Below are 57,671 nucleotides of genomic sequence, written 5' to 3' on the forward strand. Positions count from 1 at the left end.
TCGAAATCCAGGAGCCCGAGGAAGTAGATGCGCGGCAGTTCGTACTTCTCGCTGGTGTGCACCTGGTTCTCGATGACGCGCGAGATGTAGTATTCTACGCGGTCGCGGAAGAAGTCGTCGCCCTGCTGCTGGACTTCGACCAGCACCTTTTCACCGGCGTTGGTCGTGCCGATGATGTCCAGAATGCAGTCCTTCTTGTTGAAAACGCCGGGGAATTCCTGCATTTCGAGGGTGATGTCCTTGATGGCGTCGTCACCCTGCAGGCCAAGCATTGCATTCACGAGCGAGATGAGGAGCGTGTGGTCCTTTTCCTCGGCGAAGACAATCTTGAAAATGCCGTCGCTAAGAATGTAGGCGTATTTGTAGAGTTCCTGATACTTGAGGAGGTTGCTCTTGTCGATTTCCATCGCCTTGAGCAGGGAGTAGTGTTGCGTGCGGTTCATGTAGTGTTGTCATTCCCGCGTAGGCGGGCGGACAGCACTTAGCACTTTTATACGATACTTGGCAACTTGTTGCCATAGTAGAGTTATCCTCTTTGGGGAAGTGCTTAGTGCGCGTGGCCACCATGGTGGGAATCTCCTGTTTGAAGTTGCGGTTTTGGCTTGCAAACGGAAAATGCTGGGACGTAGAACACCTGCGGCACCAGACGGTTGCCGCTCGCAAACCAGTTGAATGACTGATTTTTACGTCCACTTTTTACGGTAGACGGTGCTCTACGTTGATAACCATGGGGCCGGACTCCCCAAAGGGTTCCTGTCCTCGAATTGCGGGTTAGTCGCGCCACGCAAAGGGAGAACGGCATCAAGCAGATAGTTTAACGGCCTGCCCTGATTCTATCGGTGTCGGCAGGATTAACGGAATCTACGGAAACGAATATACAATTTTTCAGAAAAAAGTGGAAAAATTTTTTTTGATTAAGAAAACGCCTGCGGGAGCGTGTCAATGACATCGCTTGGGAGCATGCTGAATGCGCCGAGTTTTTCGCGGGCTATGCGGCCCGCTTTTTGGTGTAAAAGTGCGCCGAGTACGGCGGCTTCGGGGGCGGGAGTGCCTTGTGCGAGGAGTGCCGCGATGATTCCCGTGAGAACGTCGCCGGAGCCGCCCTTGGCAAGGCCCGAGTTGTGTGCGGGCACGATGAACACGCGACCGTCGGGAGCGGCGACGAAGGTCGGCGCGCCCTTCAGGAGAATGACCTTCTTCGTGTTGCGGGCGATGTCACGAAGTAGTTTGGGTATGTCGATATCGTTTGTCGGGAGCGCTCCGAAAAGCCTTTCGAATTCCCGGCGGTGCGGCGTGAGGATTGCCGCAGTTTCGATGCTGTGAAGGTAAGATGCCGCGCCCGAAGTGGGGCTTGCGGATGTCTTGTTGTGTGTGGCGATGGCGTTCAGCGCGTCGGCGTCGATGACCAGCGGACAATTGAGCTGCGGGAGTATTTCGATTACGGCGTCGCGCGTGCATTCGACGCTCCCTATCCCCGGCCCGATGGCGAGTGCCTGGTTGTGCTTCGCCTTCTCGAGAATTTGCGGGATGTGAGCGGGGGAGAGCGCTGTGGCTCGATCGTCCGTGGAATCCGCATCTTGACCTGCGATATCTTGCAGGTTTACGAATACGGGTTCCGAAAGTTTTGCCTGCAGTACGGACATCACGGCTTCGGGGCTCGCGAGGGTCACGAGGCCGGCGCCGCTCCGGAGTGCTGCTTGCGTGCAGAGCGCGGCGGCTCCCGGCATGTCGCCGGAGCCTGCGACAATCATGGCGCAGCCCTGGGTGCGCTTGTCGCCCCAGTCGTCGCGCTCGGGCAGCATCTGCGGGATGAGCGCCTCGGTGGCGAGGAACGTGTTTTCGCTGAACTGTGCGACGGTACTTGCGGGGTAGCCGAGCGGCGCGACCGAGGCTTCCCCGAATGCGGGCCCGCCTTCGCGCGTGTATGCGTCCAGCCGCGGGAACCCGAACAGGAGGGTTTCAAGTGCGTGTATGCAGGGTTCGCGACGCACGTGTTCCTGTGAGTCGTAGCCGGTGGGTGCGTCGGCCGCGACAACCGGGATGTTTGATGCGGCAATGTCGCGGACCGCGGCTGCGTACAGTTCCCGCAGTTCGCCGTGCGCGCCGTTCCCGAGCATGCAATCTACGGCCAGCGTGAAGCCTGCGTATCTCGGAGCCTGCGGTAAACTTTCCAGCGCTGTTTCTGCCTGCGATAAACTTTCCGGCGCAGTTTCTGCCCGCGACAAACCTTCCGGTACCGGAGAATACATGACAAGCCTTCCGCCAACCTGCGCAAAATCTTCCAGCGCCATCTTGGCTTCGTTCTGGAACCTGTCTGCTGCGGCAAGCGAATACGTTGTGCAGGGGATTCCCGCTTCGATAAGCAACTTCGCGAGTACGAGCCCGTCACCTCCGTTGTTACCCCCGCCGACAAACACCGCCACCGATCGCGGTGCATTCCCGGCCCCGCGATAAGCATCTAAAACCTCGACCACCTTCTGGAACAGCGCGGCTCCCGCCTGTTTCATCAGTTCATAACCGGCCTCAATCGCCGCGCGCGTCTCACCTTCAATTGGGGCGTCTGTCTGGCGAACGTCCTTGGCGAGCGCTTCCTTGGCGGCCTTGTCAAGTGCACGCATCCCCTCGGTCGAGAGGACGGGCATGAGTTCCGAAAAGCTGAACTGGTCGAGGAGTTTCATACTTTGAATATAAATTTATACAGCGGCCTTTGACAAGACCTCGATGGCGTATTCGCTGTACTTGACGCCGCCTTTTGCTGCATTGCGCTTCAGCCCTTCAATGACCCAGGTCGGCAAACGGAAAGATGCCATCTTCGTTGCTTCGCGGGCCTTGCGGGCCTTGATTTCCTTTACGGTTTCTTCCCAGGGGCCGTTGCTGACGATTGCGGTTCCATTGGCGAGGGCTTCTTTGAAATCTTCTGAAAAATCGTGCTCGTTAAAATAACGGAGTTCTTCTTCCGTCATGTCGGGCTTTTCCATTACCTTGAATTCCATATTTTTTCCTCGTTTTTGTGTGCGCGCCTTGCCGTGACGACTGTGTACAGGTCTTTTTCTAATACGACTATCCATATATCTCCGTCAATTTTTCCGATAGCGATATAACGATCGGGGTTAGATTTTGATGAAATGAGAATTCTGTTCCCTTTGACTATTTTCGCAGCCATTTCGTGAGTGGATGTTCTCTCATCGAATTTTTCAAATGCGTGTTTTATGATTTTCATAATTAATATACAAATTGTATTACAAATTGTCAATACGCTAAATAACTTTAAAATTGCGCCAAAATACAATTATAAGTGCATGCTTCTAAGAAAAAGTTTTATTGGCCCCCTCGCGTTTGATGTCGCTTTTGTACTGCTCACGATCAAATATAAATAAACAGAATGTCAAAACATGACATTTATAAAAAATGCAGTTGCCCAATATTTGCGTGATTGCGTTAGAACAAATCCAGAGAGCTGTCCAGGTAGATTTCTTCGCGCACATTGAGCTGGTGCTCGGGCTTGGTCATGTAGTAAAGCAGAAATTCCAGGATGATGGCGCTGCCGAGGCTGCGGCCTTCGATTTTGAAGTGCCTGAATCCCGCGGGCGCGTACACGTTCCGGATGTCGTCAATTCCGATGAATCCCGGGTTTTTCATCGCGTCGGAGAATCGGTAGCCCCTCTGGGCGGTGGGCGAAACGCAAACGTGGTCTTCGCAGTTTTCGCCGAGGCTCTTGCGGCTTACGTTCTCGTAGCAGGCCTTGCGGTCGTGACAGCCGAACCAGCAGCATTCATTGCACAGGAACTCGACCTTCTGCTTTTGCACGTCCGTAAGCGTGCTCAGTTTGTCAATTTGCCTGTTGAGTCAAAAATCCGGAACAACGTAACGGAATTCGTCGCGGTTCAGCTCGGCGACAAACGGCCCGAAGTCCGTAATCACCTTCGTGGTGGAAGATATGAAATAGAATCCGGGGTACTTCGCCTTGATGTAATCGAGCAGAAGGTCCGAGTGAACGATGATGCCTGCGCAGCCCCTGCCCTCATTATGGCTGGCGCCGTTCAAACCTGCACCGTTTCCAGCGCCGTTCCTTCCATCGACAAGCCCAGTATCCACGCTCTCGAACATCCTGCACAACTCGTTACACTGTGCATCGGCGAGGTGCTCTTCGCGAATCAGGGAATTGCTGAAGGTGAGCCGTGCCGAAATCCCGTATTCCTTCACGAGTGCCATAACCTTTTCCGGTTCGGCATCCCCGAAACCGACACGCCCGCCGCCCCAGATGCAGTCGCTGGGCGCCCCGTAAATGGAGCCGATTTCACACCAGTCGTAAAAGTATTCCCGGTGGTCGCGCCATAGCGGCAAAAAGGCCTTGTATAGGTCGTAGAACTCGAACAATCCGGGAAGGTGGTAAAAGACTTTTTCCAAGGGGTGTACCGTTGCTTGCGACGAAAATACAAACTGTACTGAAAAATGTCAACACGCCTGTATTTCTCGGGAAAACCCAACTGCTTGTTGTGAAATATCGAAAAACCGCCTAATTTATGCTAATTTCGCCATTTACTGCGTTGTAGTCGTTTACACCGCAATTTGGTTGGCCGCAGTCCCATTCCTACATTATTGATATACATTATATATGGGTAGGTATATGGAGGCCAACACGATGTAAAAACTGGAAATTCTGAGGAGTACAGATATGAAGTTTCCAATACTTCTGTTAGCCGCCGTTACGCTTTCCTTCGCTCAGTGGGGAGGCGGTGGAAAATCCATTAACGATTACAAGAGGGTCTCGGTTTCGGGCCGGGACGTCTATGTCTACGCGCCGTCCGGTGTCGCGGCAAAGAGCCCGTTGCTGCTTTCTTTCCATGGCATGGACCAGGACCCCAATTATCAGCAGTCGAATACCCACTGGGAGGCGGTCGCCGATACGGCCGGTTTTGTCGTTGCGTACCCCAAGGGCGCTACGGGCTACAGCACGTGGGACATTAGCGGTGACAAGGACACCAAGTGGATTACCGAAATTATTAGCCAGCTCGCCAAGGACTACGACATCGATACCAAGCGCGTCTACATGTCGGGCTTCTCGATGGGCGGCATGCTCAGCTACCATGCGATGGGCAAGATTGCAGACAAAATTGCTGCGTTCGCCCCCTGCTCCGGCTACCTGATGGGCGGCCCGGGCCAGGCCATGCGTCCTGTGCCTATTTTCCATACGCATGGAACCAAGGACGACGTGGTGGGTTACAACAATCTCGAAAACAACCTCAAGAGTTACCGCCAGCAGTTCAACTGCCCCGCGCAGGCGGAAGTCGAGGAAAACCACCCGAATAGCGAGAACAGGGCGACGCTCTATTCCTGGGGCCCGTGCGATGACGGTGTCTACGTGAAGCACTTGAAGCTCGAGGGCCGTATGCATAGCCCCTCCAAGGCAGATGTCTCGGATATCTGGAACTTCGTGAAGATGTTCTCGCTCGACGGCGTTGCGGGTGCAATCGAGGTCCCGACCAACAGGGATACCGTTTTCAACGGAACGTTCTCGGATTCGCTCAAGCTTGCCGGATGGAAGTTGCAGACCCATGGCGGCGAAGGCTCCCTGAAGCATACCGAAGGCATGGCCGAAATCAAGGTGACCAGCGTGGGTACGAACGCGTACGACATCCAGATGATCCAGAACGGGATGCACTACGAGAAGGGCCAGAGCTACAAGCTGACCTTCGATGCATACGCCTCCGAGGCAAGGTCGCTCGAAGTGAACCTCGAGAAGGATACTGACCCGTGGACCAGCTACCTGGGCGAGGCGAAGGCGTTTGACCTTGGGACCGACAAGAAGAACTTCGAGATTACGTTTACCATGAAGGAATCTACCGACGAGAACGGGCGCATTTCCTTCAATGCGGGCCTCGCGAAGGGGAACGTGTATATAGACAACGTTGTTATTGCAAAAATCGACGAATCCGAAGTCGGCGGCGGAACAACCTCCATTGCGGGCAAGGCCCTGCTGCAGGCGGGAGAAAGGACGTTCAGCGTGTACAACATGAAGGGCGCCTTCGTGTGCAAACTTAAGGCAACCCGCATGGGCGACGTGCAGGCGAAACTCGATGCGATGAACATCGAAAAGGGCCTGTATGTGGTCAAGGACGGTAACTTTAACCGGATTTTCTCCGTAAAGTAGTGGAATATACCGGGAATGTTCAAGAAGTGCCTTTCGTGATGTAAAAAAACGGAAGGCATTTTGCTTTTTGTAACAAAAAAATATATATTCACTAACTAGAATTTACAACAGTGAGGAAAACAAGATGAAAAAGATACTCGGACTTTTGGCAATCTGCACTCTTGTGGCTTGCAATGAATCCGGCGAAACCGCAGTTGCTCCCGTATCGGGCGGCAACCAGAACGCTTACCAGGACCCGAACCAGCAGCAGGTGAATGCCGACTCCATTTACCAGCATGTGCTCGATTCGATTAACGCGGCGCAGGCAATGTCCTCTGCCACAATCGACCCGTTCTCGTCCTCGTCCGTGGACTTCTTCCTGAGCAGTTCCGCTATTATGCCGCTGTCCAGCAGCTCCATGGTTTTCCCGACCGTGTCCAGTTCCTCTTTCGCAAGCTCCAGCAGCATTGCGATTGTTAGGTCTAGTTCCTCCGCAATTGTCCCGAAGAGTTCCGCCGCTGTAGATGACGGTAAGTTCAAACTTGAATTGTGGGATGGCGCTGCGGGCGAAGCCCAGGTGCAGACCGGCAACAAGACCGGTGGCTGGTGGTACAGCTATGCCGATGAACTGGGTTCTGAAATTACCTGGGGCGCTGAACCGGGTGACGAAGGCAGCATGGCTCCTGTGGTTGCGGCATGCGAAGGCCTTTGTGGTGACTTTGTCATTGGTGAGGGCGATCCCAGTGAAAATAAATACCCATACCTTGGCTTTGCTTTCGGCTATGCTAAAAATGCGAGCACTACTGGTGATGCTACCGCCATTAAGGGCCTTTGCGTAACTTACACCTATTCTGGTACAGCCACTTTTGCTATTGAACTTGGCTTGACTACGGCTCAGGAAAATAAACTGGGCAGTGCTCTTCCGATGGCTGAACTGCCCAAGGGGACCAAGAAGACTGTGGACTACCTCTGGAGCGAATTCGTACAGCCGGATTGGGCTAAGACGGCTATGTCTGGTGCCAATGCGGCGAAGCAGCTATCTTCCATCAAGTTTAAGTTTGCGGATGCCGTCGGTGGCGAATCTGGTAGCTTTGCCGTCTACAAGGTTGGCCCCTATGGTGGCTGCAACTAACCGATTGAAACAATCTTGAATAAACGCGCTCCTCCGGGAGCGTTTTTTTTATCCTTATGTTAATGCAAAAAAGGAACCCTTGCGGGTTCCCTTTCATTCGTCATTCTCGCGGAGGCGAGAATCTAGTTCTGGTCTGGATCCTGCTCCTTCGAACCTAACGCGACTATGGGGCTAAAGCCCCAAGTCTTGTATATCGACTTCGTGCCGTTGGCACGGAGTTTACCCTGAGCTTGTCGAAGGGCTCTGGATGACGAATCTTTACTTGATGATCAGCATACTGTCATCCCACGCTTCGTGCTTTTCGAGACCGAGGAGGTTGGCCGTCGTCGCAGCGATGTTCGAAAGACCCCAGTCGCCTTCCTTGAGGGAAAGCTTGCCACCCGTTACGTTATCGTAAAGGATGCAAGGAACCTTGTTCAAGGTGTGGCTGGTCTTTGCCTTGAAGGTGCCGTCCTTGTTGACCTTCGGCATGCCGGTCTTCTTGTCGATTTCGTACATTTCGTCGGCGTTACCGTGGTCAGCCGTGATGATGGCAACACCACCGAGGGCGTCGATCACCGGGAGGAGGCGTGCAAGGCCGATGTCCACAGCTTCGATAGCCATCGTAGCGGCGCGGAAACTACCGGTGTGGCCCACCATGTCGCCGTTCGGGAAGTTGCAGCGGAGCGTCTGGTACTTGCCGCTCTTCAAAGCTTCGATCATGGCGTCGGTGATTTCGGCGGCCTTCATCCACGGGCGCTGTTCGAACGGAACAACGTCAGATTCGATTTCGAGGTAGGTTTCGCCGTCGAACTTGCTGGAACGGTTACCATTCCAGAAGTAGGTCACGTGGCCGTACTTCTGCGTTTCGGAGCAAGCGAACTGCTTCACGCCGGTTTCGGAAAGCCATTCGCCGCTGGTTTCCTTGATGGCCGGAGGCGGAACGAGGAAACGGTTCGGGAGCTTGAGGTCGCCGTCGTACTGGAGCATGCCGGCGTAGCACACATGCGGGAAGCGCTTGCGGTCAAATTCGTTGAAGGATTCTTCTTCGAAGGCGCGGGTGATTTCGATGGCGCGGTCGCCACGGAAGTTGAAGAACACCACGGAGTCGCCATCGTTGATGGTGCCGACCGGCTGGCCATCCTTAGCAATCACGAACGGCGGGAGGTCCTGGTCAATAGCCTTGGTTTCGCCACGGAGGGTTTCGATAGCCTGGGTGGCGTTGTCGAAGTAGCGGCCTTCGCCGAGCACGTGGGTCTTCCAGCCGAGTTCCACCATCTTCCAGTTGGCGTTGTAACGGTCCATGGTGATCTGCATACGGCCACCGCCACTAGCAATGCAGACGTCGAATTCCGGGCTGCGGAGTTCGTCGAGGAACTTTTCGAACGGGCCAACGTAATCGAGAGCGGAGGTTTCCGGAACGTCACGACCGTCGAGGAGGATGTGCACGCGGACCTTCTTGAGGCCTTCCTTCTTGGCCTGAGCGACCATGGCCTTCAGGTGAGAAATGTTGGAGTGGACGTTACCGTCGCTGAAGAGGCCGATGAAGTGGAGGACGGTGTTCTTTTCACGGGCGTTGCCGGCGATTTCCTTCCAAGCGTCGCGATCAAAGATGTCGCCGCTGTTGATGGCGTCCTGCACGAGGGCTGCACCCTGATTGTACACCTGGCCCGCACCGATGGCGTTGTGGCCCACTTCGGAGTTACCCATGTCTTCGTTGGTCGGCATACCCACGGCGCGGCCGTGAGCCTTCAAGAGAACGTTCGGGTACATCTTGAAGAGGTTGTCGAGAGTCGGAGTGCGGGCAGCCTTGATGGCGTTGCCTTCGACTTTATCGGTGATACCAAAACCATCCATCACGATGGTTACGACCGGGCCCTTGATGCCAGGGAAATTGGAAAGCTTCTTGAGCATGGTTTACTCCGTGTTTAAATTTACGCGGGTAAAGATAGAAAAAAATCGAGGAAGACGAGGAATCCTAAACGGTTTCCCTGTGAGCCGTAGGCGACTTGTATCAACAAGTCGTCGAAGGCGACCTTTGGACACTTGCGCTTTTATACGATACTTGGTGCTTTAGCACCTTAGTAGAGTTATCCTCTTTGGGGAAGCGCTTAGTGTACATGGCCACCTTTAGGTGGGAGCGAGTGAGAAACCGGAGGTTTCAATACCCGAGACGACGAACGAGCGGTCGCAAAAAGCCCTCCCGTGAGGGGAGGGCTCCTGTAAAGGTCTTTATTCGAGACTAGTTGTAGTAGACGATGTCGACCGTGCCCTTCGTGGCGCTTTCGAGCATAGCCTTCTTAATCATCACGGGGTACATCTTGCCGTCAGCCGTGACAACGTCAATCCAGAGACCGCTGGTGAGTTCGTCTTCGAGCTGGAAGTTCGACTTCACGAAGTCTTCGCGGCAAATCTGGGTCTGGCCGGCCTTGGGTTCGGCGTCAAGACCGGTGGTCTGCGAGTTGTCTTCGTAAACGGTCACGCCTGCGCCCGGAACGATAGTGGCCATGTTGTTCGCGAACTTGATCGTGATGTGCGGATTGTCGGCGAGGCCGGTTTCGAAGTTAATGGCGCTCTGGCTCGTGCCCATGCTGTTGGAGAGGGATACCGGGTGTGCGGTAACCGGAGTGCACGGTGCAGGCGGGACCTCAGAAGAGGAAGAAGGCGGCAGGGCTGCCTGGCATTCCTGTTCGGGGCGAGTGAAGGTGAGCTGGTCATAGACGCTCGTGTAGAGCGAGGTCTGGATGCCTTCTTCCTTGCTGCTCGAGTACACAAAGATGTAGAGCTTGAATTCGCCACAGCCGCTCAGGTCGGAGAATTCAAAGTACTTCTGCGACAGGGAAACACGTTCGGTCGGGAACACCACGCCGTCGAGGTGGATGTTGATTTTTTCCTGGAACGCGTTGCCATTGATGAGCCTACCCACGGCAAAACCGACGCTATCGATTTTGACGTCGACATCGGCAGTGTAGGGCTCGCTCGTGTCGAGGAACGTGTCGTCGAGCTTGATCATGCCGGAGAGGGAACCGCGCAGGGAGTTGATGCCCGACATAACCGTGATTTTCAGGTTGTCAAAAATCACCGGGGAAAGTTCAGACTGCTTGGGAGGGTCGATGATCTCGGCACCCGGATTGTCGGGATTGACCGGAGTATCGGGACTGCTGGAGTCGTCACCGCAAGCATACAAACCGAAAGAAGCTGCGGCGATAGCCGAGCCAAGAAGAATCTTTTTGAAGTTCATGAGTTACCTCTGTTTGTTTTCTATGAAAATAAACAAAAATGAACGAAAAAGCAAAGGAGAAAATGTTTTTTTTACTTTAAAAAGGCGAAAAATGCCCGAAAAAGGGCGTTTTTTTACCCGAGACGCTCGGTCAGGCGGGTAAATCGGCGCACGCTCCTGTTGTTGCGGACGGCGGTCGCGAACGCCCCCGGTGCAGAAAGTACCCACACGTGCCCCTTCGCTCGGGTGATTGCCGTGTATATCAGGTTCCGCTGGAGCATCATGTAGTGGCTCGAATCGAGAATCACGATGACCGCCGGGTACTCGCTTCCCTGGCTCTTGTGGATGGTGCAGGCGTAGGCGAGCGCGAGCTGTTCCAGTTCGTCGCCCTCGTACTCGACGGTCTTGTCGTCGTAGAACACCGTCACCTTGTCGTCGCTCTTGTGTACTTTGAAGATTACGCCCACGTCGCCGTTGAACACGTTCTTGTCGTAATTGTTCTTTATCTGCATCACCTTGTCGCCGTCGCTCCAGGGGACTCCCATAATCCTGTGGCGGGCGACTCCGGGATTCTGCAGTTCTTGCAGGAAGGCGTTCAGCTCGAAGATGCCGAGCGGGCCCTTGCGCATGGGGGAAAGGATTTGTAGGTCGGCCTTCTGGTCGATATCGATTTTGCTCCGCACGCCCGTAGCGAGAAGGTCCGCGATAATCCGCTTTGCCTGCTCGGGTTCCTCGAACGGGATAAAGTGGAAGTTCGGGCCGTCGATGGGCGAGGGGACTATGCCCTGGTTTATCTTCGCTGCCTTATCGGCGATGTCGTTCCCGCCCGCCTGCCGGAATATGTGCTGCAGGCGCGTCGTCGGTATTTTCGGGCAGCGGATGAGGTCGTTCAGCACGTTGCCGGGCCCCACGCTCGGGAGCTGGTCCGCGTCGCCCACGAGAACGATGCGGGTCTTCGCGTGAATCGCCTCGAACAGCGCCGCCGCAAGCCAGGTATCGACCATGCTGAACTCGTCGACGATGAGCAAATCGCAGGGCAGCTTGTTTTCGGCGTTGCGGTTGAATTTCTTTGTGGCGGGGTCCATCTCGAGCATGCGGTGGATGGTGCGGGCCTTTAATCCGCAGAGGTCGCCCATGCGCTTGGCGGCGCGGCCCGTGGGGGCGGCGAGGAACACGCTCTCGTCCATCTTCTGCGCGAGGTGGAGGATCCCCTTCAGGATAGTCGTCTTGCCGGTGCCGGGCCCGCCGGTGATAATCGATATGCGGTAGGCGAGCGCCATCTGGATAGCTTGCCGCTGGATGGGGTCGAACGCGAACTTGTGCTGGTGTTCCCAGTCCATGAGCGCCCGCTCGAAGCCCGCGGTGGGGAGCGCGTTGCCCGCAAGCCGGTACAGGATGTTGTCTGCAATGCTCTGCTCGGCGCGGAATATCGGCGGGTAGAAGCAGTCGTCGTCAACGCGCTTGATGCGTTCGCGTTCGCACAGGTAATCGAACTGCTGTATAAGCCCGTAGACGGCGTCGTCGTCTTCCATCGGAATGCGCAGAATCCGGAAGGTCTTTTCGAGAAGGATATCCTTGGGGAGGTACACGTGCCCTTCGCTGAAACTCGATTCCTGCAGCACGTACATGAGGGCGGACTGCAGGCGCTTGGGGCTTTCCTTCGGGATGCCGACCTTCATCGCGATATCATCGGCCTTCAGGAACCCGATGCCCCAGATTTCTTCGCAGAGCAGGTACGGATTCTCGGTAATGCGGGCGATTGTTTCGGCGCCGAACTGATTCCACAGGCGTTTCGCGACACTGCCCGCGATGCCGTGCCCGTACAGGAACAGCATCGTTTCCCTGCTGTGGCGGTTTGTTTGCCATGCGGCGAGGAAGGCTTCGACCTTCTTGCCCGTAAGCCCCTTGATTTTTGCCTTGCGGAATATTTCGGGATGGTTGTCGAGAATGTCCGCGGTATCGTCGCCGAACACCTTCACGATTGCTTCAGCCGTCTTGGGGCCGATGCCGCGGAATATACCCGAGGCGAGGTATGCGCCGATATCGCTTTCCTGCGGGGCCGCGACCTTGTACGAGGTGCACTTGAACTGTCTGCCGTACTTGGGGTGGCGCCCCCATTCCCCTTCCATCAGGAGTCTTTCTCCGCTCCCCAAATCGGGAAAAGTCCCCGTCACCACGACGGGGGCTTTTTCGCCTTCCACGGTCACGCGGAAAACGGAAAACCCGCTATCGGCGCTGTGGAACGTAACGCTCTTGATGGTTCCTTCGAGCTGCATCCGCTAGGCTAGAACTCCTTATTCCGGCTCGTAGTCGTTCTTCTTGTCGATTTCGCTATCCCACTTGTCGGGGTCGAACTGCTTGTTGGAGGCGAGCTTCTTGCCGCGCAGGCACAGGAGCGCGCCGAGCACGGCAGCATTTTCGATGGCGAGCACGAGGGCCGTCTTGTAGTCAAGCCCGAATCCGAGCGGGGCGCCCTTCAGGTTCTCGGGGCTCACCCACAGGATGTAATCGAAGCAGATGAACGCCATGAACATGCACGGGATAAGCGCAATCACGTAGTTCTTCTTCTTGCTGCGGAGATAAACTGTTGCTACGCACAGGCTGCACACGGCCATGAGCTGGTTGCTCCAGCTGAAGTAGTTCCACAGGATGTTGAAGCCCTGCGGGTTCAGGTTGCTCCAGAAGATAATCACGAGGCAGATGGCGAACATCGGCACGGTGAGGAGCAGGCGCTTCTTCGGGTCGGTCTGGTCGATGCCGAAGAGCTCCGAAATCGTGAGGCGAAGGCTACGCAGGCTCGTGTCGCCGCTCGTAATCGCAAGGATGATGACACCCACCACCACGAGGATGGAAATAGGTGCGAACGGGATGACGGTGGAGACGAGTACGCTCAATACCTTCACGCCGCCGGCCGCCATAAGTTCAGGTTGCATGTGGTAGATGAACATGCCGCCCGCGGCCCAGATCATGCCGATGAGGCCTTCGATAATCATCATGCCGTAGAACGTCTGGCGGCCAGTTTTCTCGGTCACTTCGGTGCGGGCCACGAGCGGGCTCTGCGTGCTATGGAAACCGCTGATGATGCCGCAGGCAATCGTCACGAAGAGCATCGGGATAATGGGCTGGTGTGCCGGATGCTGTGTGAAGTTCGAGGCGATGTCAGAGAGGTTGAATTCGCTAAGCACATTGAGGTGCGGCGCGATGCCGATCATGATTCCGAGGGAGGCGAGAATGAGCAAGCCGCCGAAAATCGGGTAGATGCGGCCGATAATCTTGTCGATGGGGAAGAATGTGCTTGCGAAGTAGTAGGCGAAAATCACGCCGACCGCTACCCAGAAGAGCGTGGGGGAGACTGCGGAGCCCGCGATGATGGGCGTGTTGATGAGCTGCGCCGGCGTGTTAGTGAACACAGCTCCCACGAGGATGAGCGCGATGGAAATGAGCGCCATCACCACCTTCGAGGGGCCCTTGCCCAGGAACTTGCGCGAAAGTGCAGGCACGTTGTAGCCGTTGTTGCGCATGCTTATCATGCCGCTGAAGTAGTCGTGCACCGCACCGCCCAATACGTTACCCAGCGGGAGTATGATGAACACGATGGCACCGAACTTGATGCCGAGAATCACGCCGATGACAGGCCCGATACCCGCAATGTTCAGAAGCTGGATGAGCATGTTCTTCCAGTGCTTCATCGGGACGCGGTCAACGCCGTCGGGGTTAGCGAGTGCCGGAGTCTTACGGTCGTCAGGGCCGAAGACATGTTCGACAAACTTTCCGTAGGTAAAGTATCCGCCAATCAGTATGGCGACACCGATAAGGAATGTAATCATGTTATGCCTTCTTTTTTACGTGTCATTTTTTATTCAATATCTTCTGCGGGTTCACTCGGTTCAGGTTCTGCGGGCTGTTCCGTCTCCTGGCTCAGTTCCTGCTGGGCTTCGTCACTAGCCTCTTCCGTAGCGGAGTTCTTTTCAGCAGTTTCGTTTGCTTTGTCTTCTTTCTTGGCACCGCGCACGTAGCCTTTTTCCTTCGCGATTTCATTCGGCGTCTTGTCTTCGCCGAATTGCTGGCGCAGGTAGAGAATATTCGTCGTGAAGCTCGACTTGCCCGCATAATCGAACCCGACAACCGGGTGGTAACTCTTGCCGAGCTGGAGTGCTATAGCGATGCCGAACTTGAAACCGCAATTCCCGTCAACAGAAATATTCGGGTTGATGAACATGCCGGTGGGGTTTTCCTTGAATTCCAGGTGTCCCGAAGATTCCATCGTTGCGGACTGGTAGCCGAGAGTCATCATGACTTCGAAGAAGTTGAACGGCTTGTATCCGATAACCAGGTCGAACGTCGTTGCGCTCACGTCGAGGTCGAGTTGTCCATCGTAATCCTTGGGCCTGTAGCCGATGCTGCTCGAGTTATAACCGAAAACAAGGCTCACGTCGAGGCCCTGTGCCGCCGGCGGGAGCATGTATTGGAACCACCTGCCAAAACTGTATTGCAGGCCAAAGCCGAGCAGGCTGAAACCGCGCAGTTCGCTTACTGCCGGGAGCCACATTCCGCGAAGCACCACGCGCGCGTGGAATGCGCTCACGCCGATTTGCAGATAGGGGTAGGTGAATACGCCGAGCCCGTTCAGGGTCTCGTTGCCGTAGACAAAATTGTTCAGGTTCGCAGGGTCCGCAGTCGCGTCCCACTTGTCGCCGAAAATTGTGGGCACGTCGCGGGAATTGCCGAACACGTCCTTCTCGCTGAATGTCCTGTCGTCATCACCAATCGGGATGAGCGAAATGGGCAAGCCGAATTCAAAGTTCAGGCTCTGCGGAACGTTTGCGCTTACGTACCAGTTGCTGTTGAGCACGTTGCCCAGGTTCTCGATGATGGGCTTTACGTAGCCGGGGCGGTTGAAGATGCGGGCGTCTCCGCCGGGGCGGTCTTCGAATGCGGCGATGGATTCGTAGATGGATGCCCATCCGTCTTCGTCCATGGCAGGTGCGAAGGTGGATGCTCCCATTAAAATTGCGATAGTGTACTTGGCAAGCGTTTTCATACGCCGCCAAATATAGAAAATGGGGTCAGGTGCGTTCGGGGGTTAGAATTGGAACTGGACGCTTACGCCCACAAAGAAGAACGTCTGCCACATGTACGAATCGAGGTCGCAAAGCCCGCTGGCCTCGGTGTACACGTTCCTGAACCAGTTCTCGTAAATCTTGGCATAGGGAACAATGGCAATGTTGTCGTGCACGTAGTACTTGATATTGGCTATAAATCCGATTGACGAGCCCATGAATTCGGATTCGCTGACCTCGTCGCCGGAATAGGCCGTGTTGTCGGTGGTGAGCGTCGTGTAGGAAAGTGACCCGCCGAGCCCTACCTGAAAAAATTCAGGCCAGAACAGGTTGTATATAAATTCCATGCTTATGCGCCAGTACAGGCTGTTACCCCTTACGGATTCGTCGGGGAACCCGTTTATGACTTGCTCGGATTCCCAGATTTGAAAGTTCAGGTCGATGGTGAATTCGCGCACGTTCACGCCGATAGTGAAATCCGGGCTCGCGAAGATGTTGAGTGCAGGGGAATGGATGGTCTGCTTTTTGCCGGAAGTATCTTTCAGGGAAAGGACTCTTTCGTTAAGGTCGCCCTTGCTTGCGTAAAGGCCCATGCCTACGCTGCCGAAGAATGTACGCGGCCAAGCATCTTCGGCAAAAGATACGGTTGCAAACAACAGTGAAAGTATAATAATAAAACGCTTCATGTTTTCCTTTACCCAAATACCCCAATTGCTGTACAAATATACAAAAATGCGGTGTGCTTCAACTAGCGGAAAAACTGGGGCTTTTGCGCTTGCTTAGTATCCGGCCCATTCCGCGCTTATGGAGGGGCTGGCTTTGCGTATGGCCGCATCTTCGGGCGAATCTTTGGCGGGTGCGATGTCCCCGCTTTCAATGCGCGCTTTGATTTCGTCGAATGTTTTTGGCGGTACAGAGTCGGGGGTGTTGTCGCCCAGCACCTTGCAGGGGGCGCCTTCGGATTCCTTCGCCTTGTCCTTTACCGGAGTGTACTCGCGGGCGGCGGGCACGGTGTAGAACTTGTCTTCTTCGGGGCACCAGGCGGTAAGGCACTTGCCGTATACGCAGCCCGAATCGAGCCCGATGAATCCGGGAACGTTCACGAACCCCATCTTGGCCCAGTGCCCGAACACGACCGTCTTGTTCCACTTGACCTGCTCGAACCACGGGCGGTCATTCCAGTTGCGTATAGAAAGCAACACCTCGGGGCTCATGTCCTCAAGGCGTGCCTTGCCGGGCTCGAGGCCCGCGTGTACTAGGAGTGCGTGCGGGGTGTCGCGCCAGAGGGGCCAGTTTTTTACCGTATCGCGGATAAAGTTCCACTGCTCCAGCGGGAGCGCCTTGAAGCGTTTCCTCTGCTTGTCGGTCCAGGTGTTCTCCGGCGTTTCCATCATGCGGATGAGGTGCTCTTCGTGGTTTCCGCGCACGGTAAGAATCCCGAGGTCGAGAACGGTCTGCAGGGCGCGCCACATATCGGGACCCTTGTTGATGATGTCGCCCGTCTGGTAGAGCGTGTCGCTCCCGCGCACGAACCCGAAGGCATCGATGATGCGCTCGAGTTCATCTGCGCAACCGTGAACGTCACCTATGTAAAGAGTTCGCTTCATTGTTTAATTCGGAATTCGGAGTTCGGAATTAGGAATTATTTAATTAGGCGGCGAAGCCGCGATTATTACAATTCCGAATTCTGAATTCATAATTCATAATTACCTAAGATGTACTGCTTGCCTGAGCTTGTTCATCTCGTCGGCGGTGAGCTCGCGGAACTCGCCTGCGGGCAAGTCGCCCAGCTGGAGCTTGCAGTAGCTTACGCGCTTGAGGTCGCGAATCTCATACCCGATGGCGCGCATCATGCGGCGGATTTCGCGGTTCTTGCCCTCGATAAGCACGAGTTCCGCAAACCCGTTTTCAAGATACACGTCGGTCGCAAACGCGATTTCTTCTTGTGCGTTCGGGTCTTCGGGGTCACGGATGTCTACGCCGTCTACGAGTTTCTGCGCGGCGGCATCGCTCAGCGGGCGCGTCGTCCACACATAGTAACTGCGGGGGATTTCAAAACTCGGGTGCGTCAGCCGGTGCAGCAGTTCCCCGTCATCGGTAAACAGCAATAGCCCGCGGCTCTGCAGGTCAAGCCTTCCCACGTACTTGAAGGAGGCATACCCCGGCGGCAGGTAGTCATATACGGTGCGTCGCCCCTGCGGGTCATCTTTCGTGCACACGCAACCCGCGGGTTTGTGGAACATGATGACCTTCGTCTTCTTCGGGAGCGTCGCCTTCTTCCCGTCCACGAGAACCTCGTCCGTATTCTCGTCTACCTGGTGGCCCATGTCTTTTACGGTAGAGCCGTTCACCTGCACGCGGCCTTCCTGCACGAGCGTGTCGGCTGCGCGCCTGCTTGCTATACCGCACAGGGAAATAAACTTGTTTATTCGCATCATGGTAAAATATCCGTGAGGTGCGTCCTAGTCTTCTTCGCCGTCCATCTGGATTTGCAGTTCCTTGAGTTTTCTCCAGAGTGTGGCGCGGCTAATGCCGAGCTTGCGGCAGACTTCGGTCTTGTTGTTCTTGCACACGCTCAGCGCATGCAGTATGTGCCTGCGTTCCACCTCTTCGAGCGAGAGGATTTCTTCGCCTGCATCTGTGTCGTGGCTGCCCTGCGTATCGCCACCCTGGATATGGATTGCGGGCGCGCTTTCGCCTGCGGGGAGCGCGAGCGTTTTCCCGTTCCCGTCCTTGATGTGCGGGATGGCGGGCATCTTTTCGCGGGCCTCTTCCTGCACGTTTTCGGGCAGGTCTTCGAGCCGGATAATTCCGCCTTCCGAAAGCACAATCGCGTGTTCCACGATGTTCTCGAGTTCACGGATGTTGCCCGGATAGTGGTACTTGGTCAGCGCGTACTGGGCTGCCTGTTCTATATCGGTAATGTTCTTGCCGTGCGCTTCCTTGTACTTGAGGATGAAGTAGCGGATAAGCGTGGGTATCACGGGCTTGCGCTCGCGGAGCGGCGGGAGCGTGAGGTGGAACGTGTTCAGTCGGTAAAAGAGGTCTTCGCGGAACGAACCTTCGAGCATCGATGCCTGCAGGTCGCGGTTGGTAGCCGCAATGATGCGGATGTCGAGGTAGCGCGCCTCGGTCTCGCCCACGCGGCGTATCTCGTGATTCTGCAAAAAGCGCAAGAGCTTTACCTGCGTTGCGGCAGAAAGTTCGCCCACTTCGTCAAGGAACAGCGTGCCGCCGTTTGCGGCCTCGAACAGGCCCTTCTTGTCGGCGGTGGACCCGGTGTACGACCCCTTCTTTGCGCCGAAGAGTTCGCTTTCGACCAGGTTTTCGGGAATAGCCCCGCAGTTGACCGCAATAAACGGTTCGCCCGCCCGCTTGCTGTAGCGGTGGATCACGTTTGCGAGGAATTCCTTGCCCGAACCGGATTCGCCGGTAATGAGCACGGTACTCGTGGTGGGGGCAATCTTGTAGACTGTCTTGAGAATCTTCCGCATCTCGGGCGTATCGCCCAGGAGACTGTCCAGCACCTGCGATTCCATGAGCTGGTGCGTGGACTTGTTCTGCTGGAGGGTCTGGATTTTCTTTGCCGTCTCTTCCAGCTGGTTCACGGTGGTCGGCTTCATGAGGAAGCTGTTTGCACCGCGGTTGATGGCGCTCGTGGCGCCGGGCCAGTTCTTGTTGTCGCACAGGACAAAAATCTCTATGCCGGGATTTTTCTCCTTGAGAAAACTGACCAAGTCCATGTTGTCGAAGGTAAGGAGCGGAACCTCGATAAACGCGAGGTCTATCGGGTCGTTCTTTACCAGTGGCATCAAATTGTCCTTGTCGTCACAGAGGATAATCTCCGTGTCGTCCAGGTTCCAGGAACGTCGAATGTCGCTGATAAACTCCTTGTCGGAATCAGCAATCAGGATGTTCATCGGCATGGATTACTGGTGGCTTTTGATGATTTCTTCGACCTTGTCGCGGAACTGCTGGATGTCGATGGGCTTGTTGAACGTGCATGCCACGTCGAAATGCTTGGCGGTGAGCAGGTAGTCATCTGCAGCAGTACGTCCGCCGGCACTCACGGCGATGGTGCGGTCACTCATGCCCATGCGGCGCAGGTCCAGAATGACCTCGTAGCCGTCCACGTCGGGCATAATGATGTCGGTCACGATGACATCGTACTTTTTGTTCTGGTACAGGGCCTTCGCTTCCTTACCGTTGCTTGCGGTTTCTACTTCGTACCCTTTAACCTCGAGAGCGGTTTTCATCATCTGGTTAAACAGCTCGTCATCGTCGATAATCAAGATGGTGGACATTACGCATCCTCCGTTTTTTCGTTTGCTAGATTCCAATATAGATTAAATTTCGTGCCCTTGCCGAGGGTGGTGGTCACAGTGAAACGCCCATTGCCGTCTTTTAACAACCTAAGCGCCGAAGAAAGCCCGAGCCCGAGCCCTTCGCCGGGCGATTTTGTTGTGAAGAACGGCGAAAAGATGCGTTCCAGCGTGTTGGAATCCATACCCGAGCCCGTGTCGGCAATCGTGAATTTCGCATAAACTCCCTTTTCGATGGGGTCCGAGAAGGGGTGCGTAATCTTGCGCTTGACCTCTTCGCGCTCGAGCGCGAACGTGAGGGTGCCGCCGGTCTCCTTCATGGCGAAAATGGCGTTGTTCGCCAGGTTGCTCAAAATGCGGTCGAGTGCCGCGGGCAGGCACACGATTTGCAGCTCGTGGTCCAGGTTGTCTGCCGAAATGTGGACGTTCGTGGGGAGCGTGAGCGAAAGTTTTTTGATGACGTCCTCGATGATGAGGAACGGCGAGAACTGTACGGGCTTCGGGGCGATGGATGTCTCGTTCCGGATGGCGCTCAGCACCTGGTTCACGGAATCCTTTGCCTTGTTTGCGGCCTTGTGCGCTTCGGCGATGAGCTCGCTTGCCTTGTTTATGCCCTTTAGCGTTTTTTCGGGAACATCGTCTGTCGGAGCGTTCTTGAGGAGTTCCTGTGCTAATTCACAGAAACCAATCTGGGCTCCGATACTGTTCTTGTAGTCGTGCGCAAAGCCTCCGAGCATGGTTCCCAGGTCCTCGAGCCTCGAGTGGATTCGCTTCTGTTCGCTCAGCATGTCTCGTTCGCGTTCAAGCCGCTTCTGCTCGGTCATGTCCTGCTTTAGCCCGATAATCTTGTACGGCTTTTGCCCTGCGACAATCGGGATGAACTGCACGTTGTAAATGAATGCCGGCTTGTTCTCGCGGATAAGTATGTTCGCTTCTTCTTCGGAAATTTCTTCGTGGCGCTCGTTCTCGTAGCTGGTGTGTATGTTCGAAAGCCCGTTGTTCCTGGCCTGCATTTCACCGTAAGAAATCTTGCCCGGCGAATCGGTCGTCTGGATGAGGTTCCCGCGGGACCTGATGTCCATAATGTTCTGTGTCATGTAAACGCCCTGCTCGTTTTTTGACCAAAACTGGAACGGGAGCGCGTTGATGAGGGTCGAACTGAAGTTGTTCTGTTCCTTGAATTTCTTCTCGGAACAGTCGAGACGGTCCTGGTAGCGGGTGAGGTCCTTCTTGTATTCCGTGAACTGGCTGTTCAGCGTCTTGATGCGCTGCTGGTAGAAAAGCGATTTTGTCTGGTCGCTCAATAGCAGGAACCACATGAACGTCGAAAGCGTGGTACGGTATTTGTACAGGGAAACGTTGAAGGTGTGGATTTCGTCGTTAATCTGGATTTTTTCGTTCTCGCGGAAGATTTCGTTTTCCAGGAGAATGTTCGGAATCAGGTCCTGGATGCGGTGCATTTTCATTTCGGATTCCGACATGCGGAACAGGAGCTGTGCTGCTGAGTTGCTGCTGTTTATCCTCCCGTCGGGCTGGAAGGTGAAAGCGCAGTCGCTCAGTTGGTTCATTAGGCTTTTCATGAGCCAGTTCGAACTCTTGTTCTTGAATGAAATGGATGTGAAGTACTGCCCGCAAAGGATGGCGAGGAATATGCACGAATACTGGTGGAACTGCAAGAATACGGGGGGATTGCCGTTGACGTTGAAACTGCACGAAACGGGAAGCACGTAGTCCAGTAAAAAAGAGAACAGCACGAAGAACGTGAAACTGGTTGTCGCGTAAAAGTTGATTTGCATGACATCCTTGCTGCTTGTTTGCAGGGTGTTTCGTGTCAGCTTGAATATGGTAAGGACCAGGTTCGGTACAACGAAGATAAAGAACAGGATGGAATAGACCTTGAAGTACGGGAATTCCTGGAAAGGCCTGATCCCGAGAATCGTGAATTGCGTGAAGAACGATTCGTTGAGGCAGAAAATGGTTGTTACCGCAATGACGTTTGCTGCCCCCAGCGCGTTCAAGAGCCGCCAGAAGTTGGAACGGCGCAACTTGAGGGAATCTTCGCAGATATGGTAGATGGCGTTGCCCGCCTGCACCCATGCCAGCGCCTGCACGCCAAACAGAATCTTCGCGGCGAGGTTGATGTTGGGACCGCTAAAGAAAATGCTGCCCACAAAGCTTGTGGTGTTCCAGAAGATGCAGATGAGCATCAACTGGTAGATTGCCTTCGGGAAGCGCTTGAGTCCGGTCTTTTGCCCCAATATGGTGGGGAAGGCGAACGTCAGCAGGAGAGCCGTTGCCGAAAAGATAATCGTAATGGGTGAATTTGTAAAGAGAATCTCGTGCAAAGGCTATCCCACCGATAGTTGTTACTTGAGTCGGCGTATGCCGAAGGTCTCAGTCTTATCGTAAGAATTCGACGTGTTGAAACGTTCCCTGTTTTTCTCGTCCTGGTTGGGGTTCGGGTAGAACTTGCATTCCAGTTCAGCCTTGTAGATGTAGGCTCCCGTGCCCACGGCCCTGCCTTGCTGTGAGCGGATACCTCCATTGGGGGCGTTCACCCATTCCACAAAGAACGTCACCTTGTTGTTCGCCGAGTAGTAAACGTCAGAATCTACGGTGAATGTGCCCGAGGCACGGTTCACGAAGTTGCCTAGGTTCGAGTATATGGGTATGCTGTACTTCACCTTGAGGCTTCTCCAGTAGGCCGGCTGGCTCAGCGGGCCGCCACGCGGTACGGTGAGGTCCATGGTCCATACGGCTCCCGTAAGCGGCGTTACCAGCGTGTCGATACCCGTCTGCACAACTGCACCGTCTTCGATGCGGTCAAGCTTGTGGGTCGCCGGGTTCACCACGTAGACGTTTATCGTCTTCTTGCTCGGGATAAGCGACGGCGTTGCGGCAGAAACTGTCGTTACCTGGCTTGCGAGATGGATATCGAACTTGATTTTCGGGTTGCCCTCGCCGCCGATAGTGACCTTCGGGTTGTTCTCTGCCGGGCGGTTGCCGTTCTTGTCCATGAACGCGCTCGCTGTTTTCGGGGCAAGATTGATGCGGTCGCCTTCCATGACGGCCGATGCCGCGTCGGAGGTAAACAGCGCATTGAGGGTTGTCCCGCCGTTGCTCAGGCTCCAACCTATAAGGTCTATCTTGGATATGTTCATGAGGTTGCGCTCGCGCACGTAGAGAATCGCCGTCGAATCGACGGTTGTGACGGGCTCGCTCAGGTACACGTTGAGCACCTCGTAGTTTGCAGAGTTCAGGCCTGCCGATACGAACACGGGGCCGGCGAGGTCTTCTGCAAGTACTGTTGCCGTTTCGTAGGCGGCTCCGGTACCGAGATGTTCTATCACGAGGCCCGCACCCACGAGGAGTTTGCCGTTTAGGGTGTCTTCGTAACTGCCGTTCGTGTTGCCCAGCATAAACGGTTCCGGCAGGTCGAACGAACTCGACATCTGGTCGGCGTTCAGCATGAACTGGGCCTTGCGCACGGTGAGCGTTTCGGGAGTGGAGCTACCGAAGACAATCGAGATGGAATCCGGATAGTGCTTTGCGTCTACCGCCTGCAGGAACTGGATTTCGATATGTTCTGCAAGGCCGTCTTCGTCCTTGTCGCTAATGCTTGCGTATGTCATCGGAATCGGGCGAATCTTCAGCACGACATCTACCACCTTCGGGGCGCAGGGGCCAATGCCGTTACCTGCGAGGTCCTTGATAGTTGCCGTGGGCGAGAGCGAAGCCTTCATGCCTTCGGTAACGAGCGAGCCTCCGCCTGCGTCGAAGTCGATTTCGAATTCCCAGATATTCTGCGCCTCGTTGTAGAGCTTTACGCCCTTCACGTGTGCAGGAATATTGGCCCCGTCAATCATGAGCGGCCATTCCGGCGAAGGTTCCTTCACGGGTTCGCTGAACTGGATATAAACGAAGTCGCTTGTTGCGGTAGAAAGCCTTTCGAGTACAGAAACGGACACGAGATTAGGCGGAATGCCATCCTTGTAGAAGTCGGCGGATTCCTTCTTGCCATCCTTCGTGTTGCTTACAAGCGTGATGCTTCCTTCGGGGTTCGTGTTCACGGTGGCGCCCGTGAGGTTTGCACCCACGACAATGTCCCTGCCGCTCTGCGAAATCAGGTTTGTGCTCGTGACAGTATCGCCAGCGTAGGTAAACTTGATGGAGTTGAACGACTGGTTGTCTGCTGCGATGTATTCGTTGGATAGCGTAATCTGCATGGCATCGGGAATGTCGTCGCAGTCGGTATCGACCATGAGGGCGTTGTCGATAATCGGCCAGGGTGGCAGGTCCTCGATGATAAGCGGAACCGTTGCCGGGATGTAGTTGAACTTGGACGTGTTGTTTCCGAGGGCCTTCAAGATTGTGGTGGTCGGCTTGTCGGAGGATAGGTAGAACACTGCCTCGCCCTTGATGATGTCGATGTGCTCGACCGGGGTTGTGGACGTGGGCGAAGTGTAGAACTTCGCGAAGCCGGATTCAGAAGTGAGCAGCACGCTGATGGGGTCAATCTTCAGGATTTCGAGGTTCGAATCGAGTAGTTCCAGGTGGACTTCGACCATCCTGCCCGTATAGACGCGCACCGTATCGACGGTGAACTTGAGGTAACGAATTTCGGGCGGAATCGTGATGGAGTCGACTTCCACGTTGCTGCGGACCACGGTGCAGGCGCAATCATACTTGTTTTCTGCGTTCTGGTTCGCACCATGGTTGTGCCAGCTGACCCATTCCATGTAGTTGTTGCCGTAAGAAAGCGTGGTGTCAAGCAGGAAGATGATGGAGTCCTTGCGGGTATCGGGCATGTACATGGTGTGTTCGAAGTAGGAAGTTCCGTTCATTTCGAAATCGTCTAGCATGCCCATCGGGGATACCCTGCTGGTGCCGCTGTAACGGGCATCGTAGCCTTCCTGTTCGAGCGAGTAGTGCGGGCTTGTAAAAGGCGTTTCGAAGTTGATTGTGACGGTGCGGTGGATCTGCGGTCCTGTTTCGGGAGTGTAGTCTGCACCGTAGCCGTAAATATGCTTGCCGTGGTAGTAAACCGGGATGTACGGGTCACGCGTGAAGCCTACGACCTTCACACCCTGCGAGTTTGTTTCGAGCTGTGAAGTTTCGGAACCGGTGAAGTACGGCGCCTGCGTGAGGTCTACACCGTTGAAATCTTCGGGAGCGTTTTCGCCCGTGTGTGCGGTGAGCGACCAGGCGTGCGTATCGAAACTTGCATACGTCGTGTTGAGCCACTTGACCTGGAAGATGATTCTGCCCGAAACGTATAGCTTGCTCTTGACGGTGATGGGCATGTAGTACTGCCCCACGCCATCTGCAGTAGGCTGCCCGAAGGTGAGTTGCGGCATCCCGACCACGAGACCGGTTCCATCGAAAACCTGACCGATGTAGCTGACGGGCGTTTCTGTGCCTATGTTGTTGCCCAGGTACAGGCGGAGTTCGAAATCCTCGAACACAAGCGTATCGTTGTTGTCGATTTCGATAATGAAGTCGCCGCATTTCTGCCATCCGTTGGAAGGCGAGCAGTTTGTCGTGTTCTGGTAGGCGCTGGGCTTGATCCACACGTCCAGATCGGCGTATGTCGCGTAGGCTTCGGTGGTAAAACTGTATTCCTCGGATTTTGCCGCACCCGAAGATACGGTAAAGTAATACGTGGTTCCCGGTTTGAGATCGGTGAGCTTTGCCTCGTGGAAGAGTACCGCTCCGCCTTCTGCGGCCTGTGCTTGCGTATATGAACTAGGAGATGTACCGTAGTTCACGACGCCGTTCATGCGGTCGCTAGACCACCAGTATATCTTTGCGCTACGGTTGTCCACCTGGCAGATGGTGACTCCGCTTATCGTTGTCATCTTGGGGGTCATGGTGAACTGGTACCACTGACCGTGATTGTTGTCGGTCGTGAGGTTATGCTTCGTGTCCATGCCCTCGAGGAAGAAGTAGTATGTCTTGTTCGGGGTGAGGCCAGTGAGTGTCACTGCACCGCCCTTCGATGCTGTCGTCTGCTGTACGGAAAGCGTCGCGGATTCATCAGGCGATTCTGCGTAGAAAACGGTCACGAGTGCGACTTCGTTGGCATCCCAGCTTACGATTGCCTCGGTATCCGAAATCGGGGTGCCTGCGATGTTGCTGAATAGCGGGCCTTCGTTGTCGATAGGGAGCGTTTCTGCAAAGCTTTGTGCCGGAATCAGAAGTTGTACTGAGAAGTCGATACAGGTTTCCGTTGCGGTATAGTCGCTCCAGTCTTCGAGCAATACTGCGGTAGGTGCCGCACCGCCCATGAGGGCGCCGCGCGGGCATTGGTACTTGTATGGCATGCCGCCTGCATTGTAGCCATCCGGGTTGGCCGCGCGGTTATGCGGGTGGTTCGAGTTCTTGTCGCCCACGCCCATCAAGAAGGAAATATCCCACGGGTTTGCACCCAGGTTGTAGTAGATGTTGTCGAGGGCCAAATTCTTGTAGGCTTCCTTTTCTGCACCCGGGGGCAAGAGCTCAGAAAGCATGAAGATGGCGTTTGCTGCACCCATGTTGTAGCGGTTGAAACCCCAGGCGCTCGAAGTCCATACGAGGTTATACGGCCCGTCGGAGGTAACCTGCCCGAAGCGATTCTTGTAGATGAGGTTTGAACCCTGCGAGCCGTCGTCGGTAAGGCGGCGCAGGCAGTTCGTGGCGCGCTGTATGAGCGTATCGCGTTCCAGTTCGCCCACGTTGTAGTATTGCGCGGTTTCCTTGTCCTTCAGGATGAGTTTCACGAACGAGAAGAGTACGTAGGAATGGATGTTCTCGAAGTCTGTTGCCCATCCACCTGGAGTAAAGCCACTTTTGAGTCCGAGGAATCCGCCCTTGAAGTACGGGCCCGCATCATCGGGTTCGTTGTTGTAGCTGTAGTTCGTGGAGTTGTCGTTGATTTTCAGGTCTTTGTACAGGTCGAACTGGTAAGAGGTATCTGCAGTGGCGAACCACAGGGCGAGTGCGGCAGCGGCGGCGTCGTCAATCATGTTCGTTTCGCTAGTGCCGCCCAGGTAGAAGTCTCCCAATTCATCCGTGTTGGTGTAGTGTCCGCCGTAGCCGTAGGTCTGCGGTTTCAGCACGTTCTTGTAGATGTCCTTGGCAGCCTCGATAAGCGAGTCGGCATATACCGGGTCGTACGGGTACCAGCCCATGGCGAAGTATGCAAGTGCTGCAGCGAATACGCCCGAGTTTGTTCCCGCTCCCTTGGCCACGTGACGGTCCGGACCGCCCTTTGACTGGGGTTGCGCATCCTGCTTTTCGGGCACATCCCAGAACTGGTGGTCTTCGCTGCCGACGGCGATGGAATGGTACATATCGTGCTGGGCGATAAGGCCGTCTTCCTTCGATGCCTTGTAGAGCTTGTAGATGTAGTCGGCACCGATCTTGGCTTCGTACAGAATGTCGGGGTAGCCGTCCGGGATTGTGTCGTCGTAGGAATGTCCATAGCGGTCTTCTGCCTTGTCCTGGTACACGAGGTAGGTCATCGCAAGTGCATAGGCCGTATAGCTGAGCGTTTCGGAAACCTTGAAGTGGTCACCGCAGTCGTGCCATCCGCCGGTGAGGTCGTGCCCGATTTCGGAACCGTCCTTCAGGTGGCAGGGGGCGTGCAGGTGCGAATCCGTGTTGCCGCAGCGCTGGATACCGAAGAACTTGAGCGAGTTTTCGAGCACGGCGTTGAATATGGAGGGGTGCACGTGGAACGTGGCCGAGGTATCGTGCCCGTTCACGATGAAGTATTCGCCGATGGCGGTCAGGTTCGTGAAGTCTGCCTTGTAGAGCTTTTCTGTATTTCTGCTTGTGGAATCCTTGCTACCGAATTCATAGAGCGCGTCGAGCGAGTTGAACGCGCCGTTCACCCATATATTCGGCTTCGGTGCTGCGGCATCGATAAGCGTGAGGTTTGAGTTCCCCACGTCGATGACCTGCTTCGTATTCGCATCGACCACCTTGAACGTCATGTCCGTCGGGTCGGCCACATAGGCGTACTTGTTGTCCTGCGGCCTAAAACCCGCTTGGTTCACGCGGATGGGCCTGCGGTTGTACACGTTCAACGAGTCGAGGTACCTGCGGTCGCAATCCTTGCAGGTGCGGTCGATTTCCGGGAGTTGTGCCATGGCGTTCACGCACAGCACTTCTCCCAAGATGAACGAAATAGCGAACAATCTTTTCAAGTACTTCAATTTCAACATTCCTTCTTAAATAACTTCATCAAAAAACTTGTATCCAGTCTATTTCTTCGCACGCTTGAACCCGAAGGTCTTCGTGGTGTTGTCCGTCGTCTTGATAACATCACCCTTCTTGTAAGACGTGCTTCCGTCTTCGTTGGTTGTCGGTTCGTCGGCGACGTATGTCGCCTTCGCATCGAAATCGAACTTCGCGATGTAGGCACCCGTGCCGAGTTTCTTGCCGCTCTTGCTTGCGGGGGAACCATCCGGTGCCATCCATTCGAGGTTCAGCTTCAATACACCGTCTTCCGTAATCTTGTCGTAGCCGATATCCTTCATGTTCATGCGGATATCCTGCTTGGCGATAAACTGCCCGAGGTTGTCGTAGACGTTCATCGTGAACCGGATGACGAAATCGAAGATGGGCTTCCCGAAGTCGTCGGTCTGCAGGGCCGAAGGCATCGTGATATCCACGATAAACTGCGGGCCGGCGTGCTTGTAGGAATTCGTGTCGAGTACGGTTGTTGTCGGGATAACGGTTCCGTCAACAAGCTTCGTGAGCAGCTCTGTCCCGTTCGGGTTCATGATGGTCGCACGGAATATTTCGTTTTCGCTTACGGCGGTTCCCATATACGGAACTTCACGAGGCGGCTTGGTAACATCGCTTGCGAGCGTGACCTTGAACTTTGTCTTTTCGGCGGTGGCGCCAGAGACGATAACCCACGGGTTGTTTATGGTGGGGAAGTTACCCGCCTTGTCCTTGTAGCGCGAAAGTTCCTTGATGGGCACGAGCCTGATATAGTCGCCAATGCGTACAGCGCCTTCGGATTCCTCGGTGTAACCGAAGTTTTCCTTCACGTCCTGCTTTGTCGATACGGAGAGCGGCTTCAGGTAGATGCCTTCCTGCGAGCTGCGCTTGCGTTCGATGTATTCCAGCGCCGGATTGTCGATGACAACGAGCGGTTCGGACATGGTCGCTTCGAGGAACTCGTAAGCGCCGGCAGAGGTCTTTGTCGCCTTCACGATGATGGGCGGGCACTTGTCGATGAGTGTCGCGTTCGTGGCATCGAGCAGGCTCTCGATCGGTCCCTTGCGGGGGAGGATTGCTCCGTTGCCGCCGCTAGATCCGTAGGTCATGTTCTTGAACAGGTCTCCCTGAATCTTAATCGTGAACGCGCTGTGTTCGGATTGCACGGAATCCCAGCCGAGGGTGTCGACCTTGGGAATGAACGTGGAATCCTGCGTGGTCTGGTACTGTGCGCACTTCTGCGATACGGTTGTAGAGATGGTATCTATCCTCAGGAGCGTGCTGTCGGCCTTGATGGTTTCCTCGGCATCGACGTAGGTGTAGGTGTAGACCTTCTGCGTTACGTAGGTCGTGTCGTCCTTGAAGTCGATGCAGGTCTTCTTGGCGGTTCCCTTTATCCAGGTTCCGTTTGCGGAATCCAGCTTCGTAATGGCGACAGGAGTCTTTTCGCCATAGACCGTGGTAATGTCCCAACCGCCGGCAGGGATTGCGAACGGTACGTATGTAGAGGGGTTGCCCCAGTACACGTCGACCGTGTCGGGGATGTTCTTGTCCTTGAGCACGCGCACGAACTCGATGTAGATTTCATCGGGCTGGCCGTCACCTTCGAGGTCGGTTATGGTCGCGTAGTGCACGGGCACGGGGCGGCTCGATTCGATGATGGTTACCGGAGCGCATGTGGCGAGCGTGTTTGTCGCCATGTCGGTCACGTTGAATGCGGCATCGATTTGTGCACGGAAACCGGGCTTCACCAAGTTACCACCGGCATTTCCCTGAATCACGTACATCCAGCTCTTGCCTTCGTCGCTTGTCGTTGCCGAAATCACGCGGATGCCGGCTTGCACCACTTCAGATGTCCCGTCATAGACGGTCAGCGGCCATTCTGTCTTGGAAGGCAGGTTGATGGGTTCGGAGAAGCTAACCTTGAGCGTGTCGTTTTCGTTCTCGTGGTTCTCGTTTTCGAGAATAGAGACGCTGACGAGCTTGGGCTTGACGGCGTCGGTAATGGTGGCGGACGACATCTGCTGCTTGCCATCTTCACGCATGTAGACAGTTACCAAGCCCTTCGGGTTCGCAAGCCCGACAAGGGAATCCGCGAACGTGAATGTTGCCGTAGCGCCGACTACCGGAGCGGCCGGAGTCAGCATGAACGACCTTTCTGCAGAATTTGCGGAGGTGAGCGTTACCTCGACGCTGTCCAGGATGTTCCTGGTTCCGTCGAACTGGCTTCCGCTGAATTCTATGCTCAGGGTGTTTTCCGTGACGGCATCGCCGGTAATGGTGCACACGTCGCTAGCAATAAGCGCCTTCTTGGGGTCGGGTCGGGTCGGCTGCGAGTAGAAGTAAACGGAGTCGCGTTCCTCGTCGTCGGCAGGGTCCTGATACTTGACCCAGATGGTATCGCCACCCAGGAAGTTCACATTGGGGAGACCCGCTTCGCTCGTCGATGCCTTGAGCCATTCGCCTTCAAAGTAGCCCAGCGCGTCGTTGGTGCGGCTCAGAATGACTTCGGTAGAATCGCCCGTGCGGGAATTGAACAGCTTCACGGGCATGTTCGTGTTGTTCTTGTTGTCCTTGTCGCGCAGCTGGATCTGGAACTGGAGCGAACCGTCAATCGGGGCGGGGCTCGTTACCGAGCTGCCGTCCTTCTGTACCAGCAGGAGCTTGCCCTGCGTGCGGTCGCCCTTGCTGAACTGTACGTAGTAGGTGCGGTTCACGAACGCGCATCCGCCATTCTCCTGGCATTCGGCGCATTCGGGGTTCGGGCCTGCGAATATGGTCACGTCCACCTTGTTGGTACCGATAGTCATCTTTGCCGGGATATTCAGGTCGAATCGCCCGGTCTCGTAGTTATAGACCGCAGCCTTCGTGAGCTGTTCCTTCGAGAGGGCGACGCCGTTCACCCAGATGGCGTTCACGTAACCGCTTTCCGAAATCAGGGCGGTACCCGTGAGGTACATCGTGCTCCTTGCGGAATCAATCTGCACGTAAGACCCGTTAGACACGTTGAACGGCGGGTTAAATGCCACGGTCATGTCGTAGTGGGCGCGCTTGGTGGTCATTTCCTTGTAAGAGGGGCTGAAGCCGGAGATGAACTCGTCCTTGCGGTAGACTACGATGTAGGGGTTGATGGGAGCCTGTTCGAAGTCGCCCTGGTCCTTGTCCCATGCGGGCACGCCTTCGTAGTCGGCGCCGTCCACGTCGCGCTTGTGGGCCGCCCACGACCAGTCGGGAGAATTACCGCCGGTCACGAGGCGCTTCTTTGCGGGGGTTCGCAGGGTTTCGCACATGTTGTTCTGGTAGATACCGCTCGAGAACCCGAGGTCGATACGCATACGCGAGGACGACTTGATGGTCGTGCCACCCAGCGGTACCGGGATGTACCAGTCGTATTCGCCCGTTGCCGGGTTGTAGGTGTCTTCAAGCTTTACGGGTACTGCATGGCGCAGGTAGTAGCGCAGCGAGTCGTCTACGCTTTCGCCGGCCTGGTTCACGCAGGGGCGGTTGAAGCCCGCTTCGTCGTAGGCCTGGCAAATATCTTCGTCCACAAGCAGCGGGCAGGTACCCGGCTGGTTGTTCTGCCCGGGCTGTGCCTCGATGTCTTCGGGTTTTGCGGTCACGTAGAATCGCAGGGTCAGTTCGTTGAACGCGCGGTCTTCGTTGTTGGTGAGGTTCAGGTTCAAGAAGTCCATCCCGCCGAACTCGTACTGGTACACGCTCACGTCGAAGTCGTAGTGCGTCACGGGGGTGGTAAACTTGAGCGGCATGCCGTTGTCGTCGGTACAGCGCTGCACGCCGTTGCTTTCCACGCAGTAGTAGTATGTCGTCTTTTCCTTGAGCTTGCCAATCTTCACGTAGTGGAAGCTGGTCGGGATTCCCGAGACGTCGGCGTTGCCGTTGATGTCGCAAGAGCCTGTTCCCGATACGGGGCAGGTCATCTTGTCGTAGCTTGTGAGTGTCGTATCCCAGTAGACCTTGGATTCGTACTGGCCGTTCGGGGTGTACCACATGATCTCGGCGCTGTCGGAACTCAGGTTGCAAACCTTCACGTTCTGGATGTCGGCGGGTGCCGGCGGGCTCACGAGGGTCGTGAACGTGAACGGGGTCGTAGTGCTGTCGACGAGCCACTTGGTGGCATACGCCTCGCTCCGGATGTTAATCGCAATGACCTTGAAGTAGTAGGTGGTGCCGTTCTGCAGGCCGGTCAGGTGAATCTCGTGGCTCACGCCGTTCACGGTATCCTTCGCGGGGATGTTGAACGGGCCGGTCTCGTTCGTGCTGTAGAGAATCATCGCGGGGCCGCGCATGTCCTGCGTCACCTTCACGATTGCGGAATCGTAACCCACGTAGCGGATTTCCACGTTAATCTGGGAGGGGGCGCGGTTGCGGTCCTCTTCACGGACGGCAACGGCGCACGATGCCACGAACATGGCCGTAGCGTCGATACAGGTTTCAGAGAGGTGGTAGTCTTCCCAGCTGAGGGTCGAGGGCGACCAGGCGTTCTCGGTACCCGGGGTCACGCCGCCGAACAATGCGCCGGTAGGCGGATTGTACTTGTAGCCTGCGCCCGGCATGTTCTTGCCTTCGGGGTTCGATGCACGGTGGTGCGGGTGGGCGTCGTTCTTGTCACCCACGCCCAGCAAGAAGGAAACATCCCAGGGGTTCACGCCGAGCATGTAGTTGAGCTGGTTTATACCGAGTTGCTTCATGGCGGCGGAGTTCCAGTTTTGCATGCCCTTCTGCGGCAGGTTGATGCCTTCCAGGTCCTTGGTCACGTCGGAGTAGGCGAGCACTTCAAAGATATTGCCCGCCTGGTAGCGGTTGTAAATCCAGGTCTGGTCGGTCTGCATGTTGTACCACAGGTCTCCGAACGAAACAGGGGTCGGGCCGTTCAGGGTCGGGATAGTAATGCTCTGGGAACCGCTTCCGCTCAGGTAACTGATGTTGGTTCCGAGAATCAGGGCCACGTTTTCGGCGTAGGTTAGGCGTGTCTTGTCGTCGATGCCGTACTTGAGGCCGGTTTCCTTGTCCTTCAGGAGCATCTTGTAGAAACCGTACAGCGTGTAGGTGTAGGCGTTCGCCCAACTCGTATTCTTGCTGGACTTGCGCATGCCGTCACGGTTCCAGGCCATCCAGCCGCCATGGAAGAACCCGGTCGAGGCTTCCTGGGGCACGCCAATCTGCGTATCTTCCACGGCGTCGTTCAGGTAGTCCATCTTGCCGGTCTTTTCGTAGGTGGCGTAGTGGAGTGCGATAGCCGCAATGGCCAAGTCGTCGTGAGATTCGTTGTTGCCGTTGTAGGCCGGACTCGACCAGCCGTCGGCAATCGTGTTGTGCACGTAGGCCTTTCCGCCGTCGTAGGTTCCGGGGCCAAGGCTCTTTTCCTTGAGTTTCAGGTTCTTGGCGAAATCGTACATCTTCTCGGCAACCACAAGGCAGCTGTCTGCGAAGGGCTTGTCGTATGTCGCGTATTCCTTGCTCAATATGGCGAGGCCCGCTGCAATCTGGCCCGAGATGTTGGAACCCAGTTCGCCCAGGCGGATGTCACGTTCGTGCGGCCCGCCGCGTCCGGTCAAGGTCGTCGGGAGGGCGTCCTGGTTTTCGGGTCGGCCCCACCATCCGTGGTCCGCACCGAAGTTTCCGATGGAGACCGCCATGTTGTCGATGACTCCGTTCGCGAAGGTGTAGGCGCGCATAAAGAAGTCCGCACCGTGCTTTGCCTCGCGCAGAATGTCGGGGATACCGTCGGTATTGATGGTTTCGCCCATGTTGTAGGCATAGTGGTCCTCGTCGCGTTCCGGGCTAGAAGCCGCCATTACAGCGAGCACCATGAAGGCGTAGGCCTGGGTCTGGGATTCCTTCAGGTGGTCACCGCAGTCGTACCAGCCGCCCTGCAGGGCGCCTTCCTTGGGGGTGAACCCGGTAACGGCGCCGACACCCTTTACAAACTTGCCTGCACCGTCCTTGGTGTGGCTCGGCTTGTGGAACCAGGATTCAGAGTTGCCGGAACGGTTGATGCCGTAGAACTTGAGGGTCGCGTCGCGGACCATCGAGTAGACCTTGTCACTAATAATAAATGTAGCGGAATACTGGTTGAGCACCTTTACGCGGTAGCGGGTGTTCATCTCGAGGCCCGTTGCCTGGGTCAGGTTGCCGATACATACCTTGCCCGTGGGGCCCTCGGCGCTGGCGGTATAGCGTCCCTGGTCGTTTGTCGCGGCGTCGGTGCCCGCCTTGATATCCCAGCTCGAACCGGTCGACTTGCCGGTGTTGGTGAAAGTTCCTCCTGTAAAGACTTCGTTACCATCCAGGTCGACGACAGAGAAGTTCTCGCCACAGGTCCCGGCAGAAACATAGTAGAACTGCTTTTCAGGGTCTTCGGGCAGGTATCCCGCCTGGTTGATGCGGATACGGCCTATGCGCAGGTTCTGGGCGTCACGATATGCCTGGTTCAGCGAGTCAGGGATAATCCCGTTCGGCACAAAGTCCTGGGGCATCGAACCGATTTTAGGTACGGTATTGTGCTTCTTGCGGTTGGGCGTGTACTTGCTGAAACTTTCGACGGTACCGCCATTGTCGGTCGCGGCAGTATCCCACTTCATGGGCCAAATCGGTCTAATCAAATCATAAGGTGTCGGTTGCTCTTGGTCAACAGCGGCAAAACATAACGACACCAGCAAAAGGACTGGAACAAGTAATAGCGGCATAAAGCCCTCCCTTAAAGAAGTGCGCAAAACATCCCATATAGAAAATAGACTTTTTTAAGGTCGGCCGTAAAATCCGTATCAAAAAAAACTACACTTTCGGGCTTTTTTTTATATATTTCAGAATATGAATTCAGTTCAAGATAAGATATTGCCTTTATTAAAGAAAAGATTTGTTTACAAATTTGTTCCGGCCGCGTTTGCGAGCGGTCTTGCTGTTTTTGGCCTTTCTGCCTGTGGAGAGGATCCTTCCAGCCCGGATACACCGGAGCCGACCAGTACGGCTTCGCGGGACCCCATTGAGAATTCTTCCGATACCCCTTTGTCGCAGGGTGAAATTCCGCCGTCTGTAACGTCTTCGTCGACGCAAACAACGAATTCGTCTTCTTCGAGGGCGCCCCAGCCTGTGGTGTCTTCTTCGTCCAAGACGGCGACCGCTTCTTCTGACGAGGTATTGAACGAGCCCAGGATGGCTGTGAACGGAGCCTGTGGCCCGATGAATCCCATAATCGAGAAGGGGGCGATGGCAACCTGGTCGTTCTTCCGCGAGTCGGGCGACGTTTTTGATGCCATCATGGCGCCGTTCGTATGGACCTTCCCGGAACTGAGCAAGACTGTGCAGGGTAACGGGATGAACTCCGTGAATGTTTCCTACGAACAGTCGGGAACCTACACGGCGACTCTGAATGTCGATGGAACCGAAATTACCTGCGAACCCTTGCAGGTGCAGGGTATTCCTATAACGATTAATTCCTGCAAGGCCGACAAGGAAACTGCCAAGGCGGGCGAGACAATCACGTGGACCGTCGAGGCGGAATCCGAGGCGACCATTACCGGGTATTCCTGGACGTCTACGCTCGGGACAATTTCCGGCTCCGGCACGAGTGCTACTTTATCTGCAGAAGCGTCTATGCACAAGCAGAAGGTGGCCCCCGTTGTCGCCGTGACGAACGACGACAGGACCACGCAGACATACCAGTGCGACGGCGTGACCGTGCTTGACCCCGAATCGGTGGACCTGGTGCTTGCTCTGGGCAGCATCAACGACCAGGCTTCTTACGGAGAAACGGTTCTCCCGAACTTGCCCGATTCGCTGTTCATCCAGGCCCAGACGCCCATGACGGTGCAGGTCCCTGCTGGTGCGCCTTCTAACTGCACCATCGGGTGCAAACCCAAGGTCGGAGCGGATTACATGAGCCTGAAGCTGACTTGGGACGGCGTGGAACAGTCCAACTTTGCCTACTTCAACCCGGCGGGTTGCGCTCCTGGAAAGAAGTACTCCATCGAGGCTTCCGTTACGGCAATCTGCGTCGTGAACAAGTAAGTGCACCGCAGGTGCACGCACAAATGCGACCGCTCGCTCGTCATCTAGGGCATTGAAACCTCCGGTTCCTCACTCGCTCCCACCTAAAGGTGGCCATGTACACTAAGCGCTAAAGCGCAAGTGTCCAAAGGTCGCCTACGACGGCTCGTTGATACGAGCCGCCTCCGGCTCACATAATCTGCGGTCATCCCCGCGTAGGCGGGGATCTCCTTTTTATACCTGTTTAGCGGATTATTAAGTGTCGGGAGGGTCTTAGGGAGGGCGTGCGCCCTCCCTTGTCGTATTTTTGGGGGTAAAGTTGCGGAAGTGGCGGTGAAAATGATGAAAAAAGGCCGATTTCACCGCCGGAAATTACTTTGTATGTACGTTTTTGCAGGGAAAACGCCTTTTTCCCCATAGGAATACGGTCTATTTGCTGTTTCAAAGAGAAAAAAGGGGGCTATTTTTATGGGAAATTTGAAAAAATAGCCTGTTCTTTTTAGATAAATTAAAAAAGTGGCGGTGAAAATGGCAAAAAAAAGTCCATTTCACCGCCAGATTTGCAAAATAGCGTGCAAAATAGCGTGGAGTCTGGGGCTTGTTGCAAAAAATAAGACCGGTTTTCAGCCGGCCTTTTAAACCTGTTGTCGAACGAACGGTCTTCTGTGAACGGAAAAGGCTCGTATCAACGAGCCTTTGCAGTGAGAGTGAGCACTTACCGGAGTAATTCAATACCCAATGTGGTGCGAACGGTCTTTTCCGTGAACAACAAAGCCCCAGTTATTAAACTGGGGCGGTTGTGAGAGCGAGTGAGTAACCGGAGGTTCCTCACCCAAGATGTCGAACGAGCGGTCGCTTATCAGTCCCCGGTGAAGATGATCACGAGAACAGAAGCGACGAACAGCGCAGACACCACGAGGAATTCCCACGGGTTTTCCATGATGGTGGTCTTTGCAGAACCCATGCTTTGGGCTTCCATCTTCTGCTGTTCTTCGGCCTTTGCCTTGGCTTCAGCTTCGGCAGCCTTCTTTTCTTCTTCGGCCTTGGCGAGAGCGGCGGAGTCTACCGGGGCTTCTTCGGTCTTGGCTTCGAGGACTTCGGTCTTGGCGGAGTCGGCCTTGGCGGTGTCGGCGGCGGCTACGGCTTCAGCCGGAGCGGCGGCGGAATCAGCAGCTTCGGCAGCCTTGGCGGTGTCGGCAGCGGGAGCGGCGGCAGCTTCGGCAGGGGCGGCTTCAGCGGCAGGTGTCGGTGCTGCTTCGGCAGCGGGAGCGGCGGCCGGGGCAGCTTCAGCGGCAGGGGCCGGAGCAGCGGCTTCAGCAGCAGGTGCAGCAGCCGGGGCAGCCTCAGCAGGAGCGGCTGCAGGTGCAGCGGCTTCGGCGGCAGGTGCCGGTGCGGCAGCGGGGGCTGCCTTCTTGGCGGACTTGGCCGGCGCGGCGAATGCGACTGCCGCAGCGAGCATGGAGACCATCAAAATCTTTTTCATCATAGATTCCATTCCTCTTTAGGGGTTGTTTTTAAACTTACGCTCTAAAAAATAGCACATCTTGGGGCGAATTGCTAAAAAAAAATTAAAAAAATTCAAATAATTCCCTTTTTTTGTACGTTCATCGGCGTTTTTTACAAAAAAAGGCTTTGTGCCCGGCGAGACTGCCCCCTTCGGTCGGGGCAATTTTTATCTTATGAATCAAAATTTAACCCCTCACTAGAGACACAAATTATGGCATTCAAATACGAAGCAACCGTCCAGCACGGTGAAGATACTACCGAATACGTGAACCTCGGTAAAGACGGCGTTTCCGTCGCCGAATTCGAAGGCAAGAAGATTCTGAAGGTCGCCCCCGAGGCGCTCACCAAGATCGCCCAGGCAGCCTTTGAAGAAGTGGAATTCTGCCTGCGTCCGGCCCACACGGCGAAGGTCGCAAAGATTTTGCAGGACCCGGAAGCTTCGGACAACGACAAGTTCGTGGCCCTCACCATGCTCAAGAACGCCTGCGTTGCCGCAAAGGGCATTCTTCCGTTCTGCCAGGACACCGGTACGGCAATCTGCGTTGCCCACAAGGGCCAGCAGGTGTGGACCGGCTTCGACGATGCCGAAGCGATTTCCGAAGGTATCTACAACGCCTACACCACCAAGAACCTCCGCTACAGCCAGATTGCACCCTTGACCATGTACGAAGAAAAGAACACCGGTTGCAACCTGCCTGCCCAGATCGACATCCACGCCGAAGAAGGCGCCGAGATGAAGTTCCTCTTTGTGGCCAAGGGCGGTGGCTCTGCCAACAAGACTTACTACTGGCCGATGACCAAGGCGCTCCTCAACCCGAAGTCCTTGGAAAAGTTCCTCGCCGAAAAGGTGAAGACCTTGGGTACTGCGGCTTGCCCTCCGTACCACCTCGCGATTGTGATTGGCGGAACCTCTGCCGAAATGAACACCCACATGGTGAAGCTCGCTAGCTGCGGCTACCTCGACGATATTCCGACCACCGGTTCTGAAGGCGGCCGTATTTTCCGCGACCTCGAAATGGAAGAAAAGGTTCTGCACATCTGCCAGAAGACGGGCATTGGCGCCCAGTTCGGCGGCAAGTACCTGGTGCACGATGTGCGCGTGATTCGCGCTCCGCGCCATGCGGCTAGCTGCCCGGTTTCTATCGGCGTGAGCTGCTCTGCCGACCGCAACATCAAGGCAAAGATTGACGAGAACGGCCTCTGGCTCGAAAAGATGGAACACCATCCGGAAAACTACATTCCGGCAGGCAACGCCGTGAACCTCGCTCCGGCAGTGGAAATCGACCTTGACCGCCCGATGAAGGAAGTGCTCGCCGACCTCACCAAGTATCCGGTGAAGACCCGCCTCAGCCTCAAGGGCACGATGATTGTGGCCCGCGACATGGCACATGCCAAGATTGCTGAAATCTTCGACAAGCAGGAACGTGGCGAAGAACTCACCGACGAAGAAAAGACCGTATTGAAGGTCGTTTCGGACCACCCGATTTACTACGCCGGCCCGGCTAAGACTCCGGCAGGCATGCCCACCGGTAGCTTCGGCCCGACGACAGCCAACCGTATGGACCCGTACGTGATGCGCTTCCAGAGCAAGGGAGCCTCGATGATCATGGTCGCGAAGGGCAACCGCAGCCAGGACGTCACCGACGCCTGCAAGAAGTACGGTGGATTCTTCCTCGGCTCCATCGGCGGCCCGGCAGCCATCCTCGCTGAACAGAACATCCTCAGCAACGACATCGTGGCCTTCCCGGAACTTGGCATGGAAGCCATCCGAAAGATCACCATCAAGGACTTCCCCGCATTCATCTTGGTGGATGACAAGGGCAACAACTTCTTTGAAGGTTTGATCTAGCGTCGTCATTCCTGCTTATCGTCATTCCCGCTTATCGTCATTCCCGCGAAGGCGGGAATCCTTAGCAACTAAAAATCCCACCGGAATTTACCGGCGGGATTTTTTTTGTGTGTGGATGTGAAACTTTATTGGCGGAAATATCTTCCTAGATAAGAAATTACCTACTTGAAGGGGCAAAATGGGGCTCTTTTATAACAATTCATTGTATTTTTTTCAATGGGGAGAAGGTCGCGGGTGGCCTTTTTAGGCCAGAATAGATTATTTTATTGATTGGATAATTGTCTTTTCTAGAATGTGCCTATGCTGAATATTGACGAAATAAGCGATTACAGGGATTTGCTGAAGAACTACTATACCCAGCGCAAGCTGGAGATGCCCCTGTATTCCTACAAGATGCTGGGGCAGAAGCTCAGTCTGGAAACGAGCCAGGTGTTCCGCGTGCTGAACAAGGAACTTCACTTGCCCAACCGCAGCATCCCGCTGGCCAAGGACCTCTTGGACCTGAAGGGACGCAGTGGCGAGATTTTCGAGATTCTGGTGGCGGCGTCCAAGACGAAGTCGCCCGCAAAGAAGGACAAGCTATACAAGATGGCGCTTGCCCTGCAGGATGTTGACCTGCGCAAGTTCAATCCGAGCGAATACCTGTTCTTAAGCAAGTGGTGGATTCCCGTAGTGCGCGCGCTTATCGAGATGAACGGTGGGCATGCCGAAGTTTCGCGCCTGGTGAAGCAGATTACGCCGACGGTTTCGGAAGACCAGGTGCGCGAAGCCATAAAGGTGCTCAAGGACCTGAAGCTCATTACTCCGCTCGCGTCGGAACGCTATGCGGCAACGACAGCGAACTTTACATCGGGAAGTTCGCCCACGAAGACTGCCGCCATACGCAGTTACCAGAACCAGCTGCTCGCCCTTGCGCAGAACGCCCTGGTTGCCATCGAGCCTGCGAGGCGCAATATATCTTCGCTGCTCGTGGGTGTCGATGAAGATTGTTTTGCCGACCTGAACGAAATGACGCTTGAATTCAGGCGCCAGGTGCAGAAGAGGGTGGGTGAGGTAAAGGTGCCGAACAAGGCGATGCAGTTTGTATTTGCCCTTTACCCGGTTGCCGAAGTGCAGAACGGCCATCAGGTGAAAAAGGAGGGCGTGAGAAAATGAAGAAGTTCCTCTTATTCCTTGTGACCGTGATTCTTTGTGCGTGCTCGAATGACAAGGTGGCGGGCATCAGCACGGTCGAGACAGAAAACGCCTACCTGATACAGGTCGTTCACGAGGACTCCCTGCCTGCGGTAGGTGTCTTGGCCCGCATGCGAGCTGCAAGTTTTGTCCGCAGTGTAGGCGATGATTCCGCGGGGGCGGCATACTACGAGGAATTCGTGACGGATTCCCTGGGCTGCATCCGCGTGGATAGTCTTGCCGTCGATGTCGCGACGATTGAAATCGTGACGGCGGGCGAGGGCGTTTTCGATAAGATTGCAGCCGAAGATGTGCAGAATGGCGATTCCGTGCAGTTCGTTCTCAAAAAGACGGGGAGCATGCGCGGGAGGGTTTACCTGCCGGAAGGCGTTGACCATGCGTGGATTCAGGTGTATGGAACCGACCGTCTTGTAAAGACCGATAGTGAAGGGTTCTACGAGATGGATTCGCTCCCGGCGTATGAATACGACCTGCGCGTGATTGTGGGCGATAGCGTCGTGGAGCAGGTGGCGACGGTTGATGCCGGCGAGGCGACGCTCGCGAATGTCCGCACGTTTGAACCGGATTCTGTCAAGGTGCTGGACTTTGAATCCGCGGATGCGCAGTTTATTATCCGGGAACTCGGTATAAGCGAGGCGGGTTACATGTCCTCTACTGATACGAGCGTGAAGACTACTCCCGAGGTGGCGATGGTGCCCGAGACGCGCGAGGATATTGAGGAATTCTTCGTGGAGGCGGGAGCGGACCGTGCCGGTAACGCCTTGCACTGGGTATCTTCTGCGGGGCGCGGACGCTGGTCGTTCTATGGCATCTGGGTTTGCCCGGAGGAATCTCCGTGCGATTTGTCTGCAACGGATTCCATCGTGTTCTATGCCCGCGGGAACGGTGTCATCTCGATTACGCTCGAGACGCTCGGCAGTTCGAACGAAGAAGGCAAGACGCTGGCCTACGATACCCTCAATACAGAAGGATGGGTGCGTCGCGTCATAAAGCCCGCTAATTTCAAGCCGCGCGACGATATGTACGGCAATCTCGGCTGGGATGTCATTAGCAAGGCGGTGACGACCATCTCGATAGCCTCCTACGACGAGACCGAATTCTGGATAGACGATGTCGTGTTCTACGGCATCAAACCCAGCGACTTTATCGCGAAATAAAGAAAAAAATCCCGCCGATTGGCGGGACTTTTCACTTAATAATTTTTTATCAAAAACGCATTTTGCTTAAGAAACGAGTGAGATGAGGCGTCGCTCGCCCGTAGCGTACAACTCGTACGTGAGGCGCGAGCGCAACGAAGTATCACGAAGTTTATTAAGCGAAAGGTTCCATCACCTGCCACAAAACAGCTTTGTGGGCGTGCAGCCTATTCTCCGCTTCTTCGAAGCTCATGTTCACGTCGAGGTTGTCCATCACGGAGTCCGTGATTTCTTCGCCGCGGTGTGCGGGCAGGCAGTGGCTCACCTTGCAATGGGCCGGAGCGAGCTTCAGGAGTTCGTCGTTGATCTGGAACGGGAGGAAGTGGCTCTGCTTTTCGGCCTTTTCGCCTTCCTGGCCCATGCTCACCCAGACGTCACTATAGAGGATGTCGGCGTCCTTGACGGCTTCCTTCGGGTCGTTGAACACGCGGTACTGGCAGCCGTGCTTCTTGAGGCCGGCTGCGGCTTCTTCCACCACGTCCTTCGGCTGCTCGAAACCCTTGGGGCAGGCGAGCGTGAAGTTCATGCCCACCTTGGAGGCGAGCGCGAGGAAGGAGTTTGCCACGTTGTTGCCGTCACCGATGAAGGCGACTGTTTTCGGCTTGCCGTCGGCGTTCTTGAAACCGCCGAGGTTCTCGCAAATCATCTGCGCAAACGCGATGGCCTGGCAGGGGTGGCAGTCGTCGGTCAGGGCGTTCACCACAGGGACGCTACCGAATTCGGCGAGTTCTTCCACGAGCTGCTGCTTGAAGCAGCGGACCACGATGGCGTTCACCCAGCGGCTGAGGCAGCGGGCCACGTCCTTCACGCTTTCGCGTTTGCCGAGCCCGATGGAATCCGGGGCGAGGAGCACGGCGTGGCCGCCGAGCTGGTTCATGCCCACTTGGAACGTGGTGATGGTACGCAGCGAGGGCTTCTCGAAGAACATGGCGATGTTCTGGCCGTGCAGACGGTCGGACACCTTGCCGGCGTGAACCTCGGCCTTCAGGCGGGAGGCGATTTCGACGGTTTCGAGGATTTTTTCTTCACTCCAGTCCATCAGGCGGAGGAAGTGCTTGTTGCGATCAATCATTTTGATTCCTTTGGGCAAGCCCTAAAAACAAAAAAAACTAAAAAAACGGAGTTTTTCACTCCGTCTTTTGGAAATCACAAGAAGATGCTAACGGATATTAGCGAAGTTTCTTTTTGTGACGGTCACGACGACGGCGCTTTTTACGCTTGTGGGTCGCAATCTTCCTGCGCTTTCTTTTCTTTCCGCAAGGCATGGTTGTATCTCCGTTAAAGGTTAAACTTAAAAATGTGCCCCCAAATAGAGAAAATTTTTGGCCTCTTGTCAAGGGGAAAGAGGGATTTTAGGGCAGACTAGGGGGTGCGGACGGGGCTGTTTTTTACCGAAAAACGCAAATTACTCGGTTACCTGGTCCATCGCCTGGCGGATAAGTGCCGCGGCACCGCCGAACTGTGCGGCGCGCGGGGCGTTGTTGCTCAGCATCTGGCGGAACTTGCGGGCGCCGGGGAGTCCGGTGAACAGCCCGTACAGGTGGCGAACGAGGATGGTCGCGGGGCAGCCTTCGGCGGTCTGCTTCTCCACGTAGGGGAGGTAGGCCTCGAGCAGCGCCTTGCGGGTGGCGGGGCGCGCCTTGCCGGCGATAATGTCTGCGGGGTTGTCGCTCGCCGGTCGCAGGTCGTTAAAAATCCGCTCGTCGGCGTCGTGCAGGAACCACGGGTTCTCGTACGCTTCGCGTCCGACCATCACTCCGTCCAGGTCCTGCAGTTGCTCTTCCACCTGGTCGAGCGTCTTGATGCCGCCGTTGATGCTGATGTTCAGGCCTGGCATCTCTGCCTTGAGGCGGTGCACGAAGTCGTAATGCAGAGGCGGGACCTCGCGGTTCTCCTTGGGACTTAAGCCCTGGAGCCAGGCCTTGCGCGCATGCACGATGAAAACCCTGCAACCCGCATCGCGGATAGTTTGTACAAAATCGGTGAAGAATTCCCAGCTGTCGAACTCGTCGACCCCGATGCGGCACTTGATGGAGACGGGAATGCTTACTGCGTCCTGCATGGCCTTGAAGCAGTCGGCCACGAGGTTCTTATCCTTCATGAGGCAAGCCCCGAAGTTCCCGTTCTGCACGCGGTCCGAAGGGCATCCGCAGTTCAGGTTCACTTCCTGGAAACCCGCGGCTTCCACGAGTTTGCTTGCCTGCGCGAGATCGGCCGGGTTGCTGCCCCCGAGCTGCAGAACTGTGGGGTGCTCGAAGGCTTCGTGCCCGAGGAACTGTTCCTGCTTTGCGTGGAGCACCGCGTTTGCGACAACCATCTCGCTGTAGAGCAAGATATGCTTTGAAATCAGCCGCAAAAAATAGCGCTCGTGACGGTCGGTGCAGTCGAGCATCGGCGCGATGGAAAGCTTGCGGTTGAAATCCAGGTCCATGCGCGCAAATGTAGAAAAAAGATGCTGCACTATCCTGTATTTTTGCGTGTTACGGGATGACCTCGCTCCATTTTACGAAGCTTGTTTTCTTGAGGGCGTTGGCAAACGCTGCATCCGTATTGAACTTCTTGCTTAGTGCGTTTTCGATTTTCTTGGTGTATTTGTCGAAATGAAAATCAAATGTCTCCATCGCCATGTAGATGTTCTTGCTGTAGTAGCATTTGGGACGGGGGTAAGTGTCCACTGCGGAAAAAACGTCGTCCCATCCCTGAATAATGGAAAAGCCCCGCTCCGGGTAATAATATTTGAGCTCATCGTCTATTTCGCGGATTGGATTGTTTCCGAAGACCCGGAAGGTCTGGTCGTATTTGATGCGCTTCGTCTCTTTGTCTACGTGGCAAATGACGACTTGTTCCGCATCCCTAGGAATCTTGATTCCCACGATGTAGGCAAGTCTCACGATGTAGTCATAGCTATCAATGCCGGGGTCTTTAAGCTCTATTTCTCCACAGAAGGCGCCTCGGCTTGTTAAATTTTCGTCCCGTTCCTCCCGTAATTCATAATCATCCTTTTTCCCCTCCGGGAAAAGGAAATAGGTGTGTTGCAGGAGTTCCTTGTCGGAATCTTCTCTATCGTCGCTCCTGAGCTCGTTAAAATGCTCAATTTTTTCACATGTCATTGGTTCGGCATTTTCCCAAAGTTCGTCGAACATCCACTGGAAAGGCTTGTAATCCGAGGTTTCCGTTGCAATAGACCTGTCCTCGAAATCATTGTATGAACCGTCATCGCGCGTTGGGCTCACAATGCTGAAGGCGCGTTTTTCTCCAAGGTGGACGAGCAGGAACATATCCAGGTTTTGGACATGGCGAATCTCGATTTCGGGATACTGTAGAAAGTCCCAGAGAGTGCGCCAGTCCGGCTTGTTGTGAACATCCGTCAAGAAGCGGATTTTTGTGCCTTCTTCAATTCGGCTTATTTCCAACGAATCGGGATCTTCGGGGTCATCGTCATCAATGTCGTCAATGATTGGGCTGTAATCGTCAAAAAGACCCGGGACGTCATCGTTCAGCGAAGGAAGTACCACAAGGCGTTCTCCATTATCGCTTTCCCAAAATTCATGCATCAGGTCTATCAGGTAGCTACCTTCGTAAACTTGACCGTCTATATTTCTGGCTTTCTTTTTAGTCATAATGGCTCCTTTGCTGTTAGCCTCTCTCGGGCTCGTGATACACAGGATTCAACATGCGCTTTAGTTGATCGGCCTTGTGCTTGTCGGGATAGGCATCAAGCTCTTTCATGAACTCCTCGTATTCTTCCGGTGTAAATATACGGCGGGTTCCGTTTGGCCCTCGGGTCTCCACGTAGCCCTTTTCTTTCAGGATTTTTTCTCTGTTGAGGTCTGACATATTCTGCTCCGTTGGATGCTGCTTCTTGAGTCAATATATATTATTTATGTGACAGATAGTGACATGCTGTGAAAAAAGAAGGGGATGGGTGTCGCTTTGGCTGAGAGTGCATGTTTTTGACGTGTTCTTGATGGATTCTTGCCGATGGTAAAGCCGTTATTTTGCTATAATATATTACATGAGCTTAATTCGCAAAATTGTCGTTGCTGGCGGGACGCACGGGAACGAGCGGACGGGTGTTCGCTTGGTCGAGAAGTGGATGGCGTGCCCCGAATGCTACGGCGCATGCTGCCCCAGCGCAGATGTTTCGCTGGTGCTTGCGAACCCGGAGGCCATGCGGCTCAACCGGCGTTATCGCGATTTTGATTTGAACCGTTCTTTTTCGCAGGTCTGTCTTGATGCGTCCTCTGAACCGCAACAGTGCGAGTTTAGGCGTGCGCGCGAACTGAACCGCATTTACGGCCCGAAGGGCGCAAGCACGAAGACCGACCTGTTGCTCGACGTGCACAACACGGGATCGAACATGGGGCTGTGCTTGATTCTTTCGGCACGCGACCCGTTCACGATGAAGGCCTCCGCCGTCTTGACGCAGGAATTCGATGACGCCTGGATTTACTACCAGCCGGAGGAGCGCAGTGCGTCGCCCTACTTTGGCACCGTCGCGAAGGCGGACGTGTGCATTGAAATTGGCCCGCAGCAGCACGGCACGCTGGATGCCCGCCTCTTTGAACAGGCGGAAAAACTGGTGAAGCGTTACCTGGAACTTGCGGACGAATGGAACCGCGGGGAACTGCAAAAGCGCGCCCCTATCCAGGTGGAAGTCTACACGCAGCTGCGCGACCTCGGTTACCCGAAGGCATGGGCGGGCGCCCCCATCGAGGCGATGATCCACCCCGATTTGCTTGGAGCGGATTATCGCGAACTTAAAAAGGGCGACAAACTGTTCCGCACCTTCGACGGCAAGGACATTCTGTACGAAGGCGAGGCCGACGGGCGCGAGAGCGTGTGGCCCATCTTCATCAACGAACCCGCGTACTACGAGAAGGACATCGCGATGAGCCTGACCGTGAAAAGCGTGGAGGAATGGTAATATGGCTGAATTTGATATGAGCGGCGTGCCGAGCGAGGAACTTTCTTCCATCTCGGGCGAAGAGCGCCTGGGCAACCTGATGCAGTTGATTGAAGCCCAGAGGGGCGAAGGCTGGGAATCGCGCCTTCACGATATTCTTGATTCTTTCGAGGACTTCTTGACATTGCGCCCCGAACCGCCTCAGGCATGGAAGGATACGTATGCGGCGAGCGGCAAGCAGTTCGACTACTACCAGATTGTGCTCCCGAAGGATTTCGAGGACCCCTACGAGGATGACCTCGGCAATATCCGTCGCCTGCGCGGGGAATTTGAACGCGAGCCTTCCACGATGGCGCTGGAACACGAACTCATCAGCCGCAATTACTTTGTCTACGAGAACGGCCATGCGGAGGCTATTCCGGCTCCGCGCCCGATGCTCATGCTCGAAAGCCAGGACCGTGACGACGACCAGGAAGAACAGGAAGGCGACATTACTTGGGATTGCTGCATTTCGATTTTTGCGGACGGAAGCTACGTCGCCTACAACCTCGAAAACGACGACGAAGAGGTTTTGGGCGAAGATTTCAAGTCCGTGTTCAAGAAATATATCGGCACGCTTTCCAAGATGCAGTTGGTAATTCCAGTGGAAGGGCGTGACTACGGCATTTTGAGAAGCGACGCCTAGCGCATTTCGCCTGCCGATGGAATCACTCGAACTCGAAATATACGGGCGGTACCGCGCGCTTGTCGAAAAGTCGTGCGCTTTTTCGGGCCGTACTAGCCCCGATGGGGAACCGTCGCGCGTGCGCCTCTCCGATATCCTCGACCGCTACGATGCATTCTGCTTTGACGGTTACGGCACGCTCTATAACCGGGGCGATTTCGTGTACCCGGGTGCGAAGGAGTGGTTTGGCGCGCTGAGGCGTGCAGGAAAGCAAATTCGCTTGGTTACGAATGCGGCATCGAATCTGGACCAGGCCCTCGCCGAAGAGGCGGATGCCCGCGGGTTCGATTTCACCGTCGCAGAAACGATTTCTTCCGGTAGCCTGCTGAAGGGCTGGCTGTCGGGCCTGCCTGCGGGCGGCTCGCCTTTTGGTGCGGGTCGCGAGGTCTATTACATCGGGCGTGCGACGGGCGTGAACGTGCTCGCCGAATGCGGGATTGCTGCCGTGGAGAATCCGGTTTCGCCCGTGGTGGCGGTTTCTTCTTCGACGGCGACGGACGAGATGTACGCGCAGGCGGTAGCTATCTTGCGCCGGCCCGGAGCGCTGCTGCTGGTGCTGAACCCGGATGCGTGGGCCCCGCGGATTGACGGGACTCGCGCGCCTGTCTCGGGCGAACTTTGTGAACGCCTGCGCCGGGAGACGGGCTGCGCTGCGGAATATTTCGGCAAGCCATTCCCCGGAATATGGCAGAAGGTCCGCGCGACTTTGCCCGCGGGCGCGAAGGCGGTTATGATTGGCGATACGCTCGGGACGGATGTGTACGGCGCGTATGTCGCGGGTTTTGACAGCGCGCTTGTTGTCGGGCGCAATGAACCGGCGGCAGAGCTTGCTGCCGACGAGAAACTGCTGGGCGTGAGGCCTACTTATTACTTGGAACCGTAGCGGAATCCGCGGGTGCTGTCGTGGGCTGAACCGCGCCAGAATTTGCGGGGGAGGCATTTCCGGTGGGCTGCGCAGTATTGGACTGCGCTGCGGGTGCCTGCTGCTCGCCGGGCTTACCTGAAACTATTACGTACAACGTATCGTGAACGATGACCGTGTCGCGCACGAAGACGGTGTCGTGTGCGCAGACTGCCTGCGATAAGGACGCTGAGTGGTATGCTGAGCTTGCCGAAGCACCTGTCGAAGCGCCTGTCAAAGGGGTGCTGTTTGTCGGCGCGTTGCTTACGGAACTTGCCGGAGTGGCTGCACTGTTTGCCGTGGTGCCCTGCGCGTTCTTCTTGGCCTTTTCCTCTTCGCGGATTTTGTCGATAAGCTTTTCGCGCTTGGTTTTCAGGTCTTCCATTTCCTTTTTCAGGCGGGTCTTGTTGCCGGGCCTGCGTTCGCGCGAGTAGCGTCCTTCGATGCGGTCAATCTGGGTTTCCAGTTCGCGCAGCTCGTCGTAAAGCGGGCCTTCGCCTTCGAGCGAGGGTGCGGGCTTGAACCAGTCGACGAAACGCTGCCACAGGGATTTTTCCTCTTCTGCGGCGCTCTGGCTTGCGCAGAAGGCGGTGAGCACGATGGTCGCTGCGAAGATGCTGAAAACGTTTTTGCGGAATTGCATGCGACAATGATAGAAAATTTTTCGGCTCATTTTGCCACCTTTCTCCGTTTTAAGGGTAGAGACGCCTTCAAAGTCTCCTAAAAAACTACCCGCTTGACATATACACGTGAAATAGGTATAATATAAAACTACTAGGAGATTTTTATGAGCAAGCACATCAAGACACCGACAATCGGAGAGATTCTGAACGAGGAGTTCTTTACGCCCTTGGGATTGTCTGCTTACAAGGTCGCCCAGGCAATCAACGTGCCTGTTTCCAGGATTCAGGACATCCTTCACGACCGCAGGCGAATTACCGTTGACACTTCCCTGAGACTCGCCAAGTTCCTCGGCGTATCCGACGACTATTTCATCTCCCTACAAGATGATATCGATATCCGAAATCTCAAGATAGAACTATCGGAAGAACTTGACGGAATAAAGCCTTTTGCGGTCGCCTGATTTTTTACTACATTAAAAATGGTGAAATAGGAGGAATTTCTGTATGAAGCGATTTTTACTGGGTTTTGCGATTGCTCTTTTGGCGGCTTGCGGCGATGACGACAGCAGTTTTGCCCCGCGAGACGATGAATCGTCCAGCAGCATTGAAGAGGAATCTTCTTCCTCCAGTGTCACCCTGAGCGGAGCGTCAGCGGAGTCGAATGGGTCTAGCGTCACACCGAAGTCGAGCAGTAGCGAGACAAGCGTGTCCAGCAGCTCCGTGCGTTCGTCATCCTCGGCTCCGGTCGAGGATCTATCCAGCAGCAGCGTGCGCTCGTCATCCTCGGCGGAGCCTGCCCTGAGCTCAGCCGAAGGGGGCGAGGATCTGTCGAGTAGCTCTGCAAAATCGAGCTCGAGTGAGTCCAGTAGCAGTATTGAAAATCCGTGGGGAACTGATGAGGAATGGTGGCCTTTTAGTTGTAACGCTCATGGTGGATGTCTTGAATTTACCGACACTCGCAATAATCGGACGTATAAGTACTTAAAATTTGAAAATAACAATTCTTCGACTTTTATCTATGCAATGGTCGAAAACCTTAACATCGGTGAAATGGTTTGGGGTTTTAAAGACCAGAAAGATGACACTAAGATCGAGCGTTATTGCTATGATGACGATACGCTCAACTGCTATTATTACGGAGCCCTGTACCAGTGGGCCGAGATGATGCAGCTGCCCAGCGAATGCAATACCAAAAGTTGTGCCGACCAGATCAAGCCGAACCATCAGGGAATCTGCCCGGATGGATGGCGCTTGATGACGGCCGATGATTTCAAATTTATCATAAACAGCAATGGAAATAAGGATGGAGTAAAGGGAACTCGCTCCACGTTTGGGTTCGGTGGTAGTAATGATACTGGTTTCAGCCTTGTCGGTGCTGGGAGTAATTGGGATTATAATTTTACATCTTTGAATAGTGCTACCTATTGGCATTATCCTGAAGAATCTTCTCAATATACGAACGAGGGTTCTTTCTATTCGTCTCAAGGAACAAATTCAACAAAGGATCCTAGACTAGAAACTATGAAAACTCATGGCTTTTCTGTCCGTTGTGTGATGGTTGAAAATCAAGCCGAATAAAGCATCTTCCCGCAGTTTAATTCTGTACCCGCAATTCGTGAAGGCCGATGGGACTAACTGATGCGACCGTTCGCGCTACACTCTGGTTTTTATACTCTGGTATGCGCTCACTCCCACCTAAAGGTGGCCATGTACACTAAGGCAACAAGTTGCCAAGTGTCCAAAGGTCGCCACCACGCCTCGTTGATACAAGGCGCTTGTGGCTCACACACGAGACTTTCGCAGTACCTGCGTCGGAACGTTCCCGCGATAAACAGCCTTATTCTGGAGCCCCTCGAAGCAAACTCTTTAACGAAAAGCAGGTCTGGACCTGCTTGAAAAGATCCCCACCTTGGTGGCCACGCGCACTAAGCACTAAAGTGCTAAGTGCTGTCCGCCCGCCTGCGCGGGGATGACGAGCCGCAGGAGCGAGGGGGAGACTTCCCCCGCCAAAACAAAAAAAGAAACCGCCTTGGTCGGCGGTCCTGTTTAGAGCGGGAAAAGGGTCTCGAACCCTCGACATCGACCTTGGGAAGGTCGCGCTCTACCAACTGAGCTACTCCCGCGAATGTTCCAAATTTAATAAAAAAGGCCGTTTTGTAAAGGGATTCTGGAAATTTGGGGCGTTTTTTGCCTTGTTGTGTTTGCATAAACGCTTTTGGGGCGCCCTTGCCGCATTTCGTGGCGCACCGGAGCCCAATAATATATTTTCATATCCGGTGTATGGGGGTGTTGTACCTTTATGTTTGGTAAGAATATGTTCGAAAAATTGATGCTGGGTGCCGCGCTGGTCGCGGCGGGTGCGGGCCTTTCGCAGGCCGAAAACTACAACTGGGGCAATGTCCGCTTCGATGGCGGCGGCTTCGTGTCGGCGGTGATCTTCCACCCGAAGGCCGAAAATGTGCTCTATGCGCGAACCGACGTGGGCGGCATCTACCGCTTCGATTTCGAGAACAAGAGGTGGATCCCGCTGATGGACTGGATCTCGGAGAACGACAAGGGCCTGTACGGCACCGAGGCGTTCGCGCTCGACCCGACCGACCCGAAGCGCATCTACGTGCTCGGCGGGACGGGCTACTTTAGCCAGGGCCGGACTGCCGTGCTCCGGAGCGAGGATTACGGCGCCACCTGGGATACGAGCTACGTGGAAATGCTCGCCCACGGCAACGGCATGGGCCGCCAGACCGGCGAAAAGCTCGCGGTGGACCCGAACAAGCCGAACATTATCTTCTGCGGGAGCCGCACGAAGGGCCTCTACAAGAGCAGCGACTACGGCAAGACGTGGACGAGCGCCTACAAGGTCGCGCTTTCCGACGCGAAGGAATCGAGCCTGAACGGTGTGAACGGCATCAGCTTCGTGATGTTCGACGAGGCGCAGGGCAAGAACGCCGACGGCTCGACCAAGACGATTTACATCGGCATCTCCGAAACGAAGGACAACCTGCAGGTGAGTAACGACGGCGGCGCCACCTGGAAGGCCATATCGGGAGGCCCCGCGAACCTGATGCCCCACCGCGCGAAGATTGTGGGTGGCGACATGTACATTACCTACGCCGACGGTCCGGGCCCGCACAACATCAACAGAGGCGCGGTCTACAAGTACAACATCGCGGGCGGCACGTGGGAAGATATCACCCCGAGCGATTCGGTGACGCACGAGCAGAGCCCCACCACCTACGAGAAGGACTATAGTTCTTACGGTGGCATTTCCATCGACCCGAAGGACCCGAAGCATATCGTGGTCTCGACGCTCGGCAAGTACACGGGGCGTCACCTCGCGAAGAACGCGAAGGGCGAGGAGCGCGACAACTACGGCGACCGCATCTACACGACCACGGATGGCGGCAAGACGTGGATTCACGGGCAACACTACGGCGACGGAATCAACATCGACGCGAACGGCACGGACTGGATTCCGGGCAACGCCATCCACTGGGCGGGCTCGCTCGAGATTAACCCGTTCGACAACAAGCAGGCGTGGGTCACGAGCGGCAACGGCATATTCATGACCGAAGACATCACCGCGAAGGTTCCCGTGTGGAAGTTTATGTCCCGCGGCATCGAGGAGACTGTCCCGCTCGATATCGTGAGCATTCCGGGCGGCCCGCTGGTGACCGCGATTGGCGACTACGACGGCGCTGTCTATACCGATATCAATGCAAGCGCCCAGAGGCACACGCCGACGGTCGGCTCCACCGAGTCGATGGCGTTCGCGCCGCTCAGCGGAAGCCTGCTGCGCACTGGCGTGATTACCGTGTACGGCCAGTACGAGAGCATCAACTACAACGTGATGTACCGCAGCGACGACATGGGCAAGACATGGGACAGCGTGAAGACTACGCTCAAGGGCCCGAAGGGCATGGTGGTGCTCTCTGCCGACGGCAAGGTGATGCTGCACCGCCCCGAGATGGGCTCGACCACGTACCGCTCCGCCGATAACGGCGCGACCTGGACCGCGGTGGAACTCGACGGCGGGCAGACGCAGAATTCGCGCATTGTCGCGGACCCCGTGAATCCAGACGTGTTCTATGTGATGGATGCGCAGGCGAACCTGTACCGCTCCGACGACGGCGGCAAGAGCTTCGCGAAGTATGGTGCGCGCTTGCAGAACGACGCCGCGGGCGAATACTACAACGGCGGCGGCCTCATCCGCACGGTGCCGGGCAGGGAAGGCCACGTGTGGGTCCCGATGGACCAGGCGCAGATGTGGCTCCCGAAGGGCTTCAGCGAGAACGGGCTTGCCTACAGCGAGAACGGCGGCAAGGACTGGACGCGTTGCGAGGGTGCGAAGACGGCCATCGCGGTGGGTATCGGCAAGGCCAAGGAAGGAGCCGACTACGAGACGATATTTATCTGGGGTGCCGCGAAGGAAGGCGACCCGATTGGAATCTACCGCAGTACCGACAAGTGCAAGACATTCGAACGCATCAACGACGACAAGCACCAGTTCGGCGGCCCGGGTAACGGGAACTTTGTGCAGGGCGACATGAACAACTTCGGCGTGGTGTACATGAGCACCGTGGGCCGCGGGACGATTGTCGGAGCGCCCGAAGGTACGGAATTCTTTACGGTCCGCGCAGCACGCCAGGTGGCGAACTTCGTGCCGTCCCTGCAACTTGAAAAACGCTTGCTCCATGTGACCGCGCCTGCGGGCAGTACGCTCTCGCTATTCGCCGTGACGGGCAAGGCGGTGCTTTCCAAGCAGGTGGCAGGGCTCGCGCACGTCTCGCTTGAAAAAATCCCTGCGGGCCGCTATGTGGCAAAACTGCTCGATGCCCGCGGGAAGGTGCTTGCGAACAAGTTCGTGACGCTGAAATAGTTTATTTATCTCAATGTAAAAACAAAACACCCTGCTTTTACGCAGGGTGTTTTTCAAATGAAATAAATGCTAAAGCCTTTTCGGTGGATTACAGCTTCATATCGCTCAGGCGAGTGTGTTCAACAGCATCGAACTCGTCTTGGATTTCCTTGCTGGGGGCCTTGGTGCAGAGGCTCACGATCACGATGGTCGCAAAGCTAAGCACGAAGCCGGGCACCAGCTCGTAAATCTGGAAGATTTCGGCGGAGAATCCGGAGAGGTAGAACTTCCACACGAAGGTGGTGATACCGCCGACGAGCATGCCCGCGATGGCGCCCGGAAGCGTGGTACGCTTCCAGAACAGGGCAAGGAGCATAATCGGGCCGAAGGTGGCGCCGAAACCGCCCCAGGCAAAGCTCACGAGGCTCATCACCACGTCGAGGAAGCTCTTGCCCTGTGCAGCGCCGTTGGCGCCGGGCGCCCCCTGCATGGCGACAATGACCGCGATAACCGTAATGAGCACCACGACGCCGCGGCTCACCCACATGACTTCCTTGTTGCTCGCATTCTTGCGGAACAGGTGCTTGTAGAGGTCGTTACTGAAAGCGGAAGCCGAAACCAGCAACTGCGAGTCGGCCGTACTCATGATGGCGGCAAGGATAGCGGCCATGAGAATGGCGGCGACAGCCGGATGGCAGAGCGCTTGGCAGAGAATCATGAAGATGCGTTCCGGGTCGGCGACGGTAATGCCGTTCGCTTCCACGTAGTAGCGACCGAGAATGGCAATCATGATGGCGGCACCAAGGCAGATGGTGACCCAGGTCATGGCGACACGGCGGGAGAACTTGATGTCTTCGGCGTTCTTGATGCTCATGAAGCGCACCAGGATGTGCGGCATGCCGAAGTAGCCGAGGCCCCACGCGAGGCTAGAAATCAACGCAATCAGCCCGATGGACTTGCCGGTGGTGGCGTTGGTGAACAGGCTCATCAGGTAGGGGTTCTGCGCGTTCACCGCATCCATGGTGGCTGCAAAACCGCCCGAACCTGCCATGATAATCGAGGGAATGGCGATGACGGCGATGAGCATCATGGTCGCCTGAACAAAGTCGGTCCAGCACACGGCGAAGAAACCGCCCATGAAGGTGTAACTCACTACGACGACCGCTCCGATGATAAGGCCCGTGGTGTAGTTCATGTTGAAGATGGTGCCGAAGAGTTTCGCACTAGCGACAAAGCCAGACACGGTGTAGAACAGGAAGAACGCGAGAATGAAAATCGAGGCGATGACGCGGATGATTCCCTTGTTGTCGCGGAAACGGTTTGCAAAGAAGTCGGGCAGCGTGATGGAGTCGCCGCAGAAGTGGCTGTACTTGCGGAGCCTGCGACCCACGATTTTCCAGTTGAGGTACGTACCGATGACGAGGCCGATGCCAATCCACGCTTCGGAAAAACCGCTCACGAAGATGGCGCCCGGGAGGCCCATCAAGAGCCAGCCGCTCATGTCGGAGGCCTGTGCGGACATGGCCACGACCCACTTGTTCATGCCGCGGTTGCCCAGGTAGTAGGCGTTCAGGCTGTTCGCCTTCTTGGAAAAGTAGAATCCGATACCGAGCATCATCAGCAGGTACAGGATAAATACGGTAATGACCATTTGGTGAATCTCCTATTTTCGAATACTTGTTTATTGAAATATAACTATACAGGCTACTTTTCCGTCCAGAGCCAGGTGCTTAGGTAGCGTTCGCCTGTGTCGGGGAGGAGCGCGACGATTCGCTTGCCCTTGAATTCGGGGCGCTTGGCGACCGTCAACGCGCATTCCAGAGCCGCTCCGGACGAAATCCCGACAAAGATGCCTTCTTCGCTTGCTGCCGCGCGGGCCGCGTTCCCCGCCTTCTCCGTGCTGGTGAGGTACACCTCGTCGACCACCTTCGGGTCGTAGATTTTCGGGATAAAGTTCGCACCGATTCCCTGTATCTTGTGCGGACCCGCCACGCCCTTCGAAATCATCGGGGAATCATCGGGCTCGATGGCGATTACATAAACGTTCGGGTTCTTTTCCTTGAGGAACTTCGCTGTTCCGCTCACGGTTCCGCCGGTACCCGCCGTCGCGATGAACACGTCCACCTTGCCTTCGGTATCGCGCCAGATTTCAGGGCCCGTCGTGAGGTAGTGTGCTTCCGGGTTCGCCGGGTTCTCGAACTGCTGCGGAATGAAACTTCCCGGGTTCTGCGCCGCAATCTCGTTTGCCTTCTCGATGCAGCCTGCCATGCCCTTCGCGCCTTCGGTCAGCACGACCTCGGCCCCAAGCGCCTTCAATAGCAGCCTGCGTTCCATGCTCATGGAATCGGGCATCGTAAGCACCACCTTGTAGCCCTTCACGGCCCCTACGTAGGCAAGGCCCACGCCCGTATTGCCGCTGGTCGGCTCGATGATGAGCGCGCCCGGCTTGAGCTTGCCCTCCTTTTCGGCGCGTTCAATCATGTTGAACGCCACGCGGTCCTTCGCGCTTCCGAGCGGGTTGAAACTTTCGAGTTTTACGTAGACTTCGGCCCCGCCCTTGTTCAACTTGTTGATGCGTACGAGCGGTGTGTTGCCGATAGTTTCGAGAATGCTATTGAAAATTGCCATAAAAAAACTCCGTCGCGACAGGTGCCGCAACGGATAACAATCTAGTATAATTTTTAGTGCGTTCTAGTTTCGCGGAGTGAATTCCGGAAGAATATTGAAATTGTTCCTACTCATGGTTTCCTGTTCGCTTACGATGGTTGCGAACGGGATTCCCGTGAAGTTCTTTACGGCACATCCAAATGCCTTCTCAATATATTCGTAATAAGAGCCGTTTGTCGCTTCGCATTCTGCCTGGAAAACTTCCTTGGCCGAACCTGTGCCGTCATTGACCAGGTATACAATTCCGATGTCGGGTACCAGGAGGGTTGTCGTCTTGGTTGAACTCCAGTCTCCGTGTTTTGATACGGAGCGTTTTACTCCAAGTTCATCTGCATATATGCTTCCGGTACAGGTGTTGTCCCCTTCGTCAAGGATGAATTTCTTGCCTTCCGTCGTGAAGTAGTATTCGGCATCGTCGTTGATAAAAATGGTCATGCCGTCGATTTTGTCTATCTTGCGTTTTTCCGGGAAAGCCGCTGCAAGACTGTCCAGAACCACGCGTTCTTCATCGGTAACATCTAGTTTATCTGTATTAGGCTCAAGGATGAATACCCTGCTGGAATTTGCCTTGATACTGCTGTCGGGTTCCGATTTTGGAATGTCGTATTCTGTTGTGTCTACGCCGTCGGCGATGGTGCCGCAGATATCGTTGGATTCCTTGGTGAAACTTTCAAGAAGCGTGTCGAAACTGATTGTGGAATCCGGCCCTGCTGTGACACATTCACCTCTTGCATTGCATGTCCTAACGGAATCAGTTTTGGAAGCGTAGCAGAAGGCCTTTAAGTTTCCGTTCCCGCTACATACCGCATCCGGTGCGGCATCCACCAAGCCGGAATTGCACGATTCCTGGAAAGCCTTGTAGATGTTGTCGCAGGCGCTTCCGAAGTTGTGTAACCATATTGTCCGTTCCATGGTTTCACCGTCGGCAATGCTGATTCTCGCTAGGTATTCCTTCGTGCTGGCGTACTTGCCTGCGGAACAGGTCGCTTCGGCTCCGTTTTCCTTGCCGTAGACGGTGACTTCGCCTTGTGCAAACTTCTTTACCGATGTGGCGGCGGTCGTGAAGACGATGTCTTTACCTGGAACGAAAGAATTTATGGAGGAACTGCTGGCGACTTCTTCCGAAGAACTGCTGTTTTCGGCAGTCGCGTTCGGCATGGTCGTGGAGCCCGCCGAAGAGGGGTTATCC

38 protein-coding genes, 1 tRNA gene and 1 pseudogene (1 of these 40 running past the window's edge) are annotated in these 57,671 nt (G+C 55.4%); 12 read left to right on the forward strand and 28 right to left on the reverse strand.

The window, feature by feature from the left end; all coding sequences use genetic code 11:
- From BUB22_RS11440 to BUB22_RS17365, 5 genes and pseudogenes are all read right to left on the reverse strand, one after another.
- On the reverse strand, positions 1 to 443 hold a 443-nt coding region (locus BUB22_RS11440), incomplete at its 3' end, for a PD-(D/E)XK nuclease family transposase (protein WP_175547289.1).
- 471 nt (positions 444 to 914) lie between these two features.
- Positions 915 to 2,678, reverse strand: a complete 1,764-nt coding sequence (locus tag BUB22_RS11445; protein WP_083535515.1) for an NAD(P)H-hydrate dehydratase — start codon at positions 2,676 to 2,678, stop codon at positions 915 to 917.
- 15 nt (positions 2,679 to 2,693) lie between these two features.
- Positions 2,694 to 2,993, reverse strand: a complete 300-nt coding sequence (locus BUB22_RS11450; protein WP_073115232.1) for a hypothetical protein — start codon at positions 2,991 to 2,993, stop codon at positions 2,694 to 2,696.
- On the reverse strand, positions 2,978 to 3,220 hold the full coding sequence (locus BUB22_RS11455) for a BrnT family toxin (protein WP_139258975.1): 243 nt from the start codon (positions 3,218 to 3,220) through the stop codon (positions 2,978 to 2,980). Before BUB22_RS11455 ends, BUB22_RS11450 begins: the two co-directional genes overlap by 16 nt.
- A 218-nt stretch (positions 3,221 to 3,438) precedes the next feature.
- Positions 3,439 to 4,407 (reverse strand): annotated as a pseudogene (locus BUB22_RS17365) (hypothetical protein).
- A 268-nt stretch (positions 4,408 to 4,675) separates the two neighbouring features.
- Between BUB22_RS17365 and BUB22_RS11465 the strand changes: the two are divergent.
- Positions 4,676 to 6,151, forward strand: coding sequence for a carbohydrate binding domain-containing protein (locus tag BUB22_RS11465; protein ID WP_073115234.1), 1,476 nt, complete (start codon positions 4,676 to 4,678; stop codon positions 6,149 to 6,151).
- A gap of 124 nt (positions 6,152 to 6,275) precedes the next feature.
- Complete coding sequence (locus tag BUB22_RS11470; protein WP_073115235.1) at positions 6,276 to 7,262, forward strand: hypothetical protein; 987 nt, start codon at positions 6,276 to 6,278, stop codon at positions 7,260 to 7,262.
- A gap of 258 nt (positions 7,263 to 7,520) precedes the next feature.
- Here BUB22_RS11470 and gpmI read toward each other — a convergent pair whose 3' ends face one another.
- The 13 genes from gpmI to BUB22_RS11535 form a co-directional block, all read right to left on the reverse strand.
- The gene (gene gpmI, locus BUB22_RS11475; RefSeq protein WP_073115236.1) at positions 7,521 to 9,155 is read right to left on the reverse strand and encodes a 2,3-bisphosphoglycerate-independent phosphoglycerate mutase; all 1,635 of its coding nucleotides are present in this window, start codon (positions 9,153 to 9,155) and stop codon (positions 7,521 to 7,523) included.
- Positions 9,156 to 9,483: 328 nt separating this feature from the next.
- Positions 9,484 to 10,482 carry a hypothetical protein gene (locus BUB22_RS11480; RefSeq protein ID WP_073115237.1) on the reverse strand — a complete coding sequence of 333 codons (999 nt, stop codon included), beginning with the start codon at positions 10,480 to 10,482 and terminating at the stop codon, positions 9,484 to 9,486.
- A gap of 113 nt (positions 10,483 to 10,595) precedes the next feature.
- Positions 10,596 to 12,737: an SF1B family DNA helicase RecD2 gene (locus BUB22_RS11485; protein ID WP_073115238.1), complete on the reverse strand. Its 2,142-nt coding sequence runs from the start codon at positions 12,735 to 12,737 to the stop codon at positions 10,596 to 10,598.
- 18 nt (positions 12,738 to 12,755) lie between these two features.
- The gene (locus BUB22_RS11490; RefSeq protein ID WP_073115239.1) at positions 12,756 to 14,288 is read right to left on the reverse strand and encodes a carbon starvation CstA family protein; all 1,533 of its coding nucleotides are present in this window, start codon (positions 14,286 to 14,288) and stop codon (positions 12,756 to 12,758) included.
- Between the two features lie 29 nt (positions 14,289 to 14,317).
- Positions 14,318 to 15,502 carry a DUF6588 family protein gene (locus BUB22_RS11495; RefSeq protein ID WP_073115240.1) on the reverse strand — a complete coding sequence of 395 codons (1,185 nt, stop codon included), beginning with the start codon at positions 15,500 to 15,502 and terminating at the stop codon, positions 14,318 to 14,320.
- Positions 15,503 to 15,544: 42 nt separating this feature from the next.
- Positions 15,545 to 16,207: a hypothetical protein gene (locus BUB22_RS11500; protein ID WP_139258976.1), complete on the reverse strand. Its 663-nt coding sequence runs from the start codon at positions 16,205 to 16,207 to the stop codon at positions 15,545 to 15,547.
- 93 nt (positions 16,208 to 16,300) lie between these two features.
- A complete protein-coding gene (locus tag BUB22_RS11505) occupies positions 16,301 to 17,128 on the reverse strand; it encodes a metallophosphoesterase (protein ID WP_073115242.1) in 828 nt (275 codons plus the stop codon).
- A 99-nt stretch (positions 17,129 to 17,227) separates the two neighbouring features.
- Positions 17,228 to 17,959: a pseudouridine synthase gene (locus BUB22_RS11510; protein WP_254794737.1), complete on the reverse strand. Its 732-nt coding sequence runs from the start codon at positions 17,957 to 17,959 to the stop codon at positions 17,228 to 17,230.
- Positions 17,960 to 17,983: 24 nt separating this feature from the next.
- Positions 17,984 to 19,447 (reverse strand): sigma-54-dependent transcriptional regulator, encoded by a 1,464-nt coding sequence (locus BUB22_RS11515; protein WP_254794738.1) that lies wholly within the window; start codon positions 19,445 to 19,447, stop codon positions 17,984 to 17,986.
- 3 nt (positions 19,448 to 19,450) lie between these two features.
- Positions 19,451 to 19,825 carry a response regulator transcription factor gene (locus BUB22_RS11520; protein ID WP_073115243.1) on the reverse strand — a complete coding sequence of 125 codons (375 nt, stop codon included), beginning with the start codon at positions 19,823 to 19,825 and terminating at the stop codon, positions 19,451 to 19,453.
- Positions 19,825 to 22,188 carry a sensor histidine kinase gene (locus BUB22_RS11525; RefSeq protein ID WP_073115244.1) on the reverse strand — a complete coding sequence of 788 codons (2,364 nt, stop codon included), beginning with the start codon at positions 22,186 to 22,188 and terminating at the stop codon, positions 19,825 to 19,827. Before BUB22_RS11525 ends, BUB22_RS11520 begins: the two co-directional genes overlap by 1 nt.
- Positions 22,189 to 22,209: 21 nt before the next feature.
- Positions 22,210 to 28,032 (reverse strand): glycoside hydrolase family 9 protein, encoded by a 5,823-nt coding sequence (locus BUB22_RS11530; protein ID WP_073115278.1) that lies wholly within the window; start codon positions 28,030 to 28,032, stop codon positions 22,210 to 22,212.
- 57 nt (positions 28,033 to 28,089) lie between these two features.
- A complete protein-coding gene (locus BUB22_RS11535; protein WP_073115245.1) occupies positions 28,090 to 34,656 on the reverse strand; it encodes a glycoside hydrolase family 9 protein in 6,567 nt (2,188 codons plus the stop codon).
- A gap of 424 nt (positions 34,657 to 35,080) precedes the next feature.
- On the opposite strand from BUB22_RS11535, the gene BUB22_RS11545 reads away from it, so the two are divergent.
- Entirely contained in the window at positions 35,081 to 36,082 is a 1,002-nt protein-coding gene (locus BUB22_RS11545; RefSeq protein WP_139258978.1) for a hypothetical protein, read from the forward strand.
- Positions 36,083 to 36,920: 838 nt separating this feature from the next.
- On the opposite strand, the gene BUB22_RS11550 is transcribed toward BUB22_RS11545, so the two are convergent.
- Positions 36,921 to 37,547: a hypothetical protein gene (locus tag BUB22_RS11550; protein ID WP_073115248.1), complete on the reverse strand. Its 627-nt coding sequence runs from the start codon at positions 37,545 to 37,547 to the stop codon at positions 36,921 to 36,923.
- A gap of 231 nt (positions 37,548 to 37,778) precedes the next feature.
- Here BUB22_RS11550 and BUB22_RS11555 point away from each other — a divergent pair, with 231 nt between their 5' ends.
- The 3 genes from BUB22_RS11555 to BUB22_RS11565 all read left to right on the forward strand — a co-directional run bounded on the left by BUB22_RS11555 (position 37,779) and on the right by BUB22_RS11565 (position 41,767).
- Positions 37,779 to 39,416 (forward strand): fumarate hydratase, encoded by a 1,638-nt coding sequence (locus BUB22_RS11555; protein WP_072812275.1) that lies wholly within the window; start codon positions 37,779 to 37,781, stop codon positions 39,414 to 39,416.
- Positions 39,417 to 39,716: 300 nt separating this feature from the next.
- Positions 39,717 to 40,571, forward strand: a complete 855-nt coding sequence (locus BUB22_RS11560) for a DUF4423 domain-containing protein (RefSeq protein ID WP_073115249.1) — start codon at positions 39,717 to 39,719, stop codon at positions 40,569 to 40,571.
- Entirely contained in the window at positions 40,568 to 41,767 is a 1,200-nt protein-coding gene (locus tag BUB22_RS11565; RefSeq protein ID WP_073115250.1) for a hypothetical protein, read from the forward strand. Before BUB22_RS11560 ends, BUB22_RS11565 begins: the two co-directional genes overlap by 4 nt.
- A 154-nt stretch (positions 41,768 to 41,921) precedes the next feature.
- On the opposite strand, the gene argF is transcribed toward BUB22_RS11565, so the two are convergent.
- From argF to BUB22_RS11585, 4 genes are all read right to left on the reverse strand, one after another.
- Entirely contained in the window at positions 41,922 to 42,878 is a 957-nt protein-coding gene (argF, locus tag BUB22_RS11570) for an ornithine carbamoyltransferase (RefSeq protein ID WP_073115279.1), read from the reverse strand.
- Positions 42,879 to 43,211: 333 nt separating this feature from the next.
- A complete protein-coding gene (dusA, locus tag BUB22_RS11575; RefSeq protein WP_073115280.1) occupies positions 43,212 to 44,237 on the reverse strand; it encodes a tRNA dihydrouridine(20/20a) synthase DusA in 1,026 nt (341 codons plus the stop codon).
- Between the two features lie 49 nt (positions 44,238 to 44,286).
- Complete coding sequence (locus BUB22_RS11580; RefSeq protein ID WP_073115251.1) at positions 44,287 to 45,426, reverse strand: hypothetical protein; 1,140 nt, start codon at positions 45,424 to 45,426, stop codon at positions 44,287 to 44,289.
- A gap of 16 nt (positions 45,427 to 45,442) precedes the next feature.
- Positions 45,443 to 45,643: a hypothetical protein gene (locus BUB22_RS11585; protein ID WP_073115252.1), complete on the reverse strand. Its 201-nt coding sequence runs from the start codon at positions 45,641 to 45,643 to the stop codon at positions 45,443 to 45,445.
- Positions 45,644 to 45,821: 178 nt separating this feature from the next.
- Here BUB22_RS11585 and BUB22_RS11590 point away from each other — a divergent pair, with 178 nt between their 5' ends.
- From BUB22_RS11590 to BUB22_RS11600, 3 genes are read left to right on the forward strand one after another with little or no spacing between them, the layout of a single operon-like run.
- Positions 45,822 to 46,733: an aspartoacylase gene (locus tag BUB22_RS11590; RefSeq protein ID WP_073115253.1), complete on the forward strand. Its 912-nt coding sequence runs from the start codon at positions 45,822 to 45,824 to the stop codon at positions 46,731 to 46,733.
- Position 46,734: 1 nt separating this feature from the next.
- Complete coding sequence (locus BUB22_RS11595) at positions 46,735 to 47,397, forward strand: hypothetical protein (RefSeq protein WP_073115254.1); 663 nt, start codon at positions 46,735 to 46,737, stop codon at positions 47,395 to 47,397.
- A gap of 16 nt (positions 47,398 to 47,413) precedes the next feature.
- Positions 47,414 to 48,319: an HAD-IIA family hydrolase gene (locus BUB22_RS11600; protein WP_073115255.1), complete on the forward strand. Its 906-nt coding sequence runs from the start codon at positions 47,414 to 47,416 to the stop codon at positions 48,317 to 48,319.
- Here the strand turns inward: BUB22_RS11600 and BUB22_RS11605 are convergent.
- The gene (locus BUB22_RS11605; RefSeq protein ID WP_073115256.1) at positions 48,297 to 48,980 is read right to left on the reverse strand and encodes a hypothetical protein; all 684 of its coding nucleotides are present in this window, start codon (positions 48,978 to 48,980) and stop codon (positions 48,297 to 48,299) included. The genes BUB22_RS11600 and BUB22_RS11605 overlap by 23 nt on opposite strands.
- Before the next feature lie 144 nt (positions 48,981 to 49,124).
- Here BUB22_RS11605 and BUB22_RS11610 point away from each other — a divergent pair, with 144 nt between their 5' ends.
- Both BUB22_RS11610 and BUB22_RS11615 read left to right on the forward strand, forming a co-directional pair.
- Entirely contained in the window at positions 49,125 to 49,421 is a 297-nt protein-coding gene (locus BUB22_RS11610) for a HigA family addiction module antitoxin (protein WP_073115257.1), read from the forward strand.
- A 43-nt stretch (positions 49,422 to 49,464) separates the two neighbouring features.
- Positions 49,465 to 50,538: an FISUMP domain-containing protein gene (locus BUB22_RS11615; RefSeq protein WP_073115258.1), complete on the forward strand. Its 1,074-nt coding sequence runs from the start codon at positions 49,465 to 49,467 to the stop codon at positions 50,536 to 50,538.
- A 472-nt stretch (positions 50,539 to 51,010) separates the two neighbouring features.
- Here the strand turns inward: BUB22_RS11615 and BUB22_RS11620 are convergent.
- A tRNA-Gly gene (locus BUB22_RS11620) sits at positions 51,011 to 51,083 on the reverse strand.
- A 191-nt stretch (positions 51,084 to 51,274) separates the two neighbouring features.
- On the opposite strand from BUB22_RS11620, the gene BUB22_RS11625 reads away from it, so the two are divergent.
- Positions 51,275 to 53,836, forward strand: a complete 2,562-nt coding sequence (locus tag BUB22_RS11625; RefSeq protein ID WP_073115259.1) for a VPS10 domain-containing protein — start codon at positions 51,275 to 51,277, stop codon at positions 53,834 to 53,836.
- Between the two features lie 88 nt (positions 53,837 to 53,924).
- Here BUB22_RS11625 and putP read toward each other — a convergent pair whose 3' ends face one another.
- From putP to BUB22_RS11640, 3 genes are all read right to left on the reverse strand, one after another.
- Positions 53,925 to 55,466 (reverse strand): sodium/proline symporter PutP, encoded by a 1,542-nt coding sequence (gene putP / locus BUB22_RS11630; RefSeq protein ID WP_073115260.1) that lies wholly within the window; start codon positions 55,464 to 55,466, stop codon positions 53,925 to 53,927.
- 53 nt (positions 55,467 to 55,519) lie between these two features.
- Positions 55,520 to 56,443: a cysteine synthase A gene (gene cysK, locus BUB22_RS11635; RefSeq protein WP_073115261.1), complete on the reverse strand. Its 924-nt coding sequence runs from the start codon at positions 56,441 to 56,443 to the stop codon at positions 55,520 to 55,522.
- A gap of 63 nt (positions 56,444 to 56,506) precedes the next feature.
- A protein-coding gene (locus tag BUB22_RS11640; RefSeq protein WP_073115262.1) for a hypothetical protein crosses the window boundary here: on the reverse strand, positions 56,507 to 57,671 show its 3' portion. The gene runs 71 nt beyond the window's last position; 1,165 of the gene's 1,236 nt are visible here — the last part of the coding sequence; the start codon falls outside the window, past its right edge — the gene reads right to left on this strand; the stop codon is at positions 56,507 to 56,509.

The sequence above is a fragment of the Fibrobacter sp. UWCM genome, assembly GCF_900129735.1.
Taxonomy (GTDB): domain Bacteria; phylum Fibrobacterota; class Fibrobacteria; order Fibrobacterales; family Fibrobacteraceae; genus Fibrobacter.

Coding starts and splice junctions, on each gene's coding strand:
- BUB22_RS11445 (WP_083535515.1), bottom strand. CDS start 2,678: ATGAAACTCCTCGACCAGTTCAGCTTTTCGGAACTCATGCCCGTCCTC.
- BUB22_RS11450 (WP_073115232.1), bottom strand. CDS start 2,993: ATGGAATTCAAGGTAATGGAAAAGCCCGACATGACGGAAGAAGAACTC.
- BUB22_RS11455 (WP_139258975.1), bottom strand. CDS start 3,220: ATGAAAATCATAAAACACGCATTTGAAAAATTCGATGAGAGAACATCC.
- BUB22_RS11465 (WP_073115234.1), top strand. CDS start 4,676: ATGAAGTTTCCAATACTTCTGTTAGCCGCCGTTACGCTTTCCTTCGCT.
- BUB22_RS11470 (WP_073115235.1), top strand. CDS start 6,276: ATGAAAAAGATACTCGGACTTTTGGCAATCTGCACTCTTGTGGCTTGC.
- gpmI (WP_073115236.1), bottom strand. CDS start 9,155: ATGCTCAAGAAGCTTTCCAATTTCCCTGGCATCAAGGGCCCGGTCGTA.
- BUB22_RS11480 (WP_073115237.1), bottom strand. CDS start 10,482: ATGAACTTCAAAAAGATTCTTCTTGGCTCGGCTATCGCCGCAGCTTCT.
- BUB22_RS11485 (WP_073115238.1), bottom strand. CDS start 12,737: ATGCAGCTCGAAGGAACCATCAAGAGCGTTACGTTCCACAGCGCCGAT.
- BUB22_RS11490 (WP_073115239.1), bottom strand. CDS start 14,288: ATGATTACATTCCTTATCGGTGTCGCCATACTGATTGGCGGATACTTT.
- BUB22_RS11495 (WP_073115240.1), bottom strand. CDS start 15,502: ATGAAAACGCTTGCCAAGTACACTATCGCAATTTTAATGGGAGCATCC.
- BUB22_RS11500 (WP_139258976.1), bottom strand. CDS start 16,207: ATGAAGCGTTTTATTATTATACTTTCACTGTTGTTTGCAACCGTATCT.
- BUB22_RS11505 (WP_073115242.1), bottom strand. CDS start 17,128: ATGAAGCGAACTCTTTACATAGGTGACGTTCACGGTTGCGCAGATGAA.
- BUB22_RS11510 (WP_254794737.1), bottom strand. CDS start 17,959: ATGATGCGAATAAACAAGTTTATTTCCCTGTGCGGTATAGCAAGCAGG.
- BUB22_RS11515 (WP_254794738.1), bottom strand. CDS start 19,447: ATGCCGATGAACATCCTGATTGCTGATTCCGACAAGGAGTTTATCAGC.
- BUB22_RS11520 (WP_073115243.1), bottom strand. CDS start 19,825: ATGTCCACCATCTTGATTATCGACGATGACGAGCTGTTTAACCAGATG.
- BUB22_RS11535 (WP_073115245.1), bottom strand. CDS start 34,656: ATGAAGTGGGATACTGCCGCGACCGACAATGGCGGTACCGTCGAAAGT.
- BUB22_RS11550 (WP_073115248.1), bottom strand. CDS start 37,547: ATGATGAAAAAGATTTTGATGGTCTCCATGCTCGCTGCGGCAGTCGCA.
- BUB22_RS11555 (WP_072812275.1), top strand. CDS start 37,779: ATGGCATTCAAATACGAAGCAACCGTCCAGCACGGTGAAGATACTACC.
- BUB22_RS11560 (WP_073115249.1), top strand. CDS start 39,717: ATGCTGAATATTGACGAAATAAGCGATTACAGGGATTTGCTGAAGAAC.
- BUB22_RS11565 (WP_073115250.1), top strand. CDS start 40,568: ATGAAGAAGTTCCTCTTATTCCTTGTGACCGTGATTCTTTGTGCGTGC.
- argF (WP_073115279.1), bottom strand. CDS start 42,878: ATGATTGATCGCAACAAGCACTTCCTCCGCCTGATGGACTGGAGTGAA.
- dusA (WP_073115280.1), bottom strand. CDS start 44,237: ATGGACCTGGATTTCAACCGCAAGCTTTCCATCGCGCCGATGCTCGAC.
- BUB22_RS11580 (WP_073115251.1), bottom strand. CDS start 45,426: ATGACTAAAAAGAAAGCCAGAAATATAGACGGTCAAGTTTACGAAGGT.
- BUB22_RS11585 (WP_073115252.1), bottom strand. CDS start 45,643: ATGTCAGACCTCAACAGAGAAAAAATCCTGAAAGAAAAGGGCTACGTG.
- BUB22_RS11590 (WP_073115253.1), top strand. CDS start 45,822: ATGAGCTTAATTCGCAAAATTGTCGTTGCTGGCGGGACGCACGGGAAC.
- BUB22_RS11595 (WP_073115254.1), top strand. CDS start 46,735: ATGGCTGAATTTGATATGAGCGGCGTGCCGAGCGAGGAACTTTCTTCC.
- BUB22_RS11600 (WP_073115255.1), top strand. CDS start 47,414: ATGGAATCACTCGAACTCGAAATATACGGGCGGTACCGCGCGCTTGTC.
- BUB22_RS11605 (WP_073115256.1), bottom strand. CDS start 48,980: ATGCAATTCCGCAAAAACGTTTTCAGCATCTTCGCAGCGACCATCGTG.
- BUB22_RS11610 (WP_073115257.1), top strand. CDS start 49,125: ATGAGCAAGCACATCAAGACACCGACAATCGGAGAGATTCTGAACGAG.
- BUB22_RS11615 (WP_073115258.1), top strand. CDS start 49,465: ATGAAGCGATTTTTACTGGGTTTTGCGATTGCTCTTTTGGCGGCTTGC.
- BUB22_RS11625 (WP_073115259.1), top strand. CDS start 51,275: ATGTTCGAAAAATTGATGCTGGGTGCCGCGCTGGTCGCGGCGGGTGCG.
- putP (WP_073115260.1), bottom strand. CDS start 55,466: ATGGTCATTACCGTATTTATCCTGTACCTGCTGATGATGCTCGGTATC.
- cysK (WP_073115261.1), bottom strand. CDS start 56,443: ATGGCAATTTTCAATAGCATTCTCGAAACTATCGGCAACACACCGCTC.